The 57,671-nt window shown below is 51.8% G+C and carries 51 protein-coding genes, 1 rRNA gene, 1 pseudogene and 1 riboswitch (1 of these 54 running past the window's edge); of the genes and pseudogenes, 30 read left to right on the forward strand and 23 right to left on the reverse strand.

The genetic code is table 11. The features are described 5' to 3' along the window. Together rrf and ACJHX4_RS11685 are read left to right on the forward strand one after the other, a co-directional pair. A 5S ribosomal RNA gene (gene rrf / locus ACJHX4_RS11680) occupies positions 1-103 on the forward strand; the annotation flags it as partial. A 76-nt stretch (positions 104-179) separates the two neighbouring features. Next, positions 180-563 (forward strand): YjaA family stress response protein, encoded by a 384-nt coding sequence (locus tag ACJHX4_RS11685; RefSeq protein WP_001350411.1) that lies wholly within the window; start codon positions 180-182, stop codon positions 561-563. Between the two features lie 63 nt (positions 564-626). Here ACJHX4_RS11685 and ACJHX4_RS11690 read toward each other — a convergent pair whose 3' ends face one another. Then, on the reverse strand, positions 627-1,070 hold the full coding sequence (locus ACJHX4_RS11690) for an acetyltransferase (RefSeq protein ID WP_000236963.1): 444 nt from the start codon (positions 1,068-1,070) through the stop codon (positions 627-629). 156 nt (positions 1,071-1,226) lie between these two features. Between ACJHX4_RS11690 and metA the strand changes: the two genes are divergently transcribed. The 4 genes from metA (at position 1,227) to aceK (ending at position 7,209) form a co-directional block, all read left to right on the forward strand. Further along, positions 1,227-2,156 carry a homoserine O-succinyltransferase gene (metA, locus tag ACJHX4_RS11695; protein WP_001122786.1) on the forward strand — a complete coding sequence of 310 codons (930 nt, stop codon included), beginning with the start codon at positions 1,227-1,229 and terminating at the stop codon, positions 2,154-2,156. A gap of 268 nt (positions 2,157-2,424) precedes the next feature. Further along, entirely contained in the window at positions 2,425-4,026 is a 1,602-nt protein-coding gene (gene aceB / locus ACJHX4_RS11700; RefSeq protein WP_000138849.1) for a malate synthase A, read from the forward strand. Positions 4,027-4,055: 29 nt separating this feature from the next. After that, entirely contained in the window at positions 4,056-5,360 is a 1,305-nt protein-coding gene (gene aceA, locus ACJHX4_RS11705) for an isocitrate lyase (RefSeq protein WP_001531164.1), read from the forward strand. A 124-nt stretch (positions 5,361-5,484) separates the two neighbouring features. Continuing rightward, on the forward strand, positions 5,485-7,209 hold the full coding sequence (gene aceK / locus ACJHX4_RS11710) for a bifunctional isocitrate dehydrogenase kinase/phosphatase (RefSeq protein WP_001137231.1): 1,725 nt from the start codon (positions 5,485-5,487) through the stop codon (positions 7,207-7,209). Positions 7,210-7,225: 16 nt separating this feature from the next. Here the strand turns inward: aceK and iclR are convergent, their stop codons facing one another. After that, entirely contained in the window at positions 7,226-8,050 is an 825-nt protein-coding gene (iclR, locus tag ACJHX4_RS11715) for a glyoxylate bypass operon transcriptional repressor IclR (RefSeq protein WP_000226409.1), read from the reverse strand. A 200-nt stretch (positions 8,051-8,250) separates the two neighbouring features. Here iclR and metH point away from each other — a divergent pair, with 200 nt between their 5' ends. From metH to ACJHX4_RS11735, 4 genes and pseudogenes are all read left to right on the forward strand, one after another. Next, positions 8,251-11,934 carry a methionine synthase gene (metH, locus tag ACJHX4_RS11720; RefSeq protein ID WP_000095941.1) on the forward strand — a complete coding sequence of 1,228 codons (3,684 nt, stop codon included), beginning with the start codon at positions 8,251-8,253 and terminating at the stop codon, positions 11,932-11,934. A gap of 59 nt (positions 11,935-11,993) precedes the next feature. After that, positions 11,994-12,312: pseudogene (locus tag ACJHX4_RS11725) on the forward strand (hypothetical protein). A 42-nt stretch (positions 12,313-12,354) separates the two neighbouring features. Next, positions 12,355-12,804, forward strand: a complete 450-nt coding sequence (locus tag ACJHX4_RS11730; RefSeq protein ID WP_001189565.1) for a hypothetical protein — start codon at positions 12,355-12,357, stop codon at positions 12,802-12,804. A gap of 170 nt (positions 12,805-12,974) precedes the next feature. Then, positions 12,975-14,606: a Na/Pi cotransporter family protein gene (locus ACJHX4_RS11735; protein WP_000956822.1), complete on the forward strand. Its 1,632-nt coding sequence runs from the start codon at positions 12,975-12,977 to the stop codon at positions 14,604-14,606. Between the two features lie 89 nt (positions 14,607-14,695). On the opposite strand, the gene pepE is transcribed toward ACJHX4_RS11735, so the two are convergent. The 8 genes from pepE to ACJHX4_RS11775 all read right to left on the reverse strand — a co-directional run bounded on the left by pepE (position 14,696) and on the right by ACJHX4_RS11775 (position 21,480). Continuing rightward, positions 14,696-15,385 carry a dipeptidase PepE gene (gene pepE, locus ACJHX4_RS11740; protein WP_000421758.1) on the reverse strand — a complete coding sequence of 230 codons (690 nt, stop codon included), beginning with the start codon at positions 15,383-15,385 and terminating at the stop codon, positions 14,696-14,698. Between the two features lie 381 nt (positions 15,386-15,766). Continuing rightward, positions 15,767-16,996 (reverse strand): L-sorbose 1-phosphate reductase, encoded by a 1,230-nt coding sequence (gene sorE, locus ACJHX4_RS11745; protein ID WP_000858558.1) that lies wholly within the window; start codon positions 16,994-16,996, stop codon positions 15,767-15,769. 51 nt (positions 16,997-17,047) lie between these two features. Beyond that, positions 17,048-17,872, reverse strand: a complete 825-nt coding sequence (locus tag ACJHX4_RS11750; RefSeq protein ID WP_000437907.1) for a PTS system mannose/fructose/sorbose family transporter subunit IID — start codon at positions 17,870-17,872, stop codon at positions 17,048-17,050. 10 nt (positions 17,873-17,882) lie between these two features. Then, positions 17,883-18,680, reverse strand: a complete 798-nt coding sequence (locus ACJHX4_RS11755; RefSeq protein ID WP_000406332.1) for a PTS mannose/fructose/sorbose transporter subunit IIC — start codon at positions 18,678-18,680, stop codon at positions 17,883-17,885. 65 nt (positions 18,681-18,745) lie between these two features. Then, positions 18,746-19,240 carry a PTS system mannose/fructose/N-acetylgalactosamine-transporter subunit IIB gene (locus tag ACJHX4_RS11760; RefSeq protein WP_001027853.1) on the reverse strand — a complete coding sequence of 165 codons (495 nt, stop codon included), beginning with the start codon at positions 19,238-19,240 and terminating at the stop codon, positions 18,746-18,748. Next, positions 19,240-19,647 carry a mannose/fructose/sorbose PTS transporter subunit IIA gene (locus ACJHX4_RS11765; RefSeq protein WP_000245632.1) on the reverse strand — a complete coding sequence of 136 codons (408 nt, stop codon included), beginning with the start codon at positions 19,645-19,647 and terminating at the stop codon, positions 19,240-19,242. Before ACJHX4_RS11765 ends, ACJHX4_RS11760 begins: the two co-directional genes overlap by 1 nt. Positions 19,648-19,656: 9 nt before the next feature. After that, positions 19,657-20,463, reverse strand: a complete 807-nt coding sequence (locus ACJHX4_RS11770) for an SDR family oxidoreductase (RefSeq protein WP_001195410.1) — start codon at positions 20,461-20,463, stop codon at positions 19,657-19,659. 69 nt (positions 20,464-20,532) lie between these two features. After that, entirely contained in the window at positions 20,533-21,480 is a 948-nt protein-coding gene (locus ACJHX4_RS11775) for a sugar-binding transcriptional regulator (protein ID WP_000431664.1), read from the reverse strand. A gap of 347 nt (positions 21,481-21,827) precedes the next feature. Here ACJHX4_RS11775 and rluF point away from each other — a divergent pair, with 347 nt between their 5' ends. After that, positions 21,828-22,700, forward strand: coding sequence for a 23S rRNA pseudouridine(2604) synthase RluF (gene rluF / locus ACJHX4_RS11780; RefSeq protein ID WP_000936388.1), 873 nt, complete (start codon positions 21,828-21,830; stop codon positions 22,698-22,700). Here rluF and ACJHX4_RS11785 read toward each other — a convergent pair whose 3' ends face one another. Beyond that, positions 22,701-22,973, reverse strand: a complete 273-nt coding sequence (locus tag ACJHX4_RS11785) for a DUF3811 domain-containing protein (RefSeq protein ID WP_001207638.1) — start codon at positions 22,971-22,973, stop codon at positions 22,701-22,703. Between the two features lie 252 nt (positions 22,974-23,225). Continuing rightward, positions 23,226-24,575 carry a lysine-sensitive aspartokinase 3 gene (gene lysC / locus ACJHX4_RS11790; RefSeq protein ID WP_001290321.1) on the reverse strand — a complete coding sequence of 450 codons (1,350 nt, stop codon included), beginning with the start codon at positions 24,573-24,575 and terminating at the stop codon, positions 23,226-23,228. A gap of 91 nt (positions 24,576-24,666) precedes the next feature. Further along, a riboswitch (Lysine riboswitch) is annotated at positions 24,667-24,863 on the reverse strand. A gap of 236 nt (positions 24,864-25,099) precedes the next feature. Between lysC and pgi the strand changes: the two genes are divergently transcribed. From pgi to ACJHX4_RS11815, 5 genes are all read left to right on the forward strand, one after another. Then, positions 25,100-26,749 carry a glucose-6-phosphate isomerase gene (gene pgi, locus ACJHX4_RS11795; protein ID WP_000789981.1) on the forward strand — a complete coding sequence of 550 codons (1,650 nt, stop codon included), beginning with the start codon at positions 25,100-25,102 and terminating at the stop codon, positions 26,747-26,749. A gap of 497 nt (positions 26,750-27,246) precedes the next feature. Then, complete coding sequence (gene yjbE / locus ACJHX4_RS11800; protein WP_000757333.1) at positions 27,247-27,489, forward strand: exopolysaccharide production protein YjbE; 243 nt, start codon at positions 27,247-27,249, stop codon at positions 27,487-27,489. A gap of 114 nt (positions 27,490-27,603) precedes the next feature. After that, positions 27,604-28,242: a YjbF family lipoprotein gene (locus tag ACJHX4_RS11805; protein WP_001296632.1), complete on the forward strand. Its 639-nt coding sequence runs from the start codon at positions 27,604-27,606 to the stop codon at positions 28,240-28,242. Then, entirely contained in the window at positions 28,239-28,976 is a 738-nt protein-coding gene (locus tag ACJHX4_RS11810) for a capsule biosynthesis GfcC family protein (RefSeq protein WP_000595518.1), read from the forward strand. Before ACJHX4_RS11805 ends, ACJHX4_RS11810 begins: the two co-directional genes overlap by 4 nt. Further along, complete coding sequence (locus tag ACJHX4_RS11815) at positions 28,976-31,072, forward strand: YjbH domain-containing protein (protein ID WP_000745756.1); 2,097 nt, start codon at positions 28,976-28,978, stop codon at positions 31,070-31,072. The genes ACJHX4_RS11810 and ACJHX4_RS11815 overlap by 1 nt, the downstream gene beginning before the upstream one ends. Positions 31,073-31,118: 46 nt before the next feature. On the opposite strand, the gene ACJHX4_RS11820 is transcribed toward ACJHX4_RS11815, so the two are convergent. Then, entirely contained in the window at positions 31,119-31,397 is a 279-nt protein-coding gene (locus tag ACJHX4_RS11820; RefSeq protein WP_001295279.1) for a periplasmic protein, read from the reverse strand. Positions 31,398-31,611: 214 nt separating this feature from the next. Here ACJHX4_RS11820 and psiE point away from each other — a divergent pair, with 214 nt between their 5' ends. Further along, positions 31,612-32,022: a phosphate-starvation-inducible protein PsiE gene (gene psiE / locus ACJHX4_RS11825; protein ID WP_000202902.1), complete on the forward strand. Its 411-nt coding sequence runs from the start codon at positions 31,612-31,614 to the stop codon at positions 32,020-32,022. Between the two features lie 93 nt (positions 32,023-32,115). On the opposite strand, the gene malG is transcribed toward psiE, so the two are convergent. The 3 genes from malG to malE all read right to left on the reverse strand — a co-directional run bounded on the left by malG (position 32,116) and on the right by malE (position 35,909). Then, positions 32,116-33,006: a maltose ABC transporter permease MalG gene (gene malG, locus ACJHX4_RS11830; RefSeq protein ID WP_001252058.1), complete on the reverse strand. Its 891-nt coding sequence runs from the start codon at positions 33,004-33,006 to the stop codon at positions 32,116-32,118. Between the two features lie 14 nt (positions 33,007-33,020). Continuing rightward, positions 33,021-34,565, reverse strand: coding sequence for a maltose ABC transporter permease MalF (malF, locus tag ACJHX4_RS11835; RefSeq protein ID WP_001296633.1), 1,545 nt, complete (start codon positions 34,563-34,565; stop codon positions 33,021-33,023). 153 nt (positions 34,566-34,718) lie between these two features. Further along, on the reverse strand, positions 34,719-35,909 hold the full coding sequence (gene malE / locus ACJHX4_RS11840; RefSeq protein WP_000695401.1) for a maltose/maltodextrin ABC transporter substrate-binding protein MalE: 1,191 nt from the start codon (positions 35,907-35,909) through the stop codon (positions 34,719-34,721). 364 nt (positions 35,910-36,273) lie between these two features. Here malE and malK point away from each other — a divergent pair, with 364 nt between their 5' ends. From malK to ubiA, 5 genes are all read left to right on the forward strand, one after another. Continuing rightward, complete coding sequence (malK, locus tag ACJHX4_RS11845; protein WP_000179165.1) at positions 36,274-37,389, forward strand: maltose/maltodextrin ABC transporter ATP-binding protein MalK; 1,116 nt, start codon at positions 36,274-36,276, stop codon at positions 37,387-37,389. 71 nt (positions 37,390-37,460) lie between these two features. After that, positions 37,461-38,801 (forward strand): maltoporin LamB, encoded by a 1,341-nt coding sequence (gene lamB, locus ACJHX4_RS11850; RefSeq protein ID WP_000973666.1) that lies wholly within the window; start codon positions 37,461-37,463, stop codon positions 38,799-38,801. 232 nt (positions 38,802-39,033) lie between these two features. Next, complete coding sequence (gene malM / locus ACJHX4_RS11855) at positions 39,034-39,954, forward strand: maltose operon protein MalM (protein WP_001296635.1); 921 nt, start codon at positions 39,034-39,036, stop codon at positions 39,952-39,954. A gap of 178 nt (positions 39,955-40,132) precedes the next feature. Further along, positions 40,133-40,630 (forward strand): chorismate lyase, encoded by a 498-nt coding sequence (ubiC, locus tag ACJHX4_RS11860; RefSeq protein ID WP_000019227.1) that lies wholly within the window; start codon positions 40,133-40,135, stop codon positions 40,628-40,630. 12 nt (positions 40,631-40,642) lie between these two features. Continuing rightward, positions 40,643-41,515: a 4-hydroxybenzoate octaprenyltransferase gene (gene ubiA, locus ACJHX4_RS11865; protein WP_000455235.1), complete on the forward strand. Its 873-nt coding sequence runs from the start codon at positions 40,643-40,645 to the stop codon at positions 41,513-41,515. 154 nt (positions 41,516-41,669) lie between these two features. Here ubiA and plsB read toward each other — a convergent pair whose 3' ends face one another. Further along, positions 41,670-44,093: a glycerol-3-phosphate 1-O-acyltransferase PlsB gene (gene plsB / locus ACJHX4_RS11870; RefSeq protein WP_000017354.1), complete on the reverse strand. Its 2,424-nt coding sequence runs from the start codon at positions 44,091-44,093 to the stop codon at positions 41,670-41,672. Positions 44,094-44,263: 170 nt separating this feature from the next. Between plsB and dgkA the strand changes: the two genes are divergently transcribed. From dgkA to ACJHX4_RS11890, 4 genes are all read left to right on the forward strand, one after another. After that, positions 44,264-44,632, forward strand: a complete 369-nt coding sequence (dgkA, locus tag ACJHX4_RS11875) for a diacylglycerol kinase (protein WP_000002899.1) — start codon at positions 44,264-44,266, stop codon at positions 44,630-44,632. Positions 44,633-44,741: 109 nt separating this feature from the next. Continuing rightward, entirely contained in the window at positions 44,742-45,350 is a 609-nt protein-coding gene (gene lexA / locus ACJHX4_RS11880) for a transcriptional repressor LexA (RefSeq protein WP_000646078.1), read from the forward strand. A 72-nt stretch (positions 45,351-45,422) separates the two neighbouring features. Further along, positions 45,423-46,748: an MATE family efflux transporter DinF gene (gene dinF / locus ACJHX4_RS11885; RefSeq protein WP_001296637.1), complete on the forward strand. Its 1,326-nt coding sequence runs from the start codon at positions 45,423-45,425 to the stop codon at positions 46,746-46,748. Positions 46,749-46,863: 115 nt separating this feature from the next. Further along, positions 46,864-47,073 carry a CsbD family protein gene (locus ACJHX4_RS11890; RefSeq protein ID WP_001296638.1) on the forward strand — a complete coding sequence of 70 codons (210 nt, stop codon included), beginning with the start codon at positions 46,864-46,866 and terminating at the stop codon, positions 47,071-47,073. 41 nt (positions 47,074-47,114) lie between these two features. Here the strand turns inward: ACJHX4_RS11890 and zur are convergent, their stop codons facing one another. Continuing rightward, entirely contained in the window at positions 47,115-47,630 is a 516-nt protein-coding gene (gene zur, locus ACJHX4_RS11895; protein ID WP_000416264.1) for a zinc uptake transcriptional repressor Zur, read from the reverse strand. A gap of 155 nt (positions 47,631-47,785) precedes the next feature. Here zur and dusA point away from each other — a divergent pair, with 155 nt between their 5' ends. Together dusA and pspG are read left to right on the forward strand one after the other, a co-directional pair. Then, entirely contained in the window at positions 47,786-48,781 is a 996-nt protein-coding gene (dusA, locus tag ACJHX4_RS11900) for a tRNA dihydrouridine(20/20a) synthase DusA (protein WP_001110630.1), read from the forward strand. Positions 48,782-48,914: 133 nt separating this feature from the next. Continuing rightward, positions 48,915-49,157: an envelope stress response protein PspG gene (gene pspG, locus ACJHX4_RS11905; protein ID WP_000891394.1), complete on the forward strand. Its 243-nt coding sequence runs from the start codon at positions 48,915-48,917 to the stop codon at positions 49,155-49,157. A 164-nt stretch (positions 49,158-49,321) separates the two neighbouring features. On the opposite strand, the gene ACJHX4_RS11910 is transcribed toward pspG, so the two are convergent. The 5 genes from ACJHX4_RS11910 to ACJHX4_RS11930 form a co-directional block, all read right to left on the reverse strand. Beyond that, positions 49,322-50,305 (reverse strand): quinone oxidoreductase, encoded by a 984-nt coding sequence (locus ACJHX4_RS11910; protein WP_000235538.1) that lies wholly within the window; start codon positions 50,303-50,305, stop codon positions 49,322-49,324. Positions 50,306-50,410: 105 nt separating this feature from the next. Further along, on the reverse strand, positions 50,411-52,447 hold the full coding sequence (locus ACJHX4_RS11915) for an FAD-binding protein (RefSeq protein ID WP_000564684.1): 2,037 nt from the start codon (positions 52,445-52,447) through the stop codon (positions 50,411-50,413). Between the two features lie 10 nt (positions 52,448-52,457). Continuing rightward, positions 52,458-53,687 (reverse strand): Nramp family divalent metal transporter, encoded by a 1,230-nt coding sequence (locus tag ACJHX4_RS11920; protein ID WP_023141302.1) that lies wholly within the window; start codon positions 53,685-53,687, stop codon positions 52,458-52,460. A gap of 77 nt (positions 53,688-53,764) precedes the next feature. Further along, positions 53,765-54,544: an enoyl-CoA hydratase/isomerase family protein gene (locus tag ACJHX4_RS11925; RefSeq protein ID WP_001059067.1), complete on the reverse strand. Its 780-nt coding sequence runs from the start codon at positions 54,542-54,544 to the stop codon at positions 53,765-53,767. Further along, complete coding sequence (locus ACJHX4_RS11930) at positions 54,537-56,108, reverse strand: acyl CoA:acetate/3-ketoacid CoA transferase (RefSeq protein ID WP_410239912.1); 1,572 nt, start codon at positions 56,106-56,108, stop codon at positions 54,537-54,539. Before ACJHX4_RS11930 ends, ACJHX4_RS11925 begins: the two co-directional genes overlap by 8 nt. 255 nt (positions 56,109-56,363) lie before the next feature. On the opposite strand from ACJHX4_RS11930, the gene ACJHX4_RS11935 reads away from it, so the two are divergent. Next, positions 56,364-57,398 carry a LacI family DNA-binding transcriptional regulator gene (locus ACJHX4_RS11935; protein ID WP_001129782.1) on the forward strand — a complete coding sequence of 345 codons (1,035 nt, stop codon included), beginning with the start codon at positions 56,364-56,366 and terminating at the stop codon, positions 57,396-57,398. Positions 57,399-57,470: 72 nt separating this feature from the next. Further along, a protein-coding gene (gene dnaB, locus ACJHX4_RS11940) for a replicative DNA helicase (protein WP_001296639.1) crosses the window boundary here: on the forward strand, positions 57,471-57,671 show its 5' portion. The gene runs 1,215 nt beyond the window's last position; 201 of the gene's 1,416 nt are visible here — the first part of the coding sequence; it begins with the start codon at positions 57,471-57,473; the stop codon falls past the right edge of the window.

Consider the following 57,671-nt stretch of genomic DNA (forward strand, 5'->3'; position numbering starts at 1 on the left):
GCGCGGTGGTCCCACCTGACCCCATGCCGAACTCAGAAGTGAAACGCCGTAGCGCCGATGGTAGTGTGGGGTCTCCCCATGCGAGAGTAGGGAACTGCCAGGCATCAAATTAGAAAAACCCCGGTCAATAAGGCCGGGGTTTTTTGCATATCAATTATTTGCATGATGAAGGGAATCTCATGTCAGTTCTGTATATCCAAATTCGTCGTAATCAAATTACTGTTCGCGATCTTGAAAGCAAACGTGAAGTGTCAGGAGATGCTGCCTTCAGTAACCAGCGCCTGTTAATCGCCAATTTCTTTGTTGCAGAAAAAGTTCTGCAAGATCTTGTTCTGCAACTCCACCCACGTTCAACCTGGCATTCTTTTTTGCCAGCAAAACGTATGGATATTGTTGTGAGCGCGCTGGAAATGAATGAGGGCGGTTTGTCACAGGTTGAGGAACGCATTCTTCATGAAGTGGTCGCAGGGGCAACGTTAATGAAATATCGCCAGTTCCACATCCATGCGCAATCAGTGGTACTCAGTGATAGTGCGGTCATGGCAATGTTTAAGCAGAAATAATCATGTCACCATTGGTGGGTACGAAACCTAAAGTTCAGCCCACCGGGATGAGAAAAAAACCGCCTACACCCCCACATATGCCAGATTCAGCAACGGATACGGTTTCCCCAAATCGTCCACCTCAGAGCGTCCCGTAACCTTAAAGCCCACCTTCTTATAGAACCCAACCGCCTGCTCATTTTGCTCATTAACAGTGGTTGTCAGTTCCGGGGCCATTGAGAGCGCATGCTTCACCAGCATCCGGCCCACGCCGCAGCCGCGCACATCAGGATCGATAAACAGCGCATCCATATGCTGCCCACTTAACAACATAAATCCAATCGGCTGATCCCGCTCATTAACCGCGACCCACAACGGTGCTTCCGGCAGAAAGGAATGCACCAGCTCTTCCAGCTCGGCCCGATACTCTGCTGATAAAAAATCGTGAGTGGCATCGACAGAACGACACCAAATCGCAACGAGTTCCTCCCCCTCCTCATGCCGTGAGCGTCGAATACTAATAACCATTTTCTCTCCTTTTCGTCATTCTTATATTCTAACGTAGCCTTTTCCTTGAAACTTTCTCACCTTCAACATGCAGGCTCGACATTGGTAAATTTTCTGGTTATCTTCAGCTATCTGGATGTCTAAACGTATAAGCGTATGTAGTGAGGTAATCAGGTTATGCCGATTCGTGTGCCGGACGAGCTACCCGCCGTCAATTTCTTGCGTGAAGAAAACGTCTTTGTGATGACAACTTCTCGCGCGTCTGGTCAGGAAATTCGTCCGCTAAAGGTGCTTATCCTTAACCTGATGCCGAAGAAGATCGAAACTGAAAATCAGTTTCTGCGCCTGCTTTCAAACTCACCTTTGCAGGTCGATATTCAGCTGTTGCGCATCGATTCCCGTGAATCGCGCAACACGCCCGCAGAGCATCTGAATAACTTCTACTGTAACTTTGAAGATATTCAGGAACAAAACTTTGACGGTCTGATAGTTACCGGCGCGCCGCTGGGCCTGGTGGAGTTTAATGATGTCGCTTACTGGCCGCAGATCAAACAGGTGCTGGAGTGGTCGAAAGATCACGTCACCTCGACGCTGTTTGTCTGCTGGGCGGTACAGGCCGCGCTAAATATCCTCTACGGCATTCCTAAGCAAACTCGCACCGACAAACTCTCTGGCGTTTATGAGCATCATATTCTCCATCCTCATGCGCTTCTGACGCGTGGCTTTGATGATTCATTCCTGGCACCGCATTCGCGCTATGCTGACTTTCCGGCAGCGTTGATTCGTGATTACACCGATCTGGAAATTCTGGCAGAGACGGAAGAAGGGGATGCATATCTGTTTGCCAGCAAAGATAAGCGAATTGCCTTTGTGACGGGCCATCCCGAATATGATGCGCAAACGCTGGCGCAGGAATATTTCCGCGATGTGGAAGCCGGACTAGACCCGGAAGTACCGTATAACTATTTCCCGCACAATGATCCGCAAAACAAACCGCGAGCGAGCTGGCGTAGTCACGGTAATTTGCTGTTTACCAACTGGCTCAACTATTACGTCTACCAGATCACGCCATATGATCTACGGCACATGAATCCAACGCTGGATTAATCTTCTGTGATAGTCGATCGTTAAGCGATTCAGCACCTTACCTCAGGCACCTTCGGGTGCCTTTTTTATTTCCGAAACACACCTCAGTAAGTGAATAAATTTTATTTATATTGTTATCAACAAGTTAACATGTATTTTTAATTAAAATGGAAATTGTTTTTGATTTTGCATTTTAAATGAGTAGTCTTAGTTGTGCTGAACGAAAAGCGCACAACGATCCTTCGTTCACAGTGGGGAAGTTTTCGGATCCATGACGAGGAGCTGCACGATGACTGAACAGGCAACAACAATCGATGAACTGGCTTTCACAAGGCCGTATGGCGAGCAGGAGAAGCAAATTCTTACTGCCGAAGCGGTAGAATTTCTGACTGAGCTGGTGACGCATTTTACGCCACAACGCAATAAACTTCTGGCAGCGCGCATTCAGCAGCAGCAGGATATCGATAACGGAAGGTTGCCTGATTTCATTTCGGAAACAGCTTCCATTCGTGATGCTGACTGGAAAATTCGCGGGATTCCTGCGGACTTAGAAGATCGTCGCGTAGAGATTACCGGACCTGTAGAGCGCAAGATGGTGATCAACGCGCTCAACGCCAATGTGAAAGTCTTTATGGCCGATTTCGAAGATTCACTGGCACCAGACTGGAACAAAGTGATCGATGGGCAAATTAACCTGCGCGATGCAGTTAACGGCACCATCAGCTATACCAATGAAGCAGGCAAAATTTATCAGCTCAAGCCCAATCCAGCGGTTTTGATTTGTCGGGTACGCGGTCTGCACTTGCCGGAAAAACATGTCACCTGGCGTGGTGAGGCAATCCCCGGTAGCCTGTTTGATTTTGCGCTCTATTTCTTCCACAACTATCAGGCACTGTTGGCAAAGGGCAGCGGTCCCTATTTCTATCTGCCGAAAACCCAGTCCTGGCAGGAAGCGGCCTGGTGGAGCGAAGTCTTCAGCTATGCAGAAGATCGCTTTAATCTGCCGCGCGGCACCATCAAGGCGACGTTGCTGATTGAAACGCTGCCCGCCGTGTTCCAGATGGATGAAATCCTTCACGCGCTGCGTGACCATATTGTTGGTCTGAACTGCGGTCGTTGGGATTACATCTTCAGTTATATCAAAACATTGAAAAACTATCCCGATCGCGTCCTGCCAGACAGACAGGCAGTGACGATGGATAAACCCTTCCTGAATGCTTACTCACGCCTGTTGATTAAAACCTGCCATAAACGCGGTGCTTTTGCGATGGGCGGCATGGCGGCGTTTATTCCGAGCAAAGATGAAGAGCGCAATAACCAGGTGCTCGACAAAGTAAAAGCGGATAAATCGCTGGAAGCCAATAACGGTCACGATGGCACATGGATCGCTCACCCGGGCCTTGCTGATACGGCAATGGCGGTATTCAACGATATTCTCGGCTCCCGCAAAAACCAGCTTGAGGTGATGCGCGAACAAGACGCGCCGATTACTGCCGATCAGCTGCTGGCACCTTGTGATGGTGAACGCACCGAAGAAGGTATGCGTGCCAACATTCGCGTGGCTGTGCAGTACATCGAAGCGTGGATCTCTGGCAATGGCTGTGTGCCGATTTATGGCCTGATGGAAGATGCGGCGACGGCTGAAATTTCCCGTACCTCAATCTGGCAGTGGATCCATCATCAAAAAACGTTGAGCAATGGCAAACCGGTGACTAAAGCCTTGTTCCGCCAGATGCTGGGCGAAGAGATGAAAGTCATTGCCAGCGAACTGGGCGAAGAACGTTTCTCCCAGGGGCGTTTTGACGATGCCGCACGCTTGATGGAACAGATCACCACTTCCGATGAGTTAATTGATTTCCTGACCCTGCCAGGCTACCGCCTGTTAGCGTAAACCACCACATAACTATGGAGCATCTGCACATGAAAACCCGTACACAACAAATTGAAGAATTACAGAAAGAGTGGACTCAACCGCGTTGGGAAGGCATTACTCGCCCGTACAGCGCGGAAGATGTGGTGAAATTACGCGGTTCAGTCAATCCGGAATGCACCCTGGCGCAACTGGGCGCGGCGAAAATGTGGCGTCTGCTGCACGGCGAGTCGAAAAAAGGCTACATCAACAGCCTCGGTGCACTGACTGGCGGTCAGGCGTTGCAACAGGCGAAAGCGGGTATTGAAGCAGTCTATCTGTCGGGATGGCAGGTAGCGGCGGACGCTAACCTGGCGGCCAGCATGTATCCGGATCAGTCGCTCTATCCGGCAAACTCGGTGCCAGCTGTGGTAGAGCGGATCAACAATACTTTCCGCCGTGCGGATCAGATGCAATGGTCCGCGGGCATTGAGCCGGGCGATCCGCGCTATGTCGATTACTTCCTGCCGATCGTCGCCGATGCGGAGGCCGGTTTTGGCGGTGTACTGAATGCCTTTGAACTGATGAAAGCGATGATTGAAGCCGGTGCAGCGGCAGTTCACTTCGAAGATCAGCTGGCATCAGTGAAGAAATGTGGTCACATGGGCGGCAAAGTTTTGGTGCCAACTCAGGAAGCTATTCAGAAACTGGTCGCGGCGCGTCTGGCAGCTGATGTGACGGGCGTTCCAACCCTGCTGGTTGCTCGTACCGATGCCGATGCGGCGGATCTGATTACCTCCGATTGCGACCCATATGACAGCGAATTTATTACTGGCGAGCGTACCAGTGAAGGCTTCTTCCGTACTCATGCGGGTATTGAGCAAGCGATCAGCCGTGGCCTGGCGTATGCGCCATATGCTGACCTGGTATGGTGTGAAACCTCCACGCCGGATCTGGAACTGGCGCGTCGCTTTGCACAAGCCATCCACGCGAAATATCCGGGCAAACTGCTGGCTTATAACTGCTCGCCGTCGTTCAACTGGCAGAAAAACCTCGACGACAAAACTATTGCCAGCTTCCAGCAGCAGCTGTCGGATATGGGCTACAAGTTCCAGTTCATCACCCTGGCAGGTATCCACAGCATGTGGTTCAACATGTTTGACCTGGCAAACGCCTATGCCCAGGGTGAGGGTATGAAGCACTATGTTGAGAAAGTGCAGCAGCCGGAATTTGCCGCCGCGAAAGATGGCTATACCTTCGTATCTCACCAGCAGGAAGTGGGGACAGGTTATTTCGATAAAGTGACGACCATTATTCAGGGCGGCACGTCTTCAGTCACCGCGCTGACCGGCTCCACCGAAGAATCGCAGTTCTAAGCAACTGATAAAGTTGATGATTGTAGGCCGGATAAGGCGTTCACGCCGCATCCGGCAATCAACGCCTGATGCGACGATTTGCGCGTCTTATCCGGCAATTCTCTGCTCCTGATGAGGGCGCTAAATGCCGCGTGGCCTGGAATTACTGATTGCACAAACCATTCTGCAAGGCTTCGACGCTCAGTATGGTCGATTCCTCGAAGTGACTTCCGGGGCGCAGCAGCGTTTCGAACAAGCCGACTGGCACGCTGTCCAGCAAGCGATGAAAAACCGTATCCATCTTTACGATCATCACGTGGGTCTGGTTGTGGAGCAACTGCGCTGCATTACTAACGGCCAAAGCACGGACGCGGCATTTTTACTGCGCGTTAAAGAGCATTACACCCGACTGTTGCCGGATTACCCGCGCTTCGAGATTGCGGAGAGCTTTTTTAACTCCGTGTACTGTCGGTTATTTGACCACCGCTCGCTTACTCCCGAGCGGCTTTTTATCTTTAGCTCCCAGCCAGAGCGCCGTTTTCGTACCATTCCCCGCCCGCTGGCGAAAGACTTTCACCCCGATCACGGCTGGGAATCTCTGCTGATGCGCGTTATCAGCGACCTGCCGTTGCGTCTGCGCTGGCAGAATAAAAGCCGTGACATTCATTACATCGTTCGCCATCTAACGGAAACGCTGGGGACAGACAACCTCGCGGAAAGTCATTTACAGGTGGCGAACGAACTGTTTTACCGCAATAAAGCCGCCTGGCTGGTGGGCAAACTGATCACGCCTTCCGGCACATTGCCATTTTTGCTGCCGATCCACCAGACGGACGACGGCGAGTTATTTATTGATACCTGTCTGACGACGACCGCCGAAGCGAGCATCGTCTTTGGCTTTGCGCGTTCTTATTTTATGGTTTACGCGCCGCTGCCCGCAGCGCTGGTCGAGTGGCTACGGGAAATTCTGCCAGGTAAAACCACCGCTGAATTGTATATGGCTATCGGCTGCCAGAAGCACGCCAAAACCGAAAGCTACCGCGAATATCTCGTTTATCTACAGGGCTGTAATGAGCAGTTCATTGAAGCGCCGGGTATTCGTGGAATGGTGATGTTGGTGTTCACGCTGCCGGGCTTTGACCGGGTATTTAAAGTGATCAAAGACAAGTTCGCGCCGCAGAAAGAGATGTCTGCCGCTCACGTTCGCGCCTGCTACCAACTGGTGAAAGAGCACGATCGCGTGGGCCGAATGGCGGACACCCAGGAGTTTGAAAACTTTGTGCTGGAGAAGCGGCATATTTCCCCGGCATTAATGGCATTACTGCTCCAGGAAGCAGCGGAAAAAATCACCGATCTCGGCGAACAAATTGTGATTCGCCATCTTTATATTGAGCGGCGGATGGTGCCGCTCAATATCTGGCTGGAACAAGTGGAAGGTCAGCAGTTGCGCGATGCCATTGAAGAATACGGTAACGCTATTCGCCAGCTTGCCGCTGCTAACATTTTCCCTGGCGACATGCTGTTTAAAAACTTCGGTGTCACCCGTCACGGGCGTGTGGTGTTTTATGATTACGATGAAATTTGCTACATGACGGAAGTGAACTTCCGCGACATCCCGCCGCCGCGCTACCCGGAGGACGAACTTGCCAGCGAACCGTGGTACAGCGTCTCGCCGGGCGATGTTTTCCCGGAAGAGTTCCGTCACTGGTTATGTGCCGACCCGCGTATTGGTCCGCTATTTGAAGAGATGCACGCCGACTTGTTCCGCGCTGATTACTGGCGCGCACTACAAAACCGTATACGTGAAGGGCATGTGGAAGATGTTTATGCGTATCGGCGCAGGCAGCGGTTTAGCGTTCGATTCGTATAAATCAGAGGCGAAAAAGTCAGCGTATTCCACCGTATGCCAGCGTCACTTCCTTCGCCGCTTTAATCACCATCGCGCCAAACTCGGTCACGCGGTCATCGGTAATACGTGAAATCGGTCCGGAAATTGAAATTGCGGCAAACGGTTCGCGGTGCTCATCGAAAATACACGCTGCAAGGCAACGCAGCCCCAGCGCATGTTCCTCATCGTCAAATGAATAACCCCGTTTGCGCGTTTGGGCGAGATCTTCTTTTAAATGCACAGGAGACACCAGCGTTGCGTGGGTATAGGCATGTAACCCTTTGCGGTGCAGTAACTTCGTCACCTGTTCTTCGCTCAGTTGGGCCAGAAAGGCTTTACCCGCACCGGAAGCGTGCATCGGCAATTTACCGCCGATAGGCGCGGACATTCGCATCAGGTGAGTACACTGTACCTGGTCGATAATAATCGCTTCGTGATTGCTTTGATCAAGCACCGCCATATTGACCGTTTCGCCAGACTCTTCCATTAGATTGCGCAGGATAGGGTGAACAATCGCTAACAAATTACGGCTCTGGAGAAAGCTGCTGCCGACCATAAAGGCGTGTGCGCCGATCGCCCAGTGACCCAGTTCGCCGACCTGACGGACAAAGCCCTGTTGCTGCATCGTGGTTAGCAGGCGGTGGGTCGTGGAATTGGGTAACCCGGCTTGCTGTGCCAGTTCCGTGAGTGCCACACTGCCATTGGATTCGGCAATCCACTCCAGTAATTTCAGGCCACGCGTTAAAGACTGAACCTGTCCAGTCGCTGGTGCGGTGGCAACGGCGGGTTTTCTGCCGCGTTTTGCGGGAATGGGTGCGACCATGACAGTCTCCTTTTTTCTGTATCGTGGAAATCATTTTCATTTTTATTATCAGCGAATGCAATAGTTGCTGAACAGATCCGATGAGTTAATGTTGAACAAATCTCATGTTGCGTGGTGGTCGCTTTTACCACAGATGTGTTTATGCCAGTATGGTTTGTTGAATTTTTATTAAATCTGGGTTAAGCGTGTCGGGAGCAAGTGTGAGCAGCAAAGTGGAACAACTGTGTGCGCAGTTAAATGAACGTATTCTGGTGCTGGACGGCGGTATGGGCACCATGATCCAGAGCTATCGACTGAACGAAGCCGATTTTCGTGGTGAACGCTTTGCCGACTGGCCATGCGATCTCAAAGGCAACAACGACCTGCTGGTGCTCAGCAAACCGGAAGTGATCTCCGCCATCCACAACGCTTACTTTGAAGCGGGTGCGGATATCATCGAAACCAACACCTTCAACTCCACGACTATTGCGATGGCGGATTACCAGATGGAATCCCTGTCGGCGGAAATCAACTTTGCGGCGGCGAAACTGGCGCGCGCCTGTGCCGACGAGTGGACTGCCCGCACGCCGGAGAAACCGCGCTACGTTGCCGGTGTTCTCGGCCCGACCAACCGCACGGCGTCTATTTCTCCGGACGTCAACGATCCGGCATTCCGCAACATCACTTTTGACCAGCTGGTGGCGGCTTATCGAGAATCCACCAAAGCGCTGGTGGAAGGTGGCGCGGACCTGATCCTGATTGAAACCGTTTTCGACACCCTTAACGCCAAAGCGGCGGTCTTTGCGGTGAAAACGGAGTTTGAAGCGCTGGGCGTTGAACTGCCGATTATGATCTCCGGCACCATCACCGACGCCTCCGGGCGCACGCTCTCCGGGCAGACCACTGAAGCGTTTTACAACTCCCTGCGCCACGCCGAAGCGCTGACCTTTGGCCTGAACTGTGCGCTGGGGCCAGACGAACTGCGCCAGTACGTACAGGAACTGTCGCGTATTGCGGAATGCTATGTCACCGCCCACCCGAACGCCGGGCTGCCCAACGCCTTTGGTGAATACGATCTCGACGCCGACACGATGGCAAAACAGATACGTGAATGGGCAGAAGCGGGCTTTCTCAATATCGTCGGCGGCTGCTGCGGCACCACGCCACAACATATTGCAGCGATGAGTCGTGCAGTAGAAGGATTAGCGCCGCGCAAACTACCGGAAATTCCCGTAGCCTGCCGTTTGTCCGGCCTGGAGCCGCTGAACATTGGCGAAGATAGCCTGTTTGTGAACGTGGGTGAACGCACCAACGTCACCGGTTCCGCTAAGTTCAAGCGCCTGATCAAAGAAGAGAAATACAGCGAGGCGCTGGATGTGGCGCGTCAGCAGGTGGAAAACGGTGCGCAGATTATCGATATCAACATGGATGAAGGGATGCTCGATGCCGAAGCGGCGATGGTGCGTTTTCTCAATCTGATTGCCGGTGAACCGGATATCGCTCGTGTGCCGATAATGATCGACTCCTCGAAATGGGACGTTATTGAAAAAGGTCTGAAGTGTATCCAGGGCAAAGGCATTGTTAACTCTATCTCGATGAAAGAGGGCGTCGACGCCTTTATCCATCACGCGAAACTGTTGCGTCGCTACGGTGCGGCAGTAGTGGTAATGGCTTTTGACGAACAGGGCCAGGCCGATACCCGCGCACGGAAAATCGAGATTTGCCGTCGGGCGTACAAAATCCTCACCGAAGAGGTTGGCTTCCCGGCTGAAGATATCATCTTCGACCCGAACATCTTCGCGGTCGCAACTGGCATTGAAGAGCACAACAATTACGCACAGGACTTTATCGGCGCGTGTGAAGACATCAAACGTGAACTGCCGCACGCACTGATTTCCGGCGGCGTTTCTAACGTGTCGTTCTCGTTTCGTGGTAACGATCCTGTGCGCGAAGCCATTCACGCGGTGTTCCTCTACTACGCTATTCGCAATGGCATGGATATGGGGATCGTCAACGCCGGGCAACTGGCGATTTACGACGACCTGCCTACCGAGCTACGCGACGCGGTGGAGGATGTGATCCTCAACCGCCGCGACGATGGCACCGAGCGTTTACTCGAGCTTGCCGAGAAATATCGCGGCAGCAAAACCGACGACACCGCTAACACCCAGCAGGCGGAGTGGCGCTCGTGGGAAGTGAATAAACGTCTGGAATACTCGCTGGTCAAAGGCATTACCGAGTTTATCGAGCAGGATACCGAAGAAGCCCGCCAGCAGGCTACGCGCCCGATTGAAGTGATTGAAGGCCCGTTGATGGACGGCATGAACGTGGTCGGCGACCTGTTTGGCGAGGGCAAAATGTTCCTGCCGCAGGTGGTGAAATCGGCGCGCGTAATGAAGCAGGCGGTGGCGTATCTCGAGCCGTTTATTGAAGCCAGCAAAGAGCAGGGTAAAACCAACGGCAAGATGGTGATCGCCACAGTGAAGGGCGATGTCCACGACATCGGTAAAAATATCGTTGGCGTGGTGCTGCAATGTAACAACTACGAAATTGTCGATCTCGGCGTGATGGTGCCTGCGGAAAAAATTCTCCGTACCGCTAAAGAAGTGAATGCTGATTTGATTGGCCTTTCGGGGCTGATCACGCCGTCGCTGGACGAGATGGTTAACGTGGCGAAAGAGATGGAGCGCCAGGGCTTCACCATTCCGCTATTGATTGGCGGCGCGACCACCTCAAAAGCGCACACGGCGGTGAAAATCGAGCAGAACTACAGCGGCCCGACGGTGTATGTGCAGAACGCATCGCGCACCGTTGGTGTGGTGGCGGCGCTGCTTTCCGACACTCAGCGCGATGATTTCGTTGCTCGTACCCGCAAGGAGTACGAAACCGTGCGTATTCAGCACGGACGAAAGAAACCACGCACACCACCGGTCACGCTGGAAGCGGCGCGTGATAACGACTTCGCTTTTGACTGGCAGGCTTACACGCCGCCGGTGGCGCACCGTCTCGGTGTGCAGGAAGTCGAAGCCAGCATCGAAACGCTGCGTAATTACATCGACTGGACGCCGTTCTTTATGACCTGGTCGCTGGCCGGGAAGTATCCGCGCATTCTGGAAGATGAAGTGGTAGGTGTTGAGGCGCAGCGGCTGTTTAAAGACGCCAACGACATGCTGGATAAATTAAGCGCCGAAAAAATGCTGAACCCGCGTGGTGTGGTGGGCCTGTTCCCGGCAAACCGTGTGGGCGATGACATTGAAATCTACCGTGACGAAACGCGTACCCATGTGATTAATGTCAGCCACCATCTGCGCCAACAGACCGAAAAAACCGGCTTCGCTAACTACTGTCTCGCTGACTTCGTTGCGCCGAAGGTTTCCGGCAAAGCGGATTACATCGGCGCATTTGCCGTGACTGGCGGGCTGGAAGAGGACGCACTGGCTGATGCCTTTGAAGCACAGCATGATGATTACAACAAAATCATGGTGAAAGCGCTTGCCGACCGTCTGGCGGAAGCCTTTGCGGAGTATCTCCATGAGCGTGTGCGTAAAGTCTACTGGGGCTATGCGCCGAACGAGAACCTCAGCAACGAAGAGCTGATCCGCGAAAACTACCAGGGCATCCGTCCGGCACCGGGCTACCCTGCCTGCCCGGAACATACGGAAAAAGCCACAATCTGGGAGCTGCTGGAAGTGGAAAAACATACCGGTATGAAACTCACGGAATCTTTCGCCATGTGGCCGGGTGCATCGGTTTCGGGTTGGTACTTCAGTCATCCAGACAGCAAGTATTACGCGGTGGCGCAAATTCAGCGCGATCAGGTTGAAGACTATGCCCACCGTAAAGGAATGAGCGTTACCGAAGTTGAGCGTTGGTTGGCACCGAATCTGGGGTATGATGCCGAGTAAGTGATAACACCGGGGTATTTGCCCCGGTTTTTAATGTCATAAATAATGGATTATTGAATATGATAAAAATTGATGAAATAGATTTTTTCGCTTTCGAAGGATGTTCAGAGTCCGAAGTTACTGAACTATTAGGAAAAAACCAACAGGTTATAATGATTGGATAATTAATATAAAACAGGTGTGGAGTGGGTATTTTATGATGGTCGTTATTGGTTAGATTTTCGTAAATCCAAAGAGGGTATAAGGTGTATCTCATGCAGTATTCTGTATCACGATAAAAGTAAAGGGCGTATCGATGTCTTATTTAGTGAAGGTATAGCTGACAGAGGTTTAAAAAATACGGGTGGAGTGTTAATCCAAAAACGCCCGCAATTATAATAATTCCTGGTAATATTTGTTTTCGTAAAAAGGATTTACTTTATGCAACGTCAATATAAAAAATACATTCTTCTTTTTTGGGGTGTTATGGATGTTATCGCGATAGCCACATATCTGTTCTACTCGCTTGGTAATGGTCGTATCCCTTTTTATTCCGATATCGTTCATTCACTTTCTTTACTTAAGGATATCGGTGTTGAAGGCGGTTTTTACGCTTATGCAGTCGCCACTGTTACGCTACAAATAGTATTATTGTTCTCTTTATTCTTTTCTGCGCAATGTTTTTTAAGACAAAAATTATTTAGTTTCTCTTTTTTGGCGATTCAGGAGTTTATGCGTTTTGCTACCGTAAGCTGTTCAATCTCCGTAATACCGTTGTTACTTAATTATTTTTATTCACAGGATCTGGTCTTAAATATTTCGTTGTTTATCTTCTCAGAGGTCACAAAAGTGACAACGATTATCTGGTGTAAACGACAGGGGAAAGTGTGACAGAAATAGCAACAGATACAGGTGGATTTTTATATAAATGCCTTTTTAAATGCTTTCTTGTATAAATCTCTTATACTGAAAGTACATACAAGAGAAATGCCTGGATAAAAACAACGTGATTAGAAAAATCTTAACAGGAAAATGCATAACAAAAAGGAGAACCTGATTCCGTGCTAACTTTGCTTCACCTGCTTTCTGCCGTCGCCCTGCTGGTCTGGGGGACCCATATTGTTCGAACAGGCGTAATGCGCGTCTTCGGCGCGCGTCTGCGTACTGTCCTTAGCCGGAGCGTCGAAAAAAAGCCGCTCGCCTTTTGCGCGGGGATCGGCGTTACCGCACTGGTGCAGAGCAGTAATGCCACCACCATGCTGGTGACCTCGTTCGTCGCTCAGGATCTGGTTGCTCTCGCGCCTGCGCTGGTGATTGTGCTGGGTGCAGATGTCGGGACGGCGCTGATGGCGCGTATTCTCACCTTCGATTTATCCTGGCTGTCACCGTTACTTATTTTTATCGGCGTGATTTTTTTCCTCGGACGCAAACAGTCACGCGCCGGGCAACTGGGCCGCGTCGGTATTGGTCTTGGGCTGATTTTACTGGCGCTGGAGTTGATTGTGCAGGCCGTAACGCCGATCACTCAGGCAAACGGCGTTCAGGTGATCTTTGCCTCGCTGACTGGCGACATTTTGCTGGATGCGCTGATTGGTGCGATGTTCGCCATTATCAGCTACTCCAGCCTTGCCGCGGTACTGCTGACCGCGACTCTGACCGCCGCAGGCATTATCTCTTTCCCAGTGGCGCTTTGTCTGGTGATTGGTGCAAACCTCGGTTCCGGCCTGCTGGCGATGCTCAACAACAGTGCCGCCAATGCCGCAGCCCGCCGTGTCGCGCTGGGTAGCCTGCTGTTTAAGCTGGTGGGTAGCCTGATTATCCTGCCGTTTGTTCATTTGCTGGCAGAGACAATGGGGAAGTTGCCATTGCCAAAAGCGGAATTGGTGATCTATTTCCACGTCTTCTACAACCTTGTACGCTGCCTGGTCATGTTGCCATTCGTTGACCCGATGGCACGGTTTTGCAAAACGATTATTCGCGATGAACCGGAACTGGATACCCAGCTACGGCCTAAACATCTGGATGTCAGCGCGCTGGATACGCCCACGCTTGCTCTGGCGAACGCTGCCCGCGAAACCCTGCGCATTGGCGACGCCATGGAACAGATGATGGAAGGGCTGAATAAAGTGATGCACGGCGAGCCACGGCAGGAGAAAGAGCTGCGTAAGCTGGCTGATGACATCAACGTTCTCTATACCGCCATTAAGCTGTATCTGGCGCGGATGCCAAAAGAGGAACTGGCAGAAGAAGAGTCGCGCCGCTGGGCGGAGATCATCGAAATGTCGCTCAACCTTGAACAGGCCTCCGATATCGTCGAGCGCATGGGCAGCGAAATTGCCGACAAATCGCTGGCAGCAAGGCGAGCATTTTCGCTTGATGGCTTGAAGGAACTGGATGCGCTCTATGAGCAATTGCTCAGTAATTTAAAACTGGCAATGTCGGTTTTCTTCTCTGGCGATGTTACCAGCGCCCGTCGTTTGCGCCGCAGCAAACATCGTTTTCGCATTCTTAATCGCCGCTATTCCCACGCCCACGTCGATCGCCTGCACCAGCAAAACGTGCAGAGTATTGAAACCAGTTCGCTACATTTAGGCTTACTGGGAGATATGCAGCGTCTGAACTCGCTGTTTTGTTCGGTGGCTTACAGTGTGCTGGAACAGCCGGATGAAGATGAAGGACGGGACGAGTATTAATACCGTGACCCTGAAGGCCTGATAAGACGCGTAAAGCGTTGCATCAGGCACTATGAACAAGATGCCGGATCATGCATCCGGCAATTCACTTAAAAACGGTGACCCGCTTCCAGCGGCACCGCTTCTTCACCAGCCTTAAATACATAAGTGGTGTTCGGGCCACCCAGCGTAGCGTGACCTTTACTTACTGTGATCCAGTTACCTTCCGGCAGACCAATAATCGTCAGTTCTGGCGCGACGACCAGCAGTTCGCGAATACGCTGCTCACGGGTTTCACCTTTATGGCCTTCCGGCAGCGCGTTGGTGAAGTGCGGGTTGATTTGTAGCGGGAACAGATTTAGCGCATCGAAACCTTGCGGATCGATAATCGGCATATCGTTGGTGGTACGAATGGTTGGGCAAGCAAGGTTAGCGCCTGCGCTCCAGCCAATATACAGCGCGCCACGTTTCACCACGTCAGTAATGGGTGCCAGCAGCCCGCGCTCGCGGCACTGTTTCAGCAACTGGAAAGTATTACCGCCGCCGACAATCACAATTTCCGCATTTTCAATCGCGGCAACGGGATCGACAACGCTATGAATACCGGTGACAGAAACACCCAGCGGAGCGAGAACCGCAGCCGTTTTCGCTGTGTAATCATCCCAGGTCTGCGTTACGCCAGCGAAAGGAATAAATACCGCAGAACGGCGACCCTGCAACTGTTCAGCAATCAGCGGCAGCGCGTGTTCCAGCCAGGCTTTACCCGGCAGCGTCGAGTTACTCAATAAAAGCAGTTCCATTACTTCTCCGGTTAGTAAGAAAACACGGAAGGAATGCTACCACTGCGAATTTAACCACTTACTGACATGGCTCACGATGTCACATATTGCACAGGCGCTGAGACTGATGACAAACACAGGATTGCCTGATGCGCTACGCTTACCTGGCCTACCAGATAACTGCAATATATTGAATTTTCAAGATTATGTAGGCCGAATAAGGCTTCATTCCGCATCCGGCATAAACAATGTGCACTTTGCCACCAATTTGAGCGCCCCTTAAGGCGCTGATGTTTTTTTATCCTTCTCGTGCACATTGTGCCGCTTCAGCAATCAGCCGCACATCAGGTCGCGAAGTTGCCGCGGCGACCAGCCAGCGACATGCAGAGTTAAGTAGCGCGATTAATCATGGGAAATTGCCTCTGCATGGGCGAGCAGGTATTGCTCCGCCTCACCGGACCAGATCCCCTGATGACGCGCCAGAATCGCCGCCAGTGCTTGATCCTGAATCTGCGTGAGTGACGTCAGCGGCAGGTATTTCCCGGTATACACCAGCTTTTTGCCGCCGCCGACGGCAGGCAATTCAAGCGTGGTTTCGCCCGCGGCATTCAGCCCAAGAATATGTGTTACCACTTTTGCGGCCTGCACTTTTTTCTCTTCAATTAATTTGACCGCTGCGCGCATGTCGTCGGTATTGCCGCCTGACGTGCCCACGTAGTGGGTAAATGCATAATGCACATCGTAGAAATTAATTGGCGCGCTGAAGTGCTTATCCTGCGGTCCGGCGAAGAAATTCAGACAACCATCTGTCGCCAGCAAGGAAGAGGCGAGAGTCACCAGTCCTTCATTAGGCACAAAGACGAAAATATCATCGAAGCCGTGACCGCCACTCAGTGCCATTAACGTATCAAATGCTGCATCGGCGGCATTGAGATAATGAATCAGTGTTTGCGGTTCTGATGGATAGTGCTTGCGCGCATAACTCAATTTGTCGTTGTCGGTATCGGTAATGACGAGCAGCGAAGGGTTAACGGGTCCATGTAGCGCATAATCAATCGCCAACAGTCCCATTGGTCCGGTGCCGCCGAGGATCAGCGTGCGCCCTTGCGGGCGAATCCCCATCGTGTGGTTATAACTACCTTCCTGAAGATGATAGTTGGCGTTGAACGCGCCAATCACGCAGGAAAGCGGTTCAACCAGCGAGCCTTCAAAATAGGTTTCGCCGTCGTATGCCAGCAGGCAATCTTGTTCCATGACCTCGTTGGGAATAACCACATGCGTCGCTTCGCCGCCTACCCACGGGAAGGAGTAGCCGGGGCAATCCGGGCGGTCGGGGAGTTGCAGGTTGGCCTGAATCACATAACGCTGACCCGGCTGGAATTTGTGCTGCCACTTTTTACCCACGGCCAGAATATCGCCGCAAAATTCGTGGCCGATGATGATGGGATTGGTCGCCACATCGTCGGGTACTTTTTTATGATTTTCACCCAGATTGGCCTCTTTCCAGGAAGAGAGGCACAGGCTGTCAGTGACCACCGTTGCGAGGATTTCATCCTCCTGCATTTCAGGAAGGTCAAAGGTTTCCAGGCGTAAATCACGTTTACCATAAAGACGCAGAGCTGTTGTTTTCATAAACCACCTCGTGTTGAACGATGGCCCCGACGGTTGCGCCGGGGCGAAGAATCAGGACAGGAAGCCCAGCGCATTACCGATAATCCCTAAACCAAACAGGGCGAAAATCAGCCATACCGGGTTAATTTTTTTGTTGAGCAGACGAACCATCAGCAGCGTCAGACCGAGCGCCAGCAAACCAGGGCAAAGTTGGTCGAGGATGTTCTGCACGGTTATGGTGACGGTGGCACCATCGGCGGCAGGCGTTTGTGAAACCACCAACGGTACGTTGATTGACGTCCATTTGGTCACCAGCACGCCCATCACAAACAGCCCGAGAATCGACGCGCCTTCGGTGAGTTTTTGCAGCAAATTACCGCCCATATCGCTGACGATATTCACCCCTTTGCGAAAGCCGAGCTGTAGGCCATACCACTTCATCGCCAGGCGCACCACGTTGAAAATAAAGAAGAACAGCAGGGGGCCGAGAATGTTGCCCGAAAGTGCCAGAGATGCGCCGAGCGCGGCGGTAATCGGGCGCAGCGTTCCCCAGACCAGTGGATCGCCAACTCCTGCCAATGGTCCCATCAGACCGACTTTGATGCCGTTAATGGTACCGTCATCAATTTCCGCGCCGTTGGCTCGCGCCTCTTCCATGGCGGCAGTGACGCCGATGACCGGGCCACATACGGCTGGCGTGGTATTGAAGAACACCAGGTGTCGCCTGAGCGCCGCAACCTGATCCTCTTTTAATGGGTAAAGTCGTTTGATGGCGGGGATCATGTCGTAGCAAAAACCCAGCCCGTGAATACGTTCAAAGTTAAAGGATGCCTGTTGCAGGTTGGAGCGCAGAAACATGCTCACCAGATCGCTGCGTGTAATTTTTCTCTGTTCCATGATGGCTCCGTTAATCATCAAGTTGGTCAAGGGCGGTGATAGTGGTGGTCTGGGGATGTGGTTCAGCTTTACGCCACTGTGGATTTAACTGGATGTAGAGCAGGGCCATGATCACGCCGACGCCACCGAACGCCAGCAGACTGAGATCGAGGTAGCCACCTGCGAGGAAACCGAGGAAAAAGAAAGGCATCAAATATTTCACGCCCATCATGCGAAGCACCATGGCGTAACCGACCACCACGATAAAACCGCCAGCAATCTGCAGTCCACGGGTCACAAATTCGGGAATGGCGCTCAGCATATTGCTCACCATATCAGCGCTGACGAACAGCGAGACAATCAGTGCCGGAATAGCAACGCGCAGTGCCTGCACGCCAAGCGCGGAGACATGCAGAATATCGAGAGTGCGAAACCGTGCTTCTTCCGCTGCTTTATCCGCCGCGTGCTGGAACACTACGGTGATGGTACGGGCAAACACCGTCAGCACCTGGCCTGCCGCAGCCACAGGCAACGCGATGGCGATTCCGGTGGCGATGCTTTGCTGACCAACGATAACCAGAATGGCGGAGATTATGCTGGCGAGCGCAGAATCCGGAGATTGCGCCGCGCCGACGTTCATCCAGCCGAGAGCTATCAATTCCAGCGTACCACCGAGCATAATTCCGGTTTTTAAATCACCGAGAATTAAACCAATCACCGTACAGGCAATTAACGGACGATGAGTCTGAAATTCATCCAGCACGCTGCCCATTCCGGCAATACAGGAAAAAAGAAATATAGCAATGATTTGTAGAGTACTTATTTCCATGATTTGTCACCTTTTAAGTGTCGTCATCCCTGCCTGTTAAAGCATATGTACACAGGCGCTATTATTTAATTCGCGATTAACTGTTCATTTATTTTGTCGATAATATTGATTGAGGGATCTGACGCTACGACGCGTAAATCCAGTATGACGCCAAGATTATTTAACTCATGAAATGCGTTAATATCATCGTCATCTAATGAAACTGCTTTGGTTAACTGTTTTTTACCAGGACGCCAGGCCATGCCGCCAATATTCAGGGTACCTATTTTTACCCCCTGGCGAACCATTGCTAAGGCATCCTGTGGGCGAGTGAAAAGATAAAAAACGGTTTCGTCCTGATATTGCGGGTTGTGATACACCGCGACGGCTTTTTCAATATTGACCACGTTAACCTTCATTCCCGGTGGCGCAGCCTGACGCAATAATGTCCGGCGAACTTCATCGTTATAAACTTCGTCATTGCAGATAATAATGCGCTGGGCGTTAGCCACTTTAGACCAGACGGTAGTGACCTGGCCGTGGATCAGGCGGTCATCAATGCGGGCGAGCGTAATGTTCATCAGAAATCCTCCTCCGCTGTTGCCACCTGTCTCCAGACGACGCAGGTTTGCTTTGCGATTTGCGTCAGGTGTTCACACAGTTCATCAACATTCATGCTGTCCTGGTTATCAACCAGTTCGAGCGCTAGCGGCAGAGAAAGGCCGCTGATTACCCGCAGACGAGGATTGCGCATCGCAAGCATCGCTGCCGCATTCCACGGGCTGCCGCACTGTAAATCCACGGCAATCAGCCACTCATCTTGATTGTGAATGCTTACTAACTTTTCCAGCTTTGCTACGATGTCTCCGGCGTTCTCGCCGGGCACAAATTCAACTGCCTCGACCCTGGCATCGCCGTAAACCATCTGAACCGATTCCAGCATGGCGCAAGCTAATTTGCCATGCGCACAAAAAATGGCATTGACCATAAAGCCTCCTTAGCCGCGCGTTTTGCCGCCCGCAATGTTAGTGGTTACTCCGGTGATATAGCTGGCGCGTTCAGACAGCAGATAACAAACAAAATCAGCCACTTCTGCTAATCTTCCGGCGCGCCCAATAGGAATGGCGTTTTTGGTATAGCCTTCACGCAGCTGCTCGACGGTGATATTGCGCGTCCACGCCAGCGCCTCTTCATATTCCGGCGTGCGCAGCCCTGTTTTTTCCAGAATCCCCGGCGCGATACCGACCACACGGATACCGTGCTTACCCAGCTCTTTCGACCAGGAGCGCGTGAAGCTATTGAGCGCGGCTTTGGTCGCGGCGTAACAGCTTTGGCCTTCTGAGCCTTCCAGCCCACTTTCTGAGGAAACATTCACAATCACGCCATCATGTTGTTTGACCATCTGTCGCGCCACCGCCTGCGACATCAGAAAAACGCCTTTCTGGTTGATATTGACCATTTTTTCGAATGCAGCTTCGTTGAGTTCATACTGCCCGGCAGGCGCTTTCTCATCGACCAGCAGACGCGGGAAATTGACCCCGGCGTTGTTAACCAGACCGTCGATGCGACCAAAACGCTGGATAATTTCTGCTACCGTATGATTTACCTCTTTGGCGCTGGAAATATCGGTCGGCCAGAACTGATAACCTTTATGGCTTTCATACTGACCATCGCCACCGTGAATATCGACCATCTGTACATTCGCGCCTTGTGCTAATAATTCATCCACAATCGCCAGACCAATGCCGGATGCGCCACCGGTGACAATAATGATTTTATCCTGCAAATTTAACCACGTTTGCATAACAGACTCCTGATTTTAGATAATAAGGACCCGCCGTAATTTTTATTACGGTAAACATCGGGAAGATTTTTATTTCAGTAATAGTTCAGCTGTGCTGCTATTCGTTACCAGACAATTAATATATTTTCCACGCAGTGCACCAACAATTCCGCTGTATTTTTCTTCGCTCATGGCAATGCCAATGGAATACCGTGCCTGCTTTAATTTATTCATTTCGATAGAGAGTGTTTTTTCGCTCATATTCGTTTCAACCATTGCGCCGTGAATATCAAAAAAGCGCGAGCAAATATCGCCAGCAACCTGGCGGGCATTCAGGTCGTCACTCTCTTCACCACCATAAAACGCATGCCAGTTAGCGCCGTCGCGAATGGCCGGTGAGCCAATTCCCACCAGGGCGACATCCAGATTATCCCAGTAGGCAGAGATGGTTTTAAAGTGCTGAGACTGCATGATCCCATTACGAATTAATGGGTTATCCAGCAGAGCCGGAAAATCCGCGAGATGCGATTCCCCTTTCAGCTTCGCTGCCGCGCTGTAGGTTAATGTGTTTACGTGATAGCGGCTTTCGAGTTTACCGGACGGGCCGCCAATAATCGGCACGCAAATTAACTGCCGCGATTGCCCCGCCTGCGGCAAGTTTTCAACCAGTGCGCTCACCGCGCGACCCCAGGAAAAACCAACAATATCACCAGGTTCCAGCAAGCGATCCAGCAGTTGCGCGCCGTGTAACCCCATCATCGCCAGTTGAGTATCTTCATCCTCATCATTTCCTGACACCACCACAACGTCTTTCAGGCCAAACTTTTGCTTCACTTGCTGCTCCAGCCAGAGATTTTCGTTGTAGTCATAGTTGATGGCGATGGTGACAATTCCCTGATCGCGGCCTCGTTTAAGCAAGCGGCTGATGGTGGTGCGGTAAATACCCAGTTCGCGCGCAATTTGCGCCTGCGTCATATCCTGTTCGTAATAGAGTTGGGCAATCTTCACAATCAAACGGATATCGTCACTGTTTTCCATTGCCGCCTCCTGGTTCTGCACATTTGTGCAAATACGCTTTCTCACCGCTTGATCTGATATAACCCCATCATGATGGCCTTTCAAAGCGATTTTTCACTCTTTGCATGGGGGGAAATAGCGCTTTCTCTTGCACATTTGTTTCTCTGCGTAGTAGTCATCAGCACAGGTGTGCAGCGATTCGTAATTTGTTGATTATCCTTATTTTGCCAGGCAAATTTGCATCGTACTTCCGGAGACACTTTTGTGATAAAAGGCGTGGCAGATCACATTTAATTTCGACGTTGCCGCATAACCCTGTTTTTCCCCGCTAAGAGGTACGGTATATTCCGCGTTTTACAGGAGAATTTATGCTGCCCGACTCATCAGTCCGTTTAAATAAATACATCAGCGAAAGCGGAATTTGCTCACGCCGCGAAGCGGATCGCTATATCGAGCAAGGCAATGTGTTCCTTAATGGCAAGCGAGCCACCATTGGCGATCAGGTGAAATCCGGCGACGTTGTGAAAGTAAACGGTCAGTTGATTGAGCCTCGGGAAGCCGAAGATTTGGTACTTATCGCCCTGAACAAGCCCGTAGGCATTGTCAGCACCACCGAAGATGGCGAGCGCGATAACATTGTCGATTTCGTTAACCACAGCAAACGCGTGTTCCCGATTGGCCGCCTGGATAAAGATTCCCAGGGGCTGATTTTCCTCACCAATCACGGCGATCTAGTGAATAAGATCCTCCGTGCGGGTAACGATCATGAGAAAGAGTATCTGGTGACGGTTGATAAACCGATTACCGATGAATTTATTCGTGGTATGGGGGCGGGAGTGCCGATCCTCGGGACGGTAACTAAAAAGTGCAAAGTCAAAAAAGAAGCACCGTTTGTCTTCCGCATTACCCTGGTGCAGGGGCTGAACCGTCAGATTCGTCGCATGTGCGAGCACTTTGGTTACGAAGTGAAAAAGCTGGAACGTACGCGCATTATGAACGTCAGCTTAAGCGGCATTCCGCTGGGTGAGTGGCGCGATTTAACCGACGATGAGTTAATCGATCTCTTTAAGCTCATTGAAAATTCCTCTTCCGAGGCAAAACCTAAAGCGAAGGCCAAACCGAAAACGGTAGGCATCAAACGTCCAGTCGTTAAGATGGAAAAAACGGCGGAAAAAGGCGGTCGCCCGGCGTCCAACGGTAAGCGTTTTACCTCGCCGGGGCGCAAAAAGAAGGGGCGTTAATCAGCGCCTGCCGCGCGTCGACGTATTTGCTGACCAGCTAAATGACGCCTCAGGATCCGGTTTATAAGCCTGCTTTTTCTTCAATTGGCGGGCTTTTTTCGCTTCAGCCTCACGCTCGACCATTAATTTATCGATGTACTCTTTCTTAATGCTGTTGGTTTCGGAGTTGGTCAGTACGCGACCATGCGCAATCCGCGCCCGATCCAGCAGTGTTTTAAGTTCACGCTGCTCGCGTTCAGTCATCTCTTTTTGGGTAATACGGGGGAGTGCCATGATGGTGCCCTCAGTGAGCCAGAGAGTTCAGTGTACGGGAATTCGTTTGCGAGCAGAACTGATAATATTCATTTTGCCTTCTCTTAACTATTTATCTCTTTCGATAATTAGTTAGAGATGCGGATAAAAAATTAAAGGCAATTATTCTCCGATAAAGACGCTGGTTAACAGAGTACAGGCTCGTTTATTTATGGGCATAATGACAAGAAAAACAATACGGCCCGAAATAATGTCTTCCGGGCCATACTGTGTTTACTCAAACAAATTAAAATGTAGCTTCTGCACCACCTGCTCGGCATCTTCGCCGGGCACCAGGAAGCACAGGTTATGGCTGGATGCGCCGTAACAAATCATGCGAATGTTGAACGGTTCCAGTACGCCGAATACCTCTTTGCCAACGCCGCAGGCTTTTGACAGGTCATTGCCAATCAACGCGACCAGCGCCAGACCCTCTTCCACTTCCACCCGGCACAGTGCGGAAAGCTCCATCAGCAGGGATTGCGTCAGCAACGTATCGCCAGTGGAGGTTGAACCGGTGGTATCAAGGGTTAATGCCACGCTCACTTCTGATGTGGTGATTAAGTCTACCGAAATATTATGCCGCGCGAGGATGCCGAAAACTTCCGCGAGGAAACCGCGAGAATGCAGCATATTCAGGCTGTGCAAAGTGAGCAGAGTCTGATTGCGACGAAGCGCCAGCGCGCGGAACAGCGGCGGATTTTCAGTTTTATTGCACACCAGCGTACCACCTGCGCGTGGGTCTTTGCTGGAGCCGACAAAGACCGGGATATCGCTGCGTACTGCGGGTAGCAACGTTGCCGGATGCAGTACTTTTGCACCAAAAGTTGCCATCTCTGCCGCTTCGGCAAACGCGATTTCATCAATGCGTTTTGCTGCAGAAACCACGCGTGGATCGGTGGTGTAGATGCCCGGGACGTCGGTCCAGATATCAACACGAGATGCGTGTAAAGCCTCCGCCAGCAAGGCTGCCGTATAATCGCTGCCTCCACGGCCAAGCGTCGTTGTACGACCTTTATTTTCGCTGCCGATAAATCCCTGGGTGATCACTAAGCCTTCATTGAGGCGTGGGAGCAGCTGCAGCGCGGCCAGTTCCGCCAGCGCGGCTACATCTGGCTCTGCACGACCAAATCGGTCGTTGGTACGCATCACTTTACGTACATCAAACCACTGTGCCTGAACATCGCGTTCGCGCAGGATCTCGACAAACAGCAGGGTCGACATCAGCTCGCCGTGGCTGACCAGTTCATCTGTCAGGGCCGGAGACGTTGCCAGCGCCGCCGCTTCTGCCAGAACGGTAATGTTCTCCAGCAGGCGTTCAATCTCTTCACGGATAACGTTCGGGTAACGCAGACGTTCCAGAATGGCAAACTGGATATTGCGGATTGCGTCGAGTTTTTCGAATCGCTCGCCAGGTTCCAGTCCTTCAGCTAAAGCGACCAGTAGATTAGTGATACCAGCAGAAGCCGAGAGGACAACTAAACGTACGTTGGCATCAGAAAGCACAATATCAGCGCTGCGGTTCATGGCGTCAAAATCAGCTACGCTGGTACCGCCAAATTTGGAGACAACAATTTCAGACATAACTACCTCGTGTCAGGGGATCCATTTTCAGCCTTGGCACAAGGGAAGAGCGGAAGACGGGTGGGCGCAGAGCGATACTTCGCTACTATTTTCACCCAGAAGTGCTCCACCACTTGCGAAACGCCCGACTGCGAACGCTTCTGGTGACAACCCAGGGGATTCAGCCCCTGTAGCCGATGATGAACGTAGCCAGCCGTTCAATCACCTCGGCGATGCACCCCCTCAGGTGTTATCACAGGACTGGCTCCTCCAACACCGTTACTTGGGCAACGCGCCTCTTCTGGCCTGCGCTAGCGCAGGTAGTACATTTATAAATAAAGGGTGAGCGGGGCGGTTGTCAACGGTGGGGTCATGCGGATTTTTCATCCACACCTGGCGGTCAGTAGTTCAGCTAATAAATGCTTCGCTGCGCTAAGGGTTTACACTCAACATTACGCTAACGGCACTAAAACCATCACATTTTTCTGTGACTGGCGCTACAATCTTCCAAAGTCACAATTCTCAAAATCAGAAGAGTATTGCTAATGAAAAACATCAATCCAACGCAGACCGCTGCCTGGCAGGCACTACAGAAACACTTCGATGAAATGAAAGACGTTACGATCGCCGATCTTTTTGCTAAAGACGGCGATCGTTTTTCTAAGTTCTCCGCAACCTTCGACGATCAGATGCTGGTGGATTACTCCAAAAACCGCATCACTGAAGAGACGCTGGCGAAATTACAAGATCTGGCGAAAGAGTGCGATCTGGCGGGCGCGATTAAGTCGATGTTCTCTGGCGAGAAGATCAACCGCACTGAAAACCGCGCCGTACTGCACGTAGCGCTGCGTAACCGTAGCAATACCCCGATTCTGGTTGATGGCAAAGATGTTATGCCGGAAGTCAACGCGGTGCTGGAGAAGATGAAAACCTTCTCGGAAGCGATTATTTCCGGTGAGTGGAAAGGCTATACCGGCAAGGCAATCACTGACGTAGTGAACATCGGGATCGGCGGTTCTGACCTCGGCCCGTACATGGTGACTGAAGCACTGCGTCCATACAAAAACCACCTGAACATGCACTTTGTTTCTAACGTCGATGGGACTCACATCGCGGAAGTGCTGAAAAAAGTAAACCCGGAAACCACGCTGTTCCTGGTAGCATCTAAAACCTTCACCACTCAGGAAACCATGACCAACGCCCATAGCGCGCGTGACTGGTTCCTGAAAGCGGCAGGTGATGAGAAGCACGTTGCGAAACACTTTGCGGCGCTTTCCACCAACGCCAAAGCCGTTGGCGAGTTTGGTATTGATACTGCCAACATGTTCGAATTCTGGGACTGGGTCGGCGGTCGTTATTCTTTGTGGTCAGCGATTGGCCTGTCGATTGTTCTCTCCATCGGCTTTGATAACTTCGTTGAACTGCTTTCTGGCGCACACGCGATGGACAAGCATTTCTCCACCACGCCTGCCGAGAAAAACCTGCCTGTACTGCTGGCGCTGATTGGCATCTGGTACAACAATTTCTTTGGCGCGGAAACTGAAGCGATTCTGCCGTATGACCAGTATATGCACCGTTTCGCGGCGTACTTCCAGCAGGGCAATATGGAATCCAACGGTAAGTATGTTGACCGTAACGGTAAGGTTGTGGATTACCAGACTGGCCCGATTATCTGGGGTGAACCTGGCACGAACGGTCAGCACGCGTTCTATCAGCTGATCCACCAGGGAACCAAAATGGTACCGTGCGATTTCATCGCTCCGGCTATCACCCATAACCCGCTCTCTGATCATCACCAGAAACTGCTGTCTAACTTCTTTGCTCAGACCGAAGCGCTGGCGTTTGGTAAATCCCGCGAAGTGGTTGAGCAGGAATATCGCGATCAGGGTAAAGATCCGGCAACGCTTGACTACGTGGTGCCGTTCAAAGTGTTCGAAGGTAACCGCCCGACCAACTCCATCCTGCTGCGTGAAATCACTCCGTTCAGCCTGGGGGCGTTGATTGCGCTGTATGAGCACAAAATCTTTACTCAGGGCGTGATCCTGAACATCTTCACCTTCGACCAATGGGGCGTGGAGCTGGGTAAACAACTGGCGAACCGTATTCTGCCAGAGCTGAAAGATGACAAAGAAATCAGCAGCCACGATAGCTCGACCAATGGTCTGATTAACCGCTATAAAGCGTGGCGCGGTTAATCATTGTCGATATGTAGGCCGGATAAGGCGTTCACGCCGCATCCGGCAACCGATGCCTGATGCGACGCGGTCGCGTCTTATCAGGCCTACAGGTCGATGCCGATATGTACATCGTATTCGGCAATTAATACATAGTACGATTGATTAAATAGCCTTAAAAACAATGCCGACTATAAGTCGGCATTGTTTTATCAGATAAATCCTCTTGTCTGTCATTTAACGAAAATCATACCGTGAGGTTAATCCTAAAATAAATTTTTAATCGTGGTTTATTTCGGAAAATACGCAGAGTAATTACTTTTTATTTTATTTTAACTTCATGATTTTTAATCTTATTTATATATAAGTCAAAGCTTATATTTGATATTCATTCCAATTGTCCTAAAACTCCATCACTAATTCCCCGCGCCGTAATTCGCATGCTTTAGTTGTGTATACTCGATCCCGCCCGAAATGTTTTGGGTAAATCTCCATTCATTCAATGAAGGGAAATTGTTATGAAAAAAGTTCTGTATGGCATTTTTGCCATATCTGCGCTTGCGGCGACTTCTGCGTGGGCTGCACCTGTACAGGTGGGCGAAGCGGCAGGATCGGCAGCAACGTCGGTTTCGGCGGGTAGTTCCTCCGCGACCAGCGTCAGCACCGTAAGCTCGGCGGTGGGTGTCGCGCTCGCGGCAACCGGTGGCGGTGATGGTTCTAATACCGGGACCACCACAACCACGACCACCAGTACCCAGTAATAAAGTATGTATCCCCAAAATAATTCGAGTCATCGCATCTGAAGCTTGAAGTATGAAGGGGATTAACCATAACCACACTCCGGTGTGGTTATTCTGCCCCTCTGGAGAAGAGTCGTGAAGCGACCAGCACTCATTCTTATCTGCCTGCTATTACAGGCCTGTTCAGCCACGACTAAAGAGCTGGGCAATTCACTGTGGGACAGTCTGTTCGGTACGCCAGGCGTACAGCTGACGGACGATGATATTCAAAATATGCCCTACGCCAGCCAGTACATGCAGCTTAATGGCGGGCCGCAGTTATTTGTGGTGCTGGCCTTCGCTGAAGACGGACAACAAAAATGGGTCACTCAGGATCAGGCCACCCTTGTCACACAACATGGTCGTCTGGTGAAGACTTTGCTTGGCGGCGACAACCTGATTGAAGTGAATAACCTTGCCGCCGACCCGCTGATTAAACCCGCACAAATTGTTGATGGTGCAACCTGGACGCGCACGATGGGCTGGACCGAGTACCAGCAGGTACGCTACGCCACCGCACGCTCAGTCTTCAAATGGGATGGCACCGATACCGTCAAAGTCGGCAGCGATGAAACCCCGGTTCGCGTGCTGGACGAAGAAGTCTCCACCGACCAGGCGCGCTGGCATAACCGCTACTGGATCGACAGCGAAGGGCAAATTCGCCAGTCGGAACAGTATCTCGGCGCGGATTACTTCCCGGTGAAAACCACCCTCATCAAGGCGGCAAAACAATGATTAAACAAACTATTGTCGCATTGATTTTGAGTGTGGGGGCGTCATCGGTCTTCGCGGCGGGAACCGTCAAGGTATTCAGCAATGGCAGCAGTGATGCCAAAACGCTGACGGGTGCAGAGCATTTAATCGATCTGGTAGGCCAACCGCGGCTGGCAAACAGCTGGTGGCCTGGTGCGGTGATTAGCGAAGAGCTGGCCACGGCGGCAGCATTGCGTCAGCAGCAGGCGTTGATGACACGGATGGCAGAACTGGCCGCAGACTCCAGCGCCGACGATGCCGCCGCAATTAACGCCTTACGCCAGCAAATTCAGGCGTTGAAAGTGACGGGCAGGCAAAAAATCAATCTTGATCCTGATATCGTCCGCGTTGCCGAACGCGGTAACCCGCCGTTGCAGGGCAACTACACGCTGTGGGTCGGACCGCCGCCGTCCACGGTCACGTTGTTCGGGCTTATCAGTCGTCCTGGCAAGCAGTCATTCACTCCAGGTCGCGACGTGGCGAGCTATCTCTCTGACCAGAGCCTGCTCAGCGGTGCGGATCGCAGCTACGCGTGGGTGGTTTACCCGGACGGACGCACGCAAAAAGCGCCGGTGGCTTACTGGAACAAGCGTCACGTAGAGCCGATGCCCGGCAGCATTATTTATGTTGGCCTCGCGGACTCCGTCTGGAGTGAGACACCTGATGCCCTTAACGCCGACATTCTTCAGACTCTGACGCAGCGGATACCCCAATAATGAAAAAAAGACATCTGCTTAGCTTACTGGCGCTGGGTATTAGCACAGCTTGCTACGGCGAAACATATCCTGCGCCCATTGGTCCGTCGCAATCGGATTTCGGTGGCGTAGGATTATTACAAACGCCCACCGCGCGCATGGCGCGGGAAGGGGAGCTGAGCCTGAACTATCGCGATAACGATCAGTACCGTTATTACTCAGCTTCAGTGCAACTCTTCCCGTGGCTGGAAACAACGCTGCGCTACACCGACGTGCGCACCCGGCAGTACAGCAGCGTCGAAGCGTTCTCTGGCGATCAAACGTATAAAGATAAAGCCTTCGATCTCAAACTGCGTTTGTGGGAAGAGAGTTATTGGCTGCCGCAAGTGGCGGTTGGTGCGCGGGATATCGGCGGTACGGGGCTGTTTGATGCGGAATATCTTGTTGCCAGCAAAGCCTGGGGGCCGTTCGATTTTACACTCGGCCTGGGCTGGGGATATCTGGGCACCAGCGGTAACGTGAAAAATCCGCTCTGTTCAGCCAGTGATAAATATTGCTATCGCGATAACAGCTACAAACAGGCGGGATCTATCGACGGCAGCCAGATGTTCCACGGCCCGGCCTCACTGTTTGGCGGCGTGGAATACCAGACGCCCTGGCAACCGCTGCGTCTGAAACTGGAGTATGAAGGCAATAATTATCAGCAGGATTTTGCCGGAAAGCTGGAGCAAAAAAGTAAGTTTAACGTCGGGGCGATTTATCGCGTTACCGATTGGGCCGACGTTAACCTTAGCTATGAACGTGGCAACACTTTTATGTTTGGCGTCACGCTGCGCACCAACTTTAACGATCTGCGCCCGTCTTACAACGATAACGCCCGCCCGCAATATCAACCGCAGCCGCAGGATGCCATTTTGCAGCATTCGGTGGTGGCGAATCAGTTAACGCTGTTGAAATACAATGCCGGACTTGCCGATCCGCAGATCCAGGCGAAAGGCGATACGCTGTATGTTACCGGCGAGCAGGTGAAATATCGTGATCCGCGCGAAGGGATCATCCGTGCTAATCGGATCGTGATGAACGATCTGCCGGATGGGATAAAAACGATCCGCATTACGGAAAATCGCCTTAATATGCCACAGGTGACGACGGAAACCGATGTCGCCAGCCTGAAAAATCATCTCGCCGGAGAGCCGTTGGGCCACGAAACGAAGCTGGCGCAAAAACGCGTCGAGCCAGTGGTTCCGAAGTCCACCGAGCAGGGCTGGTATATCGACAAATCACGCTTTGATTTCCATATCGATCCGGTGCTGAACCAGTCGATCGGTGGCCCGGAAAACTTTTACATGTATCAGCTGGGCGTGATGGGAACGGCGGATTTGTGGCTGACGGACCATCTGCTGACCACTGGCAGCCTGTTTGCTAACCTTGCCAACAACTACGACAAGTTTAACTACACCAATCCACCGCAGGACTCGCACTTACCGCGCGTGCGTACCCATGTGCGCGAGTATGTGCAGAATGATGTCTATGTGAATAACCTGCAAGCCAACTACTTCCAGCATCTGGGCAACGGCTTCTACGGTCAGGTCTACGGAGGTTATCTCGAAACCATGTTTGGCGGCGTGGGGGCAGAAGTGTTGTATCGCCCGCTGGATAGCAACTGGGCGTTTGGTCTGGATGCCAACTACGTTAAACAGCGCGACTGGCGTAGCGCAAAAGATATGATGAAATTCACCGATTACAGCGTGAAAACCGGACATCTGACCGCGTACTGGACGCCATCTTTCGCCCAGGACGTGTTAGTGAAAGCGAGCGTCGGGCAGTATCTGGCTGGGGATAAAGGCGGCACGCTGGAGATCGCTAAACGCTTTGACAGCGGCGTGGTGGTTGGCGGCTATGCCACGATCACGAATGTTTCGAAAGAGGAGTACGGCGAAGGGGACTTCACCAAAGGCGTGTATGTCTCTGTACCGCTGGATCTCTTCTCGTCTGGCCCGACACGCAGCCGTGCGGCGATTGGCTGGACGCCGCTGACGCGTGACGGTGGTCAGCAACTTGGGCGTAAGTTCCAGTTGTATGACATGACCAGCGACCGTAGCGTCAATTTCCGCTAAGTCATGGGAAAGGTGCCAGGTTTCGCACTCACTGGCACCTTTATTCTTAATGGCCTGTCGAGCCATCAGGAACGCAGTTCACCCCCGGTTTGCGATCTGGTGTGTAAAGGCGAAAACATTCTGTCTTCCTGTCCGTCGATATCGGTTGCAGGTCTGGTTGCCTGAGCGACTGGGCCATCATTGGGCTGGAGACATTGCTTTGCGGTAGGTCGGCTTTATCAGCAGTACCGAGCGGACCAGCATAAGCAGGAAGAACAGAGACTGATAACATCAAAGCAGCAAAATAAGGCTTCATTTTTACCACCTTTATCAGGTTACGTTTCATTTGTTCCAGAGGAACATTGTCGATTTTTCGCGCATTGCTGGTGGCTGGGAATCACCTGAATGGGTGATTTTTTTGGGCTGTGTGTTTTGCCAGATGAGACATTGATGGGAGATGCCCACTTAATTGAGCTGAACAAAACATACACAAAAAATATAGATCTCCGTCACATTTTTGCGTTATACAGGAAGCTCGCCACTGTGAAGGAGGTACTGCTATGACGTCACTCTCTCGTCCGCGCGTGGAGTTTATCTCCACCATTTTGCAGACCGTACTCAATCTTGGCCTGTTGTGCCTCGGCCTGATTTTGGTTGTCTTCCTCGGCAAAGAAACGGTGCATCTGGCTGATGTGCTGTTCGCGCCAGAACAAACCAGTAAATATGAGCTGGTAGAAGGTCTGGTGGTTTACTTTCTCTATTTCGAATTTATCGCGCTGATTGTGAAGTACTTTCAGTCCGGTTTTCACTTCCCGCTACGTTACTTTGTCTATATTGGGATCACTGCCATTGTGCGCTTGATCATCGTCGATCATAAATCGCCACTGGATGTGTTGATCTACTCGGCAGCGATCCTGTTACTGGTGATCACCCTGTGGTTGTGTAATTCGAAACGGCTGAAGCGGGAGTAAAAAAAGGCGCTCCGTGGAGCGCCGAATAACAGTCACAAGTTGGGATAACGTAAGTTGAGGGTGCAGCGGCATAACATTGGCAGAACAACATCTTTAACCTTTCACACCACCTGCCGTCAGGCCGTTGACCAGCCAGCGTTGAGCCAGCAAGAAGACGATGGTGATCGGTAATGCAGACATCACGGCAGCGGCGGCAAAGTCACCCCACAGGTAGTTTTGCGGGTTGAGGTATTGCTGCATCCCCACGGCCAGGGTGTAGCTGTTTACGTCACGCAGTAATAGCGACGCGACCGGAACTTCAGTAATGGCAGCGATAAACGACAGGATGAACACAACCGCCAGAATCGGTACTGACAGCGGCAACAGGACAAGGCGGAAGGCCTGCCACGGTGTCGCACCATCCAGCGCCGCCGCTTCTTCCAGCGAACTGTCGATGGTTTCGAAATAACCTTTGATGGTCCAGACATGCAGCGCAATCCCGCCCAGATACGCGAAAATTACGCCGCCGTGAGTATTCAGGCCAATGAATGGAATGTACTCACCCAGACGATCAAACAACGCATACAACGCGACCAGTGAAAGTACTGCCGGGAACATCTGGAAAATCAGCATTCCTTTCAGCAGCGTCGCTTTGCCTGGAAAGCGCATACGGGCGAAAGCGTAGGCGCAGGTGGTGGAGAGCGCCACAATGCCAATCGCGGAAATCCCGGCGACCTTTACCGAGTTCCACAGCCACAGCAGTACCGGGAATGGCGGTGGCGTAATGCGACCATCAGCCTGTTCCACGCTAAAACCTAACGCCAGTTTCCAGTGATCCCAGGAGATTTGCTCCGGGATCAGACTACCGGTCGCGAAGTTCCCCTGACGCAGCGAGATGGCGACGACCATCAGCAGCGGGAACATAATTGCCGCGATAAAAAGTAGCAGTAGCAGGTGAGTAATAAACAAACGTGCTTTTTGCGATTTCGGTTGGACCATTGCCATTTTTGTTATCTCCCTTAATCAAACTTCATTCGCGTGGCTTTCAGGTTCACTATCGCCAGCGCGCCCACCAGCAGGAAGATCAGCGTGGCAATTGCTGCTGCCAGACCGAAGTCCTGACCCCCGCCGCCTTCAAAAGCGATACGGTAGGTGTAGTTAACAAGCAGGTCGGTATAACCGGCTGGCGTGGTCGTGCCAAGACGATCCGGGCCGCCGTTGGTTAACAGTTGAATCAGCACGAAGTTGTTAAAGTTAAAGGCGAAGCTGGCGATCATCAGCGGCGTCAGCGGTTTAATCAGCAGCGGCAGCGTAATCTTAAAGAAGTTCTGGAATGGACCTGCGCCATCCATTGCTGAGGCTTCATACAAATCGTCCGGAATCGCTTTCAGCAAGCCCATGCAGAGGATCATCATGTACGGATAACCCAGCCAGGTGTTGACGATAATCAGCATCGTGCGGGCGGTGGTCGGATCGCTGAACCAGGCGGGCTTCACGCCAAACAGCGCGCTCAACATCATGTTGATTTCACCAAAACTCTGGTTAAACAACCCTTTGAAAATCAAGATTGAAATGAACGATGGCACCGCGTAGGGCAGAATCAGCAGGACGCGATAGACCGCTTTGCCGCGCAACGCTTCCCACTGCACCAGACACGCCAGAACCATGCCGACCGCCACCGTTAAAAAGACAGTGATCAGCGAGAACACCACGGTCCAGACGAAAATGGCGAGGAACGGTTTCTGAATGCCTTCGTCGGTAAAGACGCGGGTAAAGTTTTTCCAGCCGGTGGTCACGGTGTAACCGGGGCTTAGCTTTTCATCACCCCAGTTACCGTCGGCAGTGATGGACTGGTAAAAACCAATCTGGTCGTTTGGACGATATTTTACGCCACTCTGATTATTGGTCAGCGTGCCGTCACCGTCGAGTGTGTAGAGCGGCTGCGTGCCAGAAAACTGGCGCAGGGAGCTCATCATCACTTTGTTGCCATCCGGCAGAATGGCGGTAATGTCACTCAGTGCCTGACGATTCTGGGTAATTACGCGCAGATTCGCGCGTTCGCCTTCGGGCTGGGCGGTCGTTTCTTTCAGTTGCAGTTTTTGCTCGCCGCCAAATTTAAAAGCGTCGGAGAGGTAATTTTTGCCGGTTTCGCCGTCGCTGAGCGCCAGTTGCCACTCATCGCCCGCCGGATAAAGACCAAAATTATAGATTTTGCCTGCTTGCCAGGAGCGATCTAGCAACACTTCCTGCGCACGTTCAAAAGTCAGCTGGTTAGTGCTGCTGTAGTTGGTGAAGGCAATGGCGATGGTGCAGACCAGAGGGAAGAGGACGAATAATCCCATTCCAGCCATTCCCGGGTAAACATAGCGCCAGGCGTAGGCTTTACGATTGGCGAAAATATACAGCCCCGCTGAGCTCAATATCAGCGTGGTAATGGCGAACAGGTATTCCCCTTGTGCGTACATTAAAACAACAAGGTAACCCACCAGCAGGCCGAGCAGACCTAACACTGACCATTTCAGCGCGTCGCTTTGCCACCAATGTTTCTTTTTAATGACATCCATGGGGTTCTTCCTCATTCCAGGACGGATAAGGCTTTCATACCTTATCCGACAACAACTGCCTGATGCGACGCTGACGCGTCTTATCAGGCCTACATACGTTTCAATTTCGTAGGCCGGATAAGGCGTTCACGCCGCATCCGGCATTTCACAGCATTACTTGGTGATACGAGTCTGTGCATCTTTCAGCGCAGCATCCACAGTCTGACGACCGCTGGCGGCGTTGATCACCGCAGTACGCACGGCATACCAGAAAGCGGACATCTGCGGGATGTTCGGCATAATTTCACCTTTCTGAGCGTTATCCATGGTGGCGGCAATACGTGGATCTTTCGCAAGTTCATCCTGATAGGACTTCAGCGCTACTGCACCCAGCGGTTTGTCTTTATTGACCGCTTCCAGACCTTCGTCAGTCAGCAGATAGTTTTCGAGGAACTCTTTCGCCAGCTCTTTGTTCGGACTGGCGGCGTTAATACCTGCGCTCAGCACGCCAACGAACGGTTTAGATGGTTGACCTTTGAAGGTCGGCAGTACCGTTACACCATAATTCACTTTACTGGTGTCGATGTTGGACCATGCCCACGGGCCGTTGATAGTCATCGCTGTTTCGCCTTTATTAAAGGCAGCTTCTGCGATGGAGTAATCGGTGTCTGCATTCATGTGTTTGTTTTTAATCAGATCAACCAGGAAGGTCAGACCCGCTTTCGCGCCAGCGTTATCCACGCCTACGTCTTTAATGTCGTACTTGCCGTTTTCGTACTTGAACGCATAACCCCCGTCAGCCGCAATTAGCGGCCAGGTGAAGTATGGTTCTTGCAGGTTGAACATCAGCGCGCTCTTACCTTTCGCTTTCAGTTCTTTATCCAGCGCCGGGATCTCTTCCCAGGTTTTTGGCGGGTTCGGCAGCAGATCTTTGTTATAAATCAGTGATAACGCTTCGACAGCGATCGGGTAAGCAATCAACTTGCCGTTGTAACGTACGGCATCCCAGGTAAACGGATACAGCTTGTCCTGGAACGCTTTGTCCGGGGTGATTTCAGCCAACAGGCCAGATTGAGCATAGCCACCAAAGCGGTCGTGCGCCCAGAAGATAATGTCAGGGCCATCGCCAGTTGCCGCAACCTGAGGGAATTTCTCTTCCAGTTTATCCGGATGCTCAACGGTGACTTTAATTCCGGTATCTGTCTCGAATTTCTTACCGACTTCAGCGAGACCGTTATAGCCTTTATCGCCGTTAATCCAGATTACCAGTTTACCTTCTTCGATTTTGGCGAGAGCCGAGGCGGAAAACATCATCGTCGTTAATGCGGATAATGCGAGGATGCGTGCACCTGTTTTTATTTTCATAATCTATGGTCCTTGTTGGTGAAGTGCTCGTGAAAACACCTAAACGGACTCTAGTTTCTTTATACGGCAACCTCTTTCCATCCTCCTTGCCCCTACGCCCCATCGTTGCTTTGTGTGATCTCTGTTACAGAATTGGCGGTAATGTGGAGATGCGCACATAAAATCGCCACGATTTTTGCAAGCAACATCACGAAATTCCTTACATGACCTCGGTTTAGTTCACAGAAGCCGCGTTCTCATCCTCCCGCCTCCTCCCCCATAAAAAAGCCAGGGGGTGGAGGATTTAAGCCATCTCCTGATGACGCATAGTCAGCCCATCATGAATGTTGCTGTCGATGACAGGTTGTTACAAAGGGAGAAGGGCATGGCGAGCGTACAGCTGCAAAATGTAACGAAAGCCTGGGGCGAGGTCGTGGTATCGAAAGATATCAATCTCGATATCCATGAAGGTGAATTCGTGGTGTTTGTCGGACCGTCTGGCTGCGGTAAATCGACTTTACTGCGCATGATTGCCGGGCTTGAGACGATCACCAGCGGCGACCTGTTCATCGGTGAGAAACGGATGAATGACACTCCGCCTGCAGAACGCGGCGTTGGTATGGTGTTTCAGTCTTACGCGCTCTATCCCCACCTGTCAGTAGCAGAAAACATGTCATTTGGCCTGAAACTGGCTGGCGCGAAAAAAGAAGTGATTAACCAGCGAGTTAACCAGGTTGCGGAAGTGCTGCAACTGGCGCATTTGCTGGATCGCAAACCGAAAGCGCTCTCCGGTGGTCAGCGTCAGCGTGTGGCGATTGGCCGTACGCTGGTGGCCGAGCCAAGCGTATTTTTGCTCGATGAACCGCTCTCCAACCTCGATGCTGCACTGCGTGTGCAAATGCGTATCGAAATCTCCCGTCTGCATAAACGCCTGGGCCGCACAATGATTTACGTCACCCACGATCAGGTCGAAGCGATGACGCTGGCCGACAAAATCGTGGTGCTGGACGCTGGTCGCGTGGCGCAGGTTGGGAAACCGCTGGAGCTGTATCACTATCCGGCAGACCGTTTTGTCGCCGGATTTATCGGTTCGCCAAAGATGAACTTCCTGCCAGTAAAAGTGACCGCCACCGCAATCGATCAAGTGCAGGTGGAGCTGCCGATGCCGAATCGTCAGCAAGTCTGGCTACCGGTCGAAAGCCGTGATGTCCAGGTGGGAGCCAATATGTCGCTGGGTATTCGCCCGGAGCATCTACTGCCGAGTGATATCGCTGACGTCATCCTTGAGGGTGAAGTTCAGGTCGTCGAGCAACTCGGCAACGAAACGCAAATCCATATCCAGATCCCTTCCATTCGTCAAAACCTGGTGTACCGCCAGAACGACGTGGTGTTGGTAGAAGAAGGTGCCACATTCGCTATCGGCCTGCCGCCAGAGCGTTGCCATCTGTTCCGTGAGGATGGCACTGCATGTCGTCGACTGCATAAGGAGCCGGGCGTTTAAGCACCCCACAAAACACACAAAGCCTGTCACAGGTGATGTGAAAAAAGAAAAGCAATGACTCAGGAGATAGAATGATGATTACTCTGCGCAAACTTCCTCTGGCGGTTGCCGTCGCAGCGGGCGTAATGTCTGCTCAGGCAATGGCTGTTGATTTCCACGGCTATGCACGTTCCGGTATTGGCTGGACAGGTAGCGGCGGCGAACAACAGTGTTTCCAGACTACCGGTGCTCAAAGTAAATACCGTCTTGGCAACGAATGTGAAACTTATGCTGAATTAAAATTGGGTCAGGAAGTGTGGAAAGAGGGCGATAAGAGCTTCTATTTCGACACTAACGTGGCCTATTCCGTCGCGCAACAGAATGACTGGGAAGCTACCGATCCGGCTTTCCGTGAAGCAAACGTGCAGGGTAAAAACCTGATCGAATGGCTGCCAGGCTCCACCATCTGGGCAGGTAAGCGCTTCTACCAACGTCATGACGTTCATATGATCGACTTCTACTACTGGGATATTTCTGGTCCTGGTGCCGGTCTGGAAAACATCGATGTTGGCTTCGGTAAACTCTCTCTGGCAGCAACCCGCTCCTCTGAAGCGGGGGGTTCTTCCTCTTTCGCCAGCAACAATATTTATGACTATACCAACGAAACCGCGAACGACGTTTTCGATGTGCGTTTAGCGCAGATGGAAATCAACCCGGGCGGCACATTAGAACTGGGTGTCGACTACGGTCGTGCCAACCTGCGTGATAACTATCGTCTGGTTGATGGCGCATCGAAAGACGGCTGGTTATTCACTGCTGAACATACTCAGAGTGTCCTGAAGGGCTTTAACAAGTTTGTTGTTCAGTACGCTACTGACTCGATGACCTCGCAGGGTAAAGGTCTGTCGCAGGGTTCTGGCGTCGCGTTTGATAACGAAAAATTTGCCTACAATATCAATAACAACGGTCACATGCTGCGTATCCTCGACCACGGTGCGATCTCCATGGGCGACAACTGGGACATGATGTACGTGGGTATGTACCAGGATATCAACTGGGATAACGACAACGGCACCAAGTGGTGGACCGTCGGTATTCGCCCGATGTACAAGTGGACGCCAATCATGAGCACCGTGATGGAAATCGGCTACGACAACGTCGAATCCCAGCGCACCGGCGACAAGAACAATCAGTACAAAATTACCCTCGCACAACAATGGCAGGCTGGCGACAGCATCTGGTCACGCCCGGCTATTCGTGTCTTCGCAACCTACGCCAAGTGGGATGAGAAATGGGGTTATGACTACACCGGTAGCTCTTCAACCAACCCATACTACGGCAAGGCTGTGTCGGCTGATTTCAATGGCGGTAGCTTCGGTCGTGGCGACAGCGACGAGTGGACCTTCGGTGCTCAGATGGAAATCTGGTGGTAATAGCAAAAAACTGGGCCGGATAAGGTGTTTGCACCGCATCCGGCAATCAATGCCTGATGCGACGCTGTTGCGTCTTATCAGGCCTACAACCGCTGCCGAAAGTAGGCCGGATAAGGCGTTTACGCCGCATCCGGCATAAAAACAGCTTTAAGGGGCGAAAGCCCCTCTGATTATCGGGTTTAGCGCGCTATTGCCTGGCTACCGCTGAGCTCCAGATTTTGAGGTGAAAACAATGAAAATGAATAAAAGTCTCATCGCTCTCTGTTTATCAGCAGGGTTGCTGGCAAGCGCACCTGGAATCAGCCTTGCCGATGTTAACTACGTACCGCAAAACACCAGCGACGCGCCAGCCATTCCATCTGCCGCGCTGCAACAACTCACCTGGACACCGGTCGATCAATCTAAAACCCAGACGACTCAACTGTCGACCGGCGGCCAACAACTGAACGTTTCCGGCATCAGTGGTCCGGTTGCTGCGTACAGCGTCCCGGCAAACATTGGTGAACTGACACTGACGCTGACCAGCGAAGTGAACAAACAAACCAGCGTATTTGCGCCGAACGTGCTGATTCTTGATCAGAACATGACCCCATCAGCCTTCTTCCCCAGCAGTTATTTCACCTACCAGGAACCCGGCGTGATGAGTGCAGATCGTCTGGAAGGCGTTATGCGCCTGACACCGGCACTGGGGCAACAGAAACTCTATGTACTGGTCTTCACCACGGAAAAAGATCTCCAGCAGACAACCCAACTGCTCGACCCGGCAAAAGCCTATGCCAAAGGCGTAGGTAACTCGGTGCCGGATATTCCTGACCCGATTGCCCGTCACACCACTGATGGTTTGCTGAAACTGAAAGTGAAAACGAACTCCAGCTCCAGCGTGTTGGTAGGACCACTATTTGGTTCTTCCGCTCCAGCTCCGGTTACGGTAGGTAACACGGCGGCACCAGCTGTGGCTGCACCCGCTCCGGCACCGGTGAAGAAAAGCGAGCCGATGCTCAACGACACGGAAAGTTATTTTAATACCGCGATCAAAAACGCTGTCGCGAAAGGTGATGTTGATAAGGCGTTAAAACTGCTTGATGAAGCTGAACGCCTGGGGTCGACATCTGCCCGTTCCACCTTTATCAGCAGTGTAAAAGGCAAGGGGTAATTACGCTCCACAGTGCTGATTTTGCAACAACTGGTGCGTCTCCTGGCGCACCTTTTTTTCTCCTCCTGTACTATTGTTGCGTTTTTGTTGCGCATTAGTTCACTTAATTTGCTTTACATCTCCCGTAAATATTTTTCTGCGATACAATGCCTTTACGTTATGTAACGGAGAGTTCGGCATGTCACACCCCGCGTTAACGCAACTGCGTGCGCTGCGCTATTTTACAGAGATCCCTGCCCTGGAGCCGCAACTGCTCGACTGGCTGTTGCTGGAAGATTCCATGACAAAACGTTTTGAACAGCAGGGAAAAACGGTGAGCGTGACGATGATCCGCGAAGGGTTTGTCGAGCAGAATGAAATCCCCGAAGAACTGCCACTGCTGCCGAAAGAGTCTCGTTACTGGTTACGTGAAATTTTGTTATGTGCCGATGGTGAACCGTGGCTTGCCGGTCGTACCGTCGTTCCTGTGTCAACGTTAAGCGGGCCGGAGCTGGCGTTACAAAAATTAGGTAAAACGCCGTTAGGACGCTATCTGTTCACATCATCGACATTAACCCGGGACTTTATTGAGATAGGCCGTGATGCCGGACTGTGGGGGCGACGTTCCCGCCTGCGATTAAGCGGTAAACCGCTGTTGCTAACAGAACTGTTTTTACCGGCGTCACCGTTGTACTAAGAGGAAAAAAATATGGAGTGGAGTCTGACGCAGAATAAGCTGCTGGCGTTTCATCGCTTAATGCGTACGGATAAGCCAATTGGCGCGTTACTGCTGCTCTGGCCAACATTATGGGCGTTGTGGGTGGCGACACCGGGCGTTCCCCAGCTCTGGATCCTGGCGGTGTTTGTCGCGGGCGTCTGGCTGATGCGCGCTGCTGGTTGCGTGGTGAATGATTATGCTGACCGCAAGTTTGATGGTCATGTTAAGCGCACGGCGAACCGACCACTTCCCAGCGGCGCGGTGACAGAGAAAGAAGCGCGTACGCTGTTTGTAGTGCTGGTACTGATTTCATTTTTACTGGTGCTGACGCTGAATACGATGACTATTCTGTTGTCAATTGCCGCGCTGGCGCTGGCGTGGGTATACCCGTTTATGAAGCGGTATACCCATCTACCGCAAGTGGTGCTGGGCGCGGCGTTTGGCTGGTCGATTCCAATGGCTTTTGCCGCTGTGAGTGAGTCGGTGCCATTGAGTTGCTGGTTAATGTTCCTCGCCAATATTCTCTGGGCGGTGGCTTACGACACGCAGTATGCGATGGTTGACCGCGATGATGATGTGAAGATTGGCATTAAATCCACCGCAATCCTGTTCGGCCAATACGATAAATTGATTATTGGTATTTTGCAGATTGGCGTACTAGCGCTGATGGCGATCATCGGTGAGTTAAATGGCTTAGGCTGGGGATATTACTGGTCAATTCTGGTAGCTGGCGCGCTGTTTGTTTATCAACAAAAACTGATTGCCAACCGCGAGCGTGAAGCCTGCTTTAAAGCATTTATGAATAATAACTATGTTGGTCTGGTACTGTTTTTAGGGCTGGCAATGAGTTACTGGCATTTCTGATGATGTAAAAAAGCCGGATGATCATCCGGCTTTCTTCTGGGTTGCCTGATGCGCTGCGCTTCTCAGGCCTACACAACATATCGCAATTTATTGAATTTGCAGATCATGGTAGGCCGAATAAGGCGTTTGCGTCGCATCCGGCAATTCTCACTGATTACCCTTCGCCCTGCGTCGCACTCTCAATCGTCAAACGCACGTCTGATGTAATCAACTCCGCCAGCAACTGATATACCTTCATCGTTTCTGCCGGTTCGGCGTCGCCGCTATCGCTGATATACCCTTCATCACGCAGCGTCAGCACCAGAGAACTGAACACCGCCTTGTCGAAGAATTCCGGCGCGTTGATACCGTGCAGCACGGAGAGACGTTGCGCGACGGTGCGGCTCTCTTTTTCCAGCGTACCGCGGTTGATCGACGGGTTGGCACTCAACAGCCAGAAGGTGATGGCATAACGTTGCAGCGTTTCGCGCGCGCCTGCGGCCAGCAGCTGTAGCGTGCGAGAATGCGCCGGGTTGATATGCAACTCATCATCTTGCAGGGTAATCAGCCCCTGACGTTGCATCTCATTTGCCAGCGCATCAATAACGTCCGGTAACTCGTCGCGATCCCAGCGCAGGAACAGTTCCGCTTTCAGCATTGGGTAAAGCACATTGACGTGCTCCATCAATACGTCGCGGGAGATGTGGCGATGCTGGGTGACAATTGCCGCCATCAGCGAAGGCAGCACCAACATATGCGCAATGTTGTTGCGATAGTAGGTCATCAGCACCGCTTGCTCGCGCGGCAGAATGATGATGTCGCCGATAGTGTCTTTCTCGACTTCAAACTTGTTCATTTGCAGCGCGTGATCGATAAGCTCGCTGGCGCTGGCTGAAGGAACGGTAGAGTCCGTGGAGTAAGGCACGTTGCGCATCAGATCCAGGTAGCAGTTGAGTTGCTCGGTTAACTGCTCGCGGGTGAGTGAGCGCTGACGTGACGCCAGAAGCGCAGTACAGCACAGGTTCATGGCGTTCGCCGCGCCTGCGTTGTTAATGCGTACCATCAGATCGGCAGCAATATTATTGACCGTCGGCGTTAACCAGGCCGGACGCACCGCTTCGATGGGATCGATAGATTCACGCCAGTCTGGTACGTGCTGGTTAAGGTAGGTCATCAACGGCATTGGTTCACCGAAGTTGACGTAACCCTGACCGAGATTACGCAGCTTGCTTAAACCGCGCAGCATCTGCGGCAGGCTCTCTTTCTCTTTCGTCGCACCGCGCAGTTCTTTGGCGTAAGTACCCACTTCCATGACGTGCTCATAACCGATATAGATCGGAATCAGCGTAATCGGACGAGTGCCGCCACGCAGCATCGCCTGAATGGTCATCGATAGCGTACCGGTTTTCGGATCCAGCAAACGCCCCGTACGGGAACGACCGCCTTCCACGAAATACTCGACGGAATAACCACGGCTGAACAGTTCGCCGAGATACTCACGGAAAACGGTGGAATAAAGTTTATTGCCTTTAAACGTACGGCGAATAAAGAACGCCCCCAGACGGCGGAAAATCGGCCCGGCCGGCCAGAAGTTCAGGTTGATCCCGGCGGCGATATGCGGCGGCACCAGCCCCTGGTGATACAGCACGTAAGAAAGCAGCAGGTAGTCCATGTGACTGCGGTGGCAAGGCACATACACTAGCTCATGGCCGTCGTGGGCCAGCTGGCGAACGCGCTCGGCGTTATGGACGTTGATACCCTGGTAAAGTCGGTTCCAGGTGAAGCCCAGAATGCGGTCAGTCAGGCGGATCATCTCGTAAGAGAAATTCGCCGCAATCTCTTCCATCAGCGCAATCGCGTTCTGCTGCGCTTTTTCATGGGAGATTTTTTTGCTGCGTGCTTCATCTTCTACCGCTTTCGCAATGGCGCGGGAGGCGAGCAGCTTATTAAACAGATCCTGACGAGCAGGCAGACGTGGACCCACGGCAGCCAGACGTTGACGGGCAAAGTGCATACGCGCCACGCGCGCCAGTTTCTGAGCGATAGTTTTATCCGTGCCGTGTTCATCCGCCATACGGCGCAGTGAAACTGACGGCGAGAAACGCACAAAACTGTCGCGACCGAGCCACAGTACAGCGAAAAATTTCTGTACGCCGTTAAGCATACGCAGCGGCGGGTTCACTTCGCCTTTTTCACGCCCCGGCGCGCGACCAAACATCACCGATACTGGCACCATCTGCACATCCAGATTTGGGTTGCTGCGGTGCAAATCGAGATAGTCGTGGAACAGCTTAATAGACTCTTCTTTCGGCGTGTAATAGGTGAACACACGCGGCCCGCCGTGAATGAACACATAGCGCGGCAGTAGCGTGCCGTCGATTTCCAGCGGTTCTAACGGGTCAGGCAGGTCATGTGCCAGACACTGGGCGCGCAACGTCAGCAAGTCAGCTTTCGAGTTGTACGGTAAAACGTACATAATTGGACGAGAGGTATCCAGCCCCAGTTCCGGGGCAGGATCCGCCGGAATAGACTTGCTTTTTACCAGGATGCTTAATGGTAAATTCAGTAATTTGTAGTAAATTCGTGGCCAGCCGGACATAAACGATGTAAAGCCTCTGGTTAATAATGCAAATGCGCGGCAAGGATAGCAGAAAGTCATGGGAAATTCTGTGGTATCCGCTCATGTTTCGCGCGGCGTTACGCAAACCCGAATCATCGGATTTAACGGTACACTGATATTGACGCTCATAATGTAAAAAGGTTCTTTCAATGGCCAATAATACCACTGGATTCATCCGAATTATTAAAGCTGCTGGCTATTCCTGGAAAGGTTTACGCGCTGCATGGATCAACGAAGCGGCATTCCGTCAGGAAGGCGTAGCGGTATTGTTAGCGGTGGTTATCGCCTGCTGGCTGGATGTGGACGCGATTACCCGCGTGCTGCTTATCAGCTCCGTGATGCTGGTGATGATTGTGGAAATTCTCAATAGCGCCATCGAAGCTGTGGTTGACCGAATTGGCTCTGAATACCATGAGCTTTCCGGACGCGCTAAAGATATGGGATCTGCCGCAGTGCTGATTGCCATTATCGTCGCCGTGATTACCTGGTGCATCCTGTTATGGTCGCATTTTGGATAACCCTTCCAGATTTCGATAAATCTCTGGTTTATTGTGCAGTTTATGGTTCCAAAATCGCCTTTTGCTGTATATACTCACAGCATAACTGTATATACACCCAGGGGGCGGAATGAAAGCGTTAACGGCCAGGCAACAAGAGGTGTTTGATCTCATCCGTGATCACATCAGCCAGACAGGTATGCCGCCGACGCGTGCGGAAATCGCGCAGCGTTTGGGGTTCCGTTCCCCAAACGCGGCTGAAGAACATCTGAAGGCGCTGGCACGCAAAGGCGTTATTGAAATTGTTTCCGGCGCATCACGCGGGATTCGTTTATTGCAGGAAGAGGAAGAAGGGTTGCCGCTGGTAGGTCGTGTGGCTGCCGGTGAACCGCTTCTGGCGCAACAGCATATTGAAGGTCATTATCAGGTCGATCCTTCCTTGTTCAAGCCGAATGCTGATTTCCTGCTGCGTGTCAGCGGGATGTCGATGAAAGATATCGGCATTATGGATGGCGATTTGCTGGCAGTGCATAAAACTCAGGATGTACGTAACGGTCAGGTCGTTGTCGCACGTATTGATGACGAAGTTACCGTTAAACGCCTGAAAAAACAGGGCAATAAAGTCGAACTGTTGCCAGAAAACAGCGAGTTTAAACCAATTGTCGTTGACCTTCGTCAGCAGAGCTTCACCATTGAGGGGCTGGCGGTTGGGGTTATTCGCAACGGCGACTGGCTGTAACATATCTCTGAGACCGCGATGCCGCCTGGCGTCGCGGTTTGTTTTTCATCTCTCTTCATCAGGCTTGTCTGCATGGCATTCCTCACTTCATCTGATAAAGCACTCTGGCATCTCGCCTTACCCATGATTTTCTCCAATATCACCGTTCCGTTGCTGGGACTGGTCGATACGGCGGTAATTGGTCATCTTGATAGTCCGGTTTATTTAGGCGGCGTGGCGGTTGGTGCAACGGCGACCAGCTTTCTCTTTATGTTGTTGCTGTTTTTACGCATGAGCACCACCGGGCTGACTGCACAGGCTTATGGTGCCAAAAATCCTCAGGCATTAGCCCGTGCGCTGGTGCAACCGTTGCTGTTGGCGTTGGGGGCCGGGGCGTTAATTGCGCTGCTGCGTACGCCGATTATCGATCTGGCGCTGCATATTGTTGGTGGTAGTGAAGCAGTCCTGGAACAGGCGCGACGCTTTCTTGAAATCCGCTGGTTAAGCGCACCGGCGTCGCTGGCGAATCTGGTATTACTTGGCTGGTTACTCGGCGTGCAATATGCCCGTGCGCCAGTAATTTTGTTAGTGGTCGGCAATATCCTCAACATTGTGCTGGATGTCTGGCTGGTGATGGGGCTGCATATGAACGTGCAGGGCGCGGCTCTGGCGACGGTTATTGCGGAATATGCAACATTGCTGATTGGTCTGCTAATGGTGCGTAAAATTCTCAAACTACGCGGAATCTCCGGCGAAATGCTGAAAACAGCCTGGCGAGGAAACTTCCGTCACTTGCTGGCGCTTAACCGCGATATCATGCTGCGCTCGCTGTTGCTGCAACTCTGTTTCGGCGCGATCACTGTACTTGGCGCGCGACTGGGGAGTGACATTATCGCTGTTAACGCGGTTCTGATGACGCTACTCACCTTTACCGCCTATGCGCTGGATGGTTTTGCCTACGCGGTTGAAGCACATTCCGGTCAGGCATACGGTGCGCGCGACGGTAGTCAATTGCTGGATGTCTGGCGGGCAGCGTGCCGCCAGTCGGGGATCGTAGCGTTACTGTTTTCGGTGGTTTATTTGCTGGCAGGGGAACACATCATTGCGTTGCTGACGTCGTTAACCCAGATTCAGCAGCTGGCTGACCGCTATCTTATCTGGCAGGTGATTTTGCCGTTGGTCGGCGTCTGGTGTTATCTGCTGGACGGCATGTTTATAGGCGCAACGCGTGCCGCCGAAATGCGTAACAGTATGGCGGTGGCCGCCGCAGGTTTTGCACTGACGCTCCTTACGCTGCCGTGGCTGGGGAATCATGGTTTGTGGCTGGCGTTAACCGTCTTTCTGGCGTTACGCGGGCTTTCTCTGGCGGCTATCTGGCGGCGTCACTGGCGTAACGATACCTGGTTTGTCGCAACGTGACGGTTAAAAATTCTGAATAAATAATCCTAAGCCAAATTGCTGACTACACTTAATCTCACGTTCAGAAGAAAAGTGAACGTACTCTCATTCACAACCTAACGATGAGGTCTTGATTATGAATAAAGATGAAGCCGGCGGTAACTGGAAACAGTTTAAAGGTAAAGTGAAAGAGCAATGGGGCAAACTGACCGATGATGATATGACGATCATTGAAGGAAAACGTGATCAGTTAGTGGGTAAAATCCAGGAACGCTACGGTTATCAGAAAGATCAGGCAGAAAAAGAGGTTGATAGTTGGGAAAAACGCCATGATTACCGCTGGTAATTAATCCCTCCTGCCCGACATGTACAAGGATGTACACCCTTTTAGCGAGGTTTCTTTTTCACCTGAATAGAGTGGTCATGATGGCACTGTTCAGGATGACGACACGCTTCTACTTCTACACATGCTGAACATAATCCATGTGCTTCAATAACATTATGCCGCAGGGCAAAACCCATTTTTGCCGCCAGCGTATGCATGATGTCTTCCACGCCTTCAGCACATTCTTCTTTCACCGCGCCGCAGCGATCGCAAATAAACATGGCTGAAGTATGGGTGGGCTGATCGAACAGATGACAGAGCACATAACTGTTGGTGGATTCCACCTTATGCACAAAACCTTGTTCAAGCAGAAACTCCAGCGCGCGATAAACCGTTGGCGGCTTGGCTTGCGGTTCAGCTTCGCGCAGCAAATCAAGCAGATCATAAGCGCTGATAGCGCCATCCTGCAGACTCATCAGGCGCAACACTTCGAGACGCTGTGGGGTCAGGCGCACATTACGCTGTGCGCAGATTTTTTCAGCCTGCGCTAATAACTCCTGCGTTGTGGTCTTTTCCATTGGGCACCTCGACAGTGGGGTTAAGAATGTCCTTACTTTACCATAGTTCTCACTTAAACGCCGAGAACAGGGTGTCATGGCTGTCACATTGCCTGATCGCATATTCGTTATGCTATAGTAGCGCCCCCAATTTACCAGATGCTTAAAAAGTCGCCATGCCAGCAGAATCACACACTGTTTATCCCGCTTACCGTTTCTCGATTGCCCCGATGCTTGACTGGACGGACAGACATTGCCGTTATTTCCTGCGTCTGCTTTCCCGCAATACGTTGCTGTATACCGAAATGGTGACCACAGGGGCGATTATTCACGGTAAAGGTGATTACCTGGCGTACAGTGAAGAAGAACATCCGGTAGCGTTGCAACTCGGGGGTAGCGATCCGGCGGCGCTGGCACAGTGTGCGAAGCTGGCAGAAGCGCGCGGATATGATGAGATCAACCTGAATGTCGGCTGCCCGTCTGACCGGGTGCAGAACGGCATGTTTGGTGCGTGTCTGATGGGTAATGCGCAGCTGGTTGCCGACTGCGTGAAAGCGATGCGCGATGTGGTGTCGATTCCGGTGACGGTGAAAACGCGTATTGGCATCGATGATCAGGACAGCTATGAATTTCTCTGCGATTTCATCAACACCGTTTCCGGCAAAGGTGAGTGTGAGATGTTCATCATCCACGCACGTAAAGCCTGGCTTTCTGGGTTAAGTCCGAAAGAAAACCGTGAGATCCCGCCGCTCGATTATCCGCGTGTGTATCAACTGAAGCGTGACTTTCCGCATCTGACGATGTCGATTAACGGTGGTATCAAGTCGCTGGAAGAAGCTAAAGCGCATTTGCAACATATGGATGGCGTGATGGTCGGGCGCGAGGCGTATCAGAATCCGGGGATTCTGGCGGCGGTAGACCGAGAGATTTTTGGTTCCTCGGATACCGATGCCGATCCGGTGGCGGTAGTGCGCGCCATGTATCCGTACATTGAGCGTGAACTCAGCCAGGGGACGTATCTCGGCCATATTACCCGGCATATGCTGGGCTTGTTCCAGGGTATTCCTGGCGCGCGGCAGTGGCGACGTTATTTAAGTGAAAATGCCCATAAAGCGGGTGCAGACATTAATGTGCTGGAACACGCGCTCAAACTGGTGGCGGATAAGCGTTAACTTTTCACCAAAAAGTAGTCAAATTCACCACGCCCTGCGCACCGTCGCGGGGCGTTTTGCTGTTAAATCAATAGATTATTTTTGGCATGATTCTTGTAATGCCAGCAAGAGATTTCATATTTGGGAGAGCATCATGCTGGAACTACTTTTTGTAATTGGCTTTTTTGTCATGCTGATGGTCACTGGTGTTTCGTTGCTGGGTATTATCGCCGCGCTGATTGTGGCGACGGCCTTTATGTTCCTCGGCGGTATGCTGGCATTGATGATTAAGTTGCTGCCGTGGCTGCTGTTGGCGGTTGCGGTGGTGTGGGTGATCAGGGCGATTAAAGCACCAAAAGTGCCGAAATATCAGCATTATGACCGCTGGCGTTACTAAGGGATTGTGCGGATGATCACAACCTAAGGTTTTATCCTTAGAACAAAATAGGAATTGATAATCAAATCTGTCACTATTGCGTGTCAAACAAATTCATCGAGCTGTACCCTACATACAGCCGAACTATAAAAGAAAGGGCTTCCCAGGTGGAAGCCCAATTTCTTTTATGGAATCAACAGGCTGGAACCCTGCGTCGCCCGGCTTTCCAGAATCTCATGCGCACGCCGCGCATCCTTCAGCGGATATTTCTGCTGCTCGGCGACATCGACCTTAATCACACCGCTGGCAATCAAAGAGAACAGTTCATTACTGGCCTCGGTTAATTCCTCCCGCGTGGTGATATAGCCTTGCAGGGAAGGGCGTGTCACATACAACGAGCCTTTCTGATTGAGAATGCCTAAGTTCACACCGGTAACCGCACCTGATGAGTTGCCAAAACTCACCATTAAGCCGCGGCGTTGCAGGCAATCCAGCGACCGTTCCCAGGTGTCTCTGCCCACTGAATCGTACACCACGCGCACTTTCTTGCCACCGGTGATCTCTTTTAACCGCTCGACCAGATTCTCTTCACGATAGTTAATAACCTGCCATGCGCCCGCTTTTAGCGCACTCTGCGCTTTTTGCGCGGTTCCCACGGTGCCGATAAGTTTCGCGCCCAGGGCTTTTGCCCACTGGCAGGCAATCAAGCCAACGCCGCCAGCCGCTGCGTGGAACAGGAACTGTTCATCGGGTTTAATTTCATAGGTTTTGCGCAGCAGATAATAAACCGTTAAGCCTTTCAGGAAGGATGCCGCAGCTTGCTCAAAAGAAATTGCCGCAGGCAGAATCGCCGCTTTATCCGCATTAATGTTATGCATAGAGCTGTAAGCGCCTAATGCCGATTGTGCATAGACTACGCGATCGCCTGCCTTAATATGCTTTACACCACTGCCGACTTTACTCACGATGCCTGCCGCTTCGGTGCCTAATCCGCTGGGTAGCGATGGTGGCGGGTAAAGGCCGCTGCGGATATACGTGTCGATAAAATTGATGCCGATGGCTTTATTTTTGACCTGGATTTCATTCTCCGCCGGATCGGCAGGAGTGAACTCCACGGCCTGAAGTACTTCCGGGCCACCGTGCTTGTGAAATTCGATGCGCGTTGCCATTTAAACTCCTTTACTGAGCGACATATCTGTTTTAAGCCTAACAGTAGTCGCCAGGCCGCGCGGGGATTTTTTCCGGGCTGCGGTCACAACCCGGAATATCTCTGATCAGTATTGAAACGGCGTCGCCGCAATCCAGTTTTGCCACTGGCGCTCAAAGTTGGTTAGCGTTAATACGCCCCGTTCACGGCACGGGCGAGTCCAGGTTTGGTAATCATTAGCTTCCCGACAAACACAAATCATATATTGCCTGGCATCCTGATTTTCTGGCCGAAAACGCCAGGCCAGGAGTGGCCCACCTGGTGTTTGCGGTGCAATACCGGCTTCGCCATCATAGATAGCCCTGGCACCACGACTCCCACCACCGTTTTCGACATAACATTGTAAAGAACGCAGTACAGCCAGCGCCAGTTGCGCACTTTGCCGCCACTGGAAAGATTGTGCCAGGCTGTTTTCATCGCATTGAATACCTTCCCGGCGAATATCTTCACAAAGTGTTGCCAGGGTTTGCGCGGCAGTGTTGATCCCCTGTGTATGACACAAAATTGCGGCATGGTGGCTCATGGTATTTTGTATCGTTTCTCGCACGTCGTCACGTAGCAGCCCCTGATTCAGGTACTGTTGCGCCTCATTAATCGTACTGAGAATTTGTTGCCTCTCGAGAGGCCGGTCCTGGCTTTTCTGATGAGCAATATGTAATGCACAGCGGCGGGCGAAAACTTGCCCGGCATTGAGCGCTGCTCCACCTGGGCGCGTGACACCATGTGTTCCGGCATTTTCTCCGGCAGCATAACAACCAGTTAGCGATGTACGTCCCCAAATATCAACTTCAATTCCGCCATTAAGATGTTGATTATTTAGCGTAAACTTGAGCGGTGAGGCTGTGAGATCATGACCGTGCATCTGATACAAACGAATAGCCAGAGGATTCATCTGTGTTAATCTCGCCAGCGGTTGTGCCAACAGGGCGTGATTTTGTTGCAGATAGTCGATGACATCATCATCCAGTTCTTGCAGGTTGAATGACGTTCCGTCCGCTGCGGGTTCTGGTTCCCGTAGAAAATCAAGAAAAACATCGCGCCCTTTTTGAGTCTCTTCATAAACTGCGACATCCAGCAGGCTGGAGCCATATTCCAGCATTCGTTCCGCGTGAAACGGCCACTGGTAACCTTTACGAAATATTGCGGAGGCCAGCATACGAGTCGTGGGGTAATAAGCTGCCAGAAAATTATACTGACGCCCGGAGTGGTCCTGCGAATAGATGCGCGGCATCGCCTGCATGTAAGTACCGGAAAGATTCCACGGAAACTGGCTGCGCGGTGTACCGATACCAAACTGACTTTCCGTAAGATTAACCAGAGTTATACCTGCTTCCAGTGCCATGCCCAACGCACTAAAACAGTTCACCGGATAAACACTGTCACGATAAAGTTCACCTGGTCCGCCCGTGGCTAAAACCAGATGCTGGCAGCGAATCACGACCATTCGCCAGGGATTATCCCGACAGGCTTTATCGATGGCGATCACCCCCACGACTCGTCGATTTTCCCCTTCACCACTGGTCAGGATATGAATCGCCGTTGTGTGATCGCAAAGAGGAATATTAAGGCGCATTGCCTCCTGGGCCAGCACCTTCACCATCAGGCGCGATGTTCGAGGACCGCAGCTAGTGGCACGGCCAAATTCATCGTGATCGGTTTGATAACGCAACGTTGCGCCAAAGAGATCTTCAGGCAGATCCAGACCCAGATATTTCAGTACTTCACAGGTGTTCACCGATCCGACCGCCTCAACATATGCGGTGTCATGATCCATCGCACCACCTGCCGCCAGGGTGTTACTTAATGTCAGAAAATGGTCACCATTTGCACGCGTATTCGCGGTGTGAAGCGTTTGTTTATCGGAACCAGAACAGGCGGAAGTGCCCCAGAAGGCTTTGCTGGAGGCGACCATTACATCGACATTTTGCCGTTTCAGCTCGACGGCAGCTCGCCATCCTGCCGCGCCACTGCCCAGAACCAGCGTGTTGCAGCAGTACTCTGGTAAAATGGTACCGTTAAGGTCGATACTACCGCTGGCTTGAGCCAGCGGTGCGTAATGGGGCATTTTGATATCAGTGAGCGCCGTTAGCGTTTCGTCAATCATTGCGTCCCACCTATTTCATCAGACTTTCGATTAAGCCGCTCATTGCCATATAGCCCATGATTAGCGTAAATACGCTTATGGCAATAAACATGACGTTTTCCCAGCGTGAGCAACGATATTTGCCCATTAACGAAGGCTTGTTCGCCAGCCAGAACATACATAAAACAGTCAGCGGCAGAATAATGGCGTTAAAGGCCTGGCTGGCAATCATCACCAATACCGGGCGTGCGTGGAACAGCGGCACAACCAGACAAAGCAGAGACATAACCGTCATCAGGATACGGTAACCTGGGCTAACTTCGTTGCTGGTATCACGCCAGTCAGCCAGCAGCCAGGGCGTTAACAGCAAATTTGGGAACTGGCTGGAAAGCCCGGCTGCAACAATACCAATAACAAAGAGCCCCACGGCAGCTGAGCCAGCAATAGGTTCGAGAATAATGACCATTTGCGAGGCATTATTTAAACCTGTGCCAGTTTGGTACAACGTACCCGCAGCCGCAGCCATCACCGCCGCACTGATGATGAACATCATTCCTGCACTGACAATGGCATCACGATTTTGATGAGGCAAATTGTCCACACCCCAACCATTACTTTTTACCAGGGTCGTGCGCATAAGAAACATTGCTGGTGCTACGGTGGTACCCACCATGCCAGAAATTATCAGAAATGGCGTACTGTTATCGCCAGCGACAGGATCGGGAACAGACGGAATAAATCCGGCCAGCAGATCTGCGACCGGCGGCATCATAATGAAAAAATTAATCACAAACGCCAGCCCCATAATGCCAACCAGCGCGGAGAGGATTTTGTCGAACCCGGCGTTGCTGTTGGTCCAGAGCATCACGTTAATCATAATGACCATCGCGATAGCCCAGGCGAGAGCTGAGATACCGCCACTAAACCAGGTCGTGGACCATGTTGCCATTACATCCGCCAGAATACCCATTACCCCCATAATGGAACCGCTCACGGCAACGGTTAACCCGATCAGAAACAACATCGCAACGCCGGGATGGATATGGCGACGAAATGCAGTCAACGCGCGTTCACCAGTGACGGAAGCATAACGACCATAAATACGGATTAAAAACCAGGTAACAATGCAAGAAAGCGCCACGGCCCACATGAGCGAGACACCATAGTTAGCACCTGCTTTAGCCATAGTGGTGATGCTGCCTGTTCCGATGCTGTAGCCAATAAGAAAGATGCCAGGTGCAAAGGCCGCGAGTTTTGTCATTATTCGCCGAAATAAAGAAGGCGTTTGGGGAACAGAGGTTGTCATATTCATTATCTTTCTTTCCTTGTAAGAGGCGATCAGCGTGCCTGAAAGTGCGGTTGACGCTTCTCAGTAAATGCCTGACTGCCTTCATGAGCATCTTCAGTCGTGGCGGAAAAAGCGCCAGCCAGTGCTTCAAGCGTCGAGGCCACAGCAATACCTTCTCCGGCATCAATAACCTGCTTGGCGATCTGCACTGCAACGGGAGCACGCTGGGCGATACGTTGTGCCAGTTGCAGTCCGGCGTCGTGTAACGCCTCCCTGGCGACAACGCGATTCACCAGCCCGCAGGACAGTGCCCGCTGTGCATCCAGTGGTTCACCGGTAAATACCAGTTCTTTCACCAGTGAGCGCCCAAGCAGTGCCGTCAGCCGCTGCGTTCCTGACCAGCCAGGCACTGTCGCCAGCCCGGTTTCTGGTAGTGCCATTTGTGCTTCGGCGCTACAAATACGGATATCGGCGGTAGCAGCCAGTTCCAGACCACCGCCATAAGCCAGGCCGTGCAACAGGGCGATTACGGGCTGTGGCAGTTGTGCCAGAGCATCAAATGCCTGATGACCGCGGCGGATCCAGTTGCGCCACATATCGAGTGCAGAAAGAGAGGTCCAGCGATGAATATCCGCGCCGACACAAAACGCTTTTTCACTGGCACTGGTCAGCAGTACTACGCGGATCTCCGAATCAGTTTCCAACGTGTGGCAATGCGCCAGCAGTTGTTCGAGCATCTCTGGGGTTAATGCGTTGAGTTTCGCCGGGCGATTAATCACCAAAGTGGCAATGAAACCGTTGCGCTGGAGGTCAATGGTGCCGTTATTCATGGTGACTTCCTTGTTGAAAATAGAGGGGATTCATTAGTTTGAGATCGTCTGCCAGACGGAGTGGGGCATCGCTTTGGGCGAGAATGTCGCGTTCAGGATCAATACCTGGGGCAATTTCTGTGACCAGTAGCCCGTCTGGGGTTAATTCCAGAACGCAGCGTTCAGTAATGTACTGTACTTGTTGCCCGAGTCTTATTGCGCGTTTGCCGGAGAACGTCACGTGGGCGACGTCCTGTACCAGTTTTTTGGCTTTGCCTTCTTTAATGATACGCAGCTGACCCTCTTCCAGTTGCAGTTGGGCACCGGCATTGAAAAAGCCAGAGAAAATAATGCGTTTCGCATGTGAGGTGATATCAATAAATCCACCGCATCCGGCAGTGACATGTGGACGAGCGGGGAGATGTGAGACGTTCACTGAGCCATCTGCGCCGATTTGTAAAAACGACATCAGAGTGAGATCAAAACTACCACCCTGGAAATAGGTGAACTGCTGGGGAGAGGGCAAAAATGCTTCTGCATTAGAGGCACAACCGAACTGAAATTCCAGCAGTGGAACTCCGCCAATCGCGCCCTGTTCCAGCAGCCAGGTGACGTCACCGTGGCGACCTTGTTCCAGTAAAATGCGTGGTACGTTGGCAGAAATACCAAAGCCAATATTTACCGCATCTCCACTTTGTAGTTCTTGTGCGACTCGCTGGGCAATAACTCGCGCCGGGCCATGTTCCATATAACGAAAGGCTGACAGCGGACGACTGATTTCGCCGGAAATGGCAGGTTCATATTGCGTTTGTGTCGTTTGTGTTTGTTCCGGCGCAATCACGATGTAATCCACCAGTACACCCGGAATACGCACCTCTTTTGGTTTCAGACTTCCGGCGGCAACCTGTCGTTTTACTTGCGCAATTATGATGCCACCATTATTGCGAACGGCAGTAGCCTGTTCCAGTGGCCCCAGATAAGCCCCTTCATGTTCATAAGTCAGGTTGCCGCGTTCATCGGCAGTGGTAGCGCGAATGATCGCCACCTGCGGCACGATACTGGGGAAAAACAGCCAGTCGTCGTTAGCAAATCGAACACGTTCAACCAGAGATTGTTGCGCCGCTTTTTCATTCATTGCACCGCCCTGCAACAGGGGATCCACATAGGTATCCATGCCTGTTTGTGTCAGCACGCCAGGACGATGAGCCGCCGCTTCCCGGTGCATATCAAATAAGATCCCGGAAGGCAGATTCCAGGCGGGGATCGCGTTGTCATTGATCATTTGCCAGATTAACGGAGGCGTCATTGATGATGGACCGGAGGGGTAGGAGCCAGCGATCACTTTTGCCAGTAAGCCCGGTTGCGCCAGATGATCGATGCCTTTTACGCCATACATATCACCAGCGGCGATAGGGTGGATGGAGGTGATGTTTTGCGGATGTCCGGCACGTTGAAAGCGTTCACCTATTGCTGCCAGCACCGCATCCGGACACCCCATTCCACTGGAGGAGGAGACGGTGACAACTGCGCCATCAACAATCAAATCTGCAGCTTCCGGTGCAGTGATCGTGCGTACAGAGCACATAATAATTTCCTTGTTTCGATATAAAAATAATTAAAAATATACATTTAAAACAATATGATAATTTTCATAAATTAATTGGAACGATCTAATTTATGCGTAATTTGTACGATTAGGGTGTAAAAAACACAACAAGGGAAGTGCGAATCTGTGATCGAAACGACGATCTCCTGCGATCCCTTGCGTTAACGGATCGCATGAGTAAAAGGAGATTATGATAAAGTAATTGCCTTGATCTTATGGGGGTTTGGAGCAGGCATGGCGAAGTCGGATACAGGAAGAAAGCGGGTAACATTAACCGATGTTGCGCGTGCGGCTGGCGTTTCGAAATCGACTGTATCGCTGGTTCTCAACGACAGTTCACTTATCAAAAAAGAGACGCAACAAAAAGTCCAGCAAGCCATTGAACAATTAGGCTATGTCTATAACCGTTTTGCTGCCAATCTGCGTTCGCAAAAATCGCTAACTATCGGCGTAGTCATTGACGATTTGATAAATCCTTTCTTCGCTGAATTTACTATGGGTCTTGAGATGACGCTGGCGGAGCACGGTTTTATCACCGTGATGTCCAATACCTCCCAGCGTAGTGACCGGCAAAAACAGGTGCTTGATACCTTGCTGGAACACCACGTCGCGGGCATTGTCCTCTGTCCAGTGAACAGTACCTCAGAAGCCGATTTACAGCGTTATGCCAACAGTTCCACACCCTTATTAATCACGATGCGCCCTCTGGATTGGCAACAATTGCCCGTCGATTACGTTGGCGTGGACAGCCACGCAGGTGTACGGGAAGCGACGGAATATCTCATTCAACAAGGGCACAGAGATATCGTGTTTATTGGTGGTCTTACGCACCATATGCGTTATCAGGGATACCTTGAGGCGATGAATCACCATGGTTTACAGCCGTGGAGTACTGATGCTTTTTCGCTGCGTGCTGAACCGACTCAGGCCAACGGCTACCAGTTGATGCAACAGCTGTTGGATATGCCTTCGCCACCCACAGCGGTGATTTGTTATAACGATTTAATGGCTTTTGGCGCGGAGTCGGCACTAGGCGAAAGAGGATTATTTGCCGGGGAAGATATTTCGTTGATTGGTAATGATGGCGTGGCGGCTTGTGCTTACAGTAACCCGCCGTTAACCACAATTGCGGTAGAACCATTGGCTCTGGGGAAACAGGCGGCGCAGCAAATTTTACGGCGTATTGCGCAACCAGACGCACCGCTCAGCCATTACATCTATCGCCCGACCCTGCAAATTCGCGCTTCCACCGGAAAGCGGGGGCGTTAAATGCTGTAGCGAGAAACTGTTTCTCGCTATACTCTCTTGTCCCCCATTCAACAGCAGGTAACACCATTCGTTATGGCAGGCAATAGACCTTTCAACAAACAACAGACTGATAACCGCGAACGCGATCCACAAGTTGCCGGGCTGAAAGTGCCTCCGCACTCGATCGAAGCGGAGCAGTCGGTGTTGGGCGGTTTAATGCTGGATAACGAACGCTGGGATGATGTAGCCGAGCGTGTGGTGGCAGACGATTTTTACACCCGCCCACACCGTCAT

The organism is Escherichia sp. WS2035 (assembly GCF_046487065.1).
GTDB lineage: Bacteria > Pseudomonadota > Gammaproteobacteria > Enterobacterales > Enterobacteriaceae > Escherichia > Escherichia coli.

Coding starts and splice junctions, on each gene's coding strand:
- ACJHX4_RS11685 (WP_001350411.1), top strand. CDS start 180: ATGTCAGTTCTGTATATCCAAATTCGTCGTAATCAAATTACTGTTCGC.
- ACJHX4_RS11690 (WP_000236963.1), bottom strand. CDS start 1,070: ATGGTTATTAGTATTCGACGCTCACGGCATGAGGAGGGGGAGGAACTC.
- metA (WP_001122786.1), top strand. CDS start 1,227: ATGCCGATTCGTGTGCCGGACGAGCTACCCGCCGTCAATTTCTTGCGT.
- aceB (WP_000138849.1), top strand. CDS start 2,425: ATGACTGAACAGGCAACAACAATCGATGAACTGGCTTTCACAAGGCCG.
- aceA (WP_001531164.1), top strand. CDS start 4,056: ATGAAAACCCGTACACAACAAATTGAAGAATTACAGAAAGAGTGGACT.
- aceK (WP_001137231.1), top strand. CDS start 5,485: ATGCCGCGTGGCCTGGAATTACTGATTGCACAAACCATTCTGCAAGGC.
- iclR (WP_000226409.1), bottom strand. CDS start 8,050: ATGGTCGCACCCATTCCCGCAAAACGCGGCAGAAAACCCGCCGTTGCC.
- ACJHX4_RS11730 (WP_001189565.1), top strand. CDS start 12,355: ATGCAACGTCAATATAAAAAATACATTCTTCTTTTTTGGGGTGTTATG.
- pepE (WP_000421758.1), bottom strand. CDS start 15,385: ATGGAACTGCTTTTATTGAGTAACTCGACGCTGCCGGGTAAAGCCTGG.
- sorE (WP_000858558.1), bottom strand. CDS start 16,996: ATGAAAACAACAGCTCTGCGTCTTTATGGTAAACGTGATTTACGCCTG.
- ACJHX4_RS11750 (WP_000437907.1), bottom strand. CDS start 17,872: ATGGAACAGAGAAAAATTACACGCAGCGATCTGGTGAGCATGTTTCTG.
- ACJHX4_RS11755 (WP_000406332.1), bottom strand. CDS start 18,680: ATGGAAATAAGTACTCTACAAATCATTGCTATATTTCTTTTTTCCTGT.
- ACJHX4_RS11760 (WP_001027853.1), bottom strand. CDS start 19,240: ATGAACATTACGCTCGCCCGCATTGATGACCGCCTGATCCACGGCCAG.
- ACJHX4_RS11765 (WP_000245632.1), bottom strand. CDS start 19,647: ATGGTCAATGCCATTTTTTGTGCGCATGGCAAATTAGCTTGCGCCATG.
- ACJHX4_RS11770 (WP_001195410.1), bottom strand. CDS start 20,463: ATGCAAACGTGGTTAAATTTGCAGGATAAAATCATTATTGTCACCGGT.
- ACJHX4_RS11775 (WP_000431664.1), bottom strand. CDS start 21,480: ATGGAAAACAGTGACGATATCCGTTTGATTGTGAAGATTGCCCAACTC.
- rluF (WP_000936388.1), top strand. CDS start 21,828: ATGCTGCCCGACTCATCAGTCCGTTTAAATAAATACATCAGCGAAAGC.
- ACJHX4_RS11785 (WP_001207638.1), bottom strand. CDS start 22,973: ATGGCACTCCCCCGTATTACCCAAAAAGAGATGACTGAACGCGAGCAG.
- lysC (WP_001290321.1), bottom strand. CDS start 24,575: ATGTCTGAAATTGTTGTCTCCAAATTTGGCGGTACCAGCGTAGCTGAT.
- pgi (WP_000789981.1), top strand. CDS start 25,100: ATGAAAAACATCAATCCAACGCAGACCGCTGCCTGGCAGGCACTACAG.
- yjbE (WP_000757333.1), top strand. CDS start 27,247: ATGAAAAAAGTTCTGTATGGCATTTTTGCCATATCTGCGCTTGCGGCG.
- ACJHX4_RS11810 (WP_000595518.1), top strand. CDS start 28,239: ATGATTAAACAAACTATTGTCGCATTGATTTTGAGTGTGGGGGCGTCA.
- ACJHX4_RS11815 (WP_000745756.1), top strand. CDS start 28,976: ATGAAAAAAAGACATCTGCTTAGCTTACTGGCGCTGGGTATTAGCACA.
- ACJHX4_RS11820 (WP_001295279.1), bottom strand. CDS start 31,397: ATGAAACGTAACCTGATAAAGGTGGTAAAAATGAAGCCTTATTTTGCT.
- psiE (WP_000202902.1), top strand. CDS start 31,612: ATGACGTCACTCTCTCGTCCGCGCGTGGAGTTTATCTCCACCATTTTG.
- malG (WP_001252058.1), bottom strand. CDS start 33,006: ATGGCAATGGTCCAACCGAAATCGCAAAAAGCACGTTTGTTTATTACT.
- malF (WP_001296633.1), bottom strand. CDS start 34,565: ATGGATGTCATTAAAAAGAAACATTGGTGGCAAAGCGACGCGCTGAAA.
- malE (WP_000695401.1), bottom strand. CDS start 35,909: ATGAAAATAAAAACAGGTGCACGCATCCTCGCATTATCCGCATTAACG.
- malK (WP_000179165.1), top strand. CDS start 36,274: ATGGCGAGCGTACAGCTGCAAAATGTAACGAAAGCCTGGGGCGAGGTC.
- lamB (WP_000973666.1), top strand. CDS start 37,461: ATGATGATTACTCTGCGCAAACTTCCTCTGGCGGTTGCCGTCGCAGCG.
- malM (WP_001296635.1), top strand. CDS start 39,034: ATGAAAATGAATAAAAGTCTCATCGCTCTCTGTTTATCAGCAGGGTTG.
- ubiC (WP_000019227.1), top strand. CDS start 40,133: ATGTCACACCCCGCGTTAACGCAACTGCGTGCGCTGCGCTATTTTACA.
- ubiA (WP_000455235.1), top strand. CDS start 40,643: ATGGAGTGGAGTCTGACGCAGAATAAGCTGCTGGCGTTTCATCGCTTA.
- plsB (WP_000017354.1), bottom strand. CDS start 44,093: ATGTCCGGCTGGCCACGAATTTACTACAAATTACTGAATTTACCATTA.
- dgkA (WP_000002899.1), top strand. CDS start 44,264: ATGGCCAATAATACCACTGGATTCATCCGAATTATTAAAGCTGCTGGC.
- lexA (WP_000646078.1), top strand. CDS start 44,742: ATGAAAGCGTTAACGGCCAGGCAACAAGAGGTGTTTGATCTCATCCGT.
- dinF (WP_001296637.1), top strand. CDS start 45,423: ATGGCATTCCTCACTTCATCTGATAAAGCACTCTGGCATCTCGCCTTA.
- ACJHX4_RS11890 (WP_001296638.1), top strand. CDS start 46,864: ATGAATAAAGATGAAGCCGGCGGTAACTGGAAACAGTTTAAAGGTAAA.
- zur (WP_000416264.1), bottom strand. CDS start 47,630: ATGGAAAAGACCACAACGCAGGAGTTATTAGCGCAGGCTGAAAAAATC.
- dusA (WP_001110630.1), top strand. CDS start 47,786: ATGCCAGCAGAATCACACACTGTTTATCCCGCTTACCGTTTCTCGATT.
- pspG (WP_000891394.1), top strand. CDS start 48,915: ATGCTGGAACTACTTTTTGTAATTGGCTTTTTTGTCATGCTGATGGTC.
- ACJHX4_RS11910 (WP_000235538.1), bottom strand. CDS start 50,305: ATGGCAACGCGCATCGAATTTCACAAGCACGGTGGCCCGGAAGTACTT.
- ACJHX4_RS11915 (WP_000564684.1), bottom strand. CDS start 52,447: ATGATTGACGAAACGCTAACGGCGCTCACTGATATCAAAATGCCCCAT.
- ACJHX4_RS11920 (WP_023141302.1), bottom strand. CDS start 53,687: ATGACAAAACTCGCGGCCTTTGCACCTGGCATCTTTCTTATTGGCTAC.
- ACJHX4_RS11925 (WP_001059067.1), bottom strand. CDS start 54,544: ATGAATAACGGCACCATTGACCTCCAGCGCAACGGTTTCATTGCCACT.
- ACJHX4_RS11930 (WP_410239912.1), bottom strand. CDS start 56,108: ATGTGCTCTGTACGCACGATCACTGCACCGGAAGCTGCAGATTTGATT.
- ACJHX4_RS11935 (WP_001129782.1), top strand. CDS start 56,364: ATGGCGAAGTCGGATACAGGAAGAAAGCGGGTAACATTAACCGATGTT.